This window comes from Actinomadura sp. NPDC000600 (assembly GCF_040492135.1).
Classification (GTDB): Bacteria; Actinomycetota; Actinomycetes; order Streptosporangiales; family Streptosporangiaceae; genus Spirillospora.
The window spans coordinates 54,449-112,119 of the sequence record NZ_JBEUPD010000010.1 but is presented as its reverse complement, the minus strand read 5'-3'; the positions used below and the strand labels follow the sequence as shown (position 1 = coordinate 112,119).

General features: G+C 69.9%; 47 protein-coding genes (2 of these 47 running past the window's edge). 37 read left to right on the top strand and 10 right to left on the bottom strand.

Annotation, left to right across the window (positions count from 1 at the left end):
• From nusG to ABWI07_RS16845, 23 genes are all read left to right on the top strand, one after another.
• On the top strand, window positions 1-678 hold the 3' portion of the coding sequence (gene nusG, locus ABWI07_RS16955; RefSeq protein WP_353819089.1) for a transcription termination/antitermination protein NusG. It extends 186 nt beyond the left edge of the window; the window shows 678 of its 864 coding nt (coding positions 187-864); its start codon lies beyond the left edge, outside the window; it ends in the stop codon at window positions 676-678.
• Between the two features lie 436 nt (window positions 679-1,114).
• Window positions 1,115-1,543, top strand: coding sequence for a 50S ribosomal protein L11 (gene rplK / locus ABWI07_RS16950; RefSeq protein WP_149259626.1), 429 nt, complete (start codon window positions 1,115-1,117; stop codon window positions 1,541-1,543).
• 61 nt (window positions 1,544-1,604) lie between these two features.
• Entirely contained in the window at window positions 1,605-2,321 is a 717-nt protein-coding gene (gene rplA / locus ABWI07_RS16945; RefSeq protein ID WP_149259625.1) for a 50S ribosomal protein L1, read from the top strand.
• A gap of 219 nt (window positions 2,322-2,540) precedes the next feature.
• Window positions 2,541-2,960 carry a DUF3592 domain-containing protein gene (locus ABWI07_RS16940; protein ID WP_149259624.1) on the top strand — a complete coding sequence of 140 codons (420 nt, stop codon included), beginning with the start codon at window positions 2,541-2,543 and terminating at the stop codon, window positions 2,958-2,960.
• Between the two features lie 139 nt (window positions 2,961-3,099).
• Window positions 3,100-4,713, top strand: a complete 1,614-nt coding sequence (locus tag ABWI07_RS16935) for a class I adenylate-forming enzyme family protein (protein ID WP_353819088.1) — start codon at window positions 3,100-3,102, stop codon at window positions 4,711-4,713.
• Window positions 4,714-4,916: 203 nt separating this feature from the next.
• Entirely contained in the window at window positions 4,917-5,792 is an 876-nt protein-coding gene (locus tag ABWI07_RS16930) for a hypothetical protein (RefSeq protein WP_149259622.1), read from the top strand.
• 185 nt (window positions 5,793-5,977) lie between these two features.
• Window positions 5,978-6,829 (top strand): SCO4651 family lipoprotein, encoded by an 852-nt coding sequence (locus ABWI07_RS16925; protein WP_235036821.1) that lies wholly within the window; start codon window positions 5,978-5,980, stop codon window positions 6,827-6,829.
• A gap of 169 nt (window positions 6,830-6,998) precedes the next feature.
• The gene (locus ABWI07_RS16920; RefSeq protein ID WP_353819087.1) at window positions 6,999-7,877 is read left to right on the top strand and encodes an SCO4651 family lipoprotein; all 879 of its coding nucleotides are present in this window, start codon (window positions 6,999-7,001) and stop codon (window positions 7,875-7,877) included.
• 513 nt (window positions 7,878-8,390) lie between these two features.
• On the top strand, window positions 8,391-8,954 hold the full coding sequence (gene rplJ, locus ABWI07_RS16915) for a 50S ribosomal protein L10 (protein WP_149259620.1): 564 nt from the start codon (window positions 8,391-8,393) through the stop codon (window positions 8,952-8,954).
• A 54-nt stretch (window positions 8,955-9,008) separates the two neighbouring features.
• Window positions 9,009-9,398, top strand: coding sequence for a 50S ribosomal protein L7/L12 (gene rplL, locus ABWI07_RS16910; protein ID WP_141580563.1), 390 nt, complete (start codon window positions 9,009-9,011; stop codon window positions 9,396-9,398).
• Window positions 9,399-10,033: 635 nt separating this feature from the next.
• Window positions 10,034-11,158 (top strand): ABC transporter ATP-binding protein, encoded by a 1,125-nt coding sequence (locus ABWI07_RS16905; RefSeq protein ID WP_149259619.1) that lies wholly within the window; start codon window positions 10,034-10,036, stop codon window positions 11,156-11,158.
• The gene (locus ABWI07_RS16900; RefSeq protein ID WP_235036820.1) at window positions 11,158-12,009 is read left to right on the top strand and encodes an MlaE family ABC transporter permease; all 852 of its coding nucleotides are present in this window, start codon (window positions 11,158-11,160) and stop codon (window positions 12,007-12,009) included. The genes ABWI07_RS16905 and ABWI07_RS16900 overlap by 1 nt, the downstream gene beginning before the upstream one ends.
• Window positions 12,010-12,858 carry an MlaE family ABC transporter permease gene (locus tag ABWI07_RS16895; protein ID WP_149259618.1) on the top strand — a complete coding sequence of 283 codons (849 nt, stop codon included), beginning with the start codon at window positions 12,010-12,012 and terminating at the stop codon, window positions 12,856-12,858.
• A 4-nt stretch (window positions 12,859-12,862) separates the two neighbouring features.
• Entirely contained in the window at window positions 12,863-14,167 is a 1,305-nt protein-coding gene (locus ABWI07_RS16890; RefSeq protein ID WP_149259617.1) for an MCE family protein, read from the top strand.
• Window positions 14,164-15,195: an MCE family protein gene (locus ABWI07_RS16885; RefSeq protein ID WP_149259616.1), complete on the top strand. Its 1,032-nt coding sequence runs from the start codon at window positions 14,164-14,166 to the stop codon at window positions 15,193-15,195. The genes ABWI07_RS16890 and ABWI07_RS16885 overlap by 4 nt, the downstream gene beginning before the upstream one ends.
• On the top strand, window positions 15,196-16,287 hold the full coding sequence (locus ABWI07_RS16880) for an MCE family protein (protein WP_149259615.1): 1,092 nt from the start codon (window positions 15,196-15,198) through the stop codon (window positions 16,285-16,287). It begins immediately after the preceding gene.
• Window positions 16,288-16,302: 15 nt separating this feature from the next.
• Window positions 16,303-17,589, top strand: coding sequence for an MCE family protein (locus ABWI07_RS16875; protein ID WP_200841901.1), 1,287 nt, complete (start codon window positions 16,303-16,305; stop codon window positions 17,587-17,589).
• Window positions 17,586-18,998, top strand: coding sequence for an MCE family protein (locus ABWI07_RS16870; protein WP_353819086.1), 1,413 nt, complete (start codon window positions 17,586-17,588; stop codon window positions 18,996-18,998). The genes ABWI07_RS16875 and ABWI07_RS16870 overlap by 4 nt, the downstream gene beginning before the upstream one ends.
• The gene (locus ABWI07_RS16865) at window positions 18,995-20,473 is read left to right on the top strand and encodes an MCE family protein (RefSeq protein WP_353819085.1); all 1,479 of its coding nucleotides are present in this window, start codon (window positions 18,995-18,997) and stop codon (window positions 20,471-20,473) included. Before ABWI07_RS16870 ends, ABWI07_RS16865 begins: the two co-directional genes overlap by 4 nt.
• Window positions 20,474-20,483: 10 nt before the next feature.
• On the top strand, window positions 20,484-20,972 hold the full coding sequence (locus ABWI07_RS16860) for an Rv1363c family protein (protein WP_149259613.1): 489 nt from the start codon (window positions 20,484-20,486) through the stop codon (window positions 20,970-20,972).
• On the top strand, window positions 20,969-22,075 hold the full coding sequence (locus ABWI07_RS16855) for an Rv1363c family protein (protein WP_353819084.1): 1,107 nt from the start codon (window positions 20,969-20,971) through the stop codon (window positions 22,073-22,075). Before ABWI07_RS16860 ends, ABWI07_RS16855 begins: the two co-directional genes overlap by 4 nt.
• Before the next feature lie 889 nt (window positions 22,076-22,964).
• Window positions 22,965-26,441, top strand: coding sequence for a DNA-directed RNA polymerase subunit beta (rpoB, locus tag ABWI07_RS16850; RefSeq protein ID WP_149259612.1), 3,477 nt, complete (start codon window positions 22,965-22,967; stop codon window positions 26,439-26,441).
• 19 nt (window positions 26,442-26,460) lie between these two features.
• Window positions 26,461-30,333, top strand: a complete 3,873-nt coding sequence (locus ABWI07_RS16845) for a DNA-directed RNA polymerase subunit beta' (RefSeq protein ID WP_353819083.1) — start codon at window positions 26,461-26,463, stop codon at window positions 30,331-30,333.
• Window positions 30,334-30,455: 122 nt separating this feature from the next.
• Here the strand turns inward: ABWI07_RS16845 and ABWI07_RS16840 are convergent, their stop codons facing one another.
• Together ABWI07_RS16840 and ABWI07_RS16835 are read right to left on the bottom strand one after the other, a co-directional pair.
• On the bottom strand, window positions 30,456-31,109 hold the full coding sequence (locus ABWI07_RS16840; RefSeq protein WP_353819082.1) for a response regulator transcription factor: 654 nt from the start codon (window positions 31,107-31,109) through the stop codon (window positions 30,456-30,458).
• Between the two features lie 318 nt (window positions 31,110-31,427).
• Window positions 31,428-32,612 (bottom strand): sensor histidine kinase, encoded by a 1,185-nt coding sequence (locus ABWI07_RS16835; RefSeq protein WP_353819081.1) that lies wholly within the window; start codon window positions 32,610-32,612, stop codon window positions 31,428-31,430.
• Between the two features lie 154 nt (window positions 32,613-32,766).
• On the opposite strand from ABWI07_RS16835, the gene ABWI07_RS16830 reads away from it, so the two are divergent.
• Complete coding sequence (locus tag ABWI07_RS16830; RefSeq protein ID WP_353819080.1) at window positions 32,767-34,053, top strand: ABC1 kinase family protein; 1,287 nt, start codon at window positions 32,767-32,769, stop codon at window positions 34,051-34,053.
• On the opposite strand, the gene ABWI07_RS16825 is transcribed toward ABWI07_RS16830, so the two are convergent.
• On the bottom strand, window positions 34,040-37,438 hold the full coding sequence (locus tag ABWI07_RS16825) for a DUF4132 domain-containing protein (protein WP_353819079.1): 3,399 nt from the start codon (window positions 37,436-37,438) through the stop codon (window positions 34,040-34,042). The two genes, ABWI07_RS16830 and ABWI07_RS16825, sit on opposite strands and share 14 nt — an antisense overlap.
• Window positions 37,439-38,511: 1,073 nt before the next feature.
• Complete coding sequence (locus ABWI07_RS16820; protein ID WP_353819078.1) at window positions 38,512-39,390, bottom strand: helix-turn-helix transcriptional regulator; 879 nt, start codon at window positions 39,388-39,390, stop codon at window positions 38,512-38,514.
• Between the two features lie 146 nt (window positions 39,391-39,536).
• Here ABWI07_RS16820 and ABWI07_RS16815 point away from each other — a divergent pair, with 146 nt between their 5' ends.
• From ABWI07_RS16815 to ABWI07_RS16805, 3 genes are all read left to right on the top strand, one after another.
• A complete protein-coding gene (locus ABWI07_RS16815) occupies window positions 39,537-40,454 on the top strand; it encodes an NADP-dependent oxidoreductase (RefSeq protein ID WP_353819077.1) in 918 nt (305 codons plus the stop codon).
• A gap of 97 nt (window positions 40,455-40,551) precedes the next feature.
• The gene (locus ABWI07_RS16810; protein WP_160160920.1) at window positions 40,552-40,710 is read left to right on the top strand and encodes a hypothetical protein; all 159 of its coding nucleotides are present in this window, start codon (window positions 40,552-40,554) and stop codon (window positions 40,708-40,710) included.
• A gap of 118 nt (window positions 40,711-40,828) precedes the next feature.
• On the top strand, window positions 40,829-41,242 hold the full coding sequence (locus ABWI07_RS16805; RefSeq protein ID WP_353819076.1) for a hypothetical protein: 414 nt from the start codon (window positions 40,829-40,831) through the stop codon (window positions 41,240-41,242).
• 136 nt (window positions 41,243-41,378) lie between these two features.
• On the opposite strand, the gene ABWI07_RS16800 is transcribed toward ABWI07_RS16805, so the two are convergent.
• Window positions 41,379-41,522, bottom strand: a complete 144-nt coding sequence (locus ABWI07_RS16800; RefSeq protein WP_160160919.1) for a hypothetical protein — start codon at window positions 41,520-41,522, stop codon at window positions 41,379-41,381.
• Window positions 41,523-42,975: 1,453 nt separating this feature from the next.
• Here ABWI07_RS16800 and ABWI07_RS16795 point away from each other — a divergent pair.
• Both ABWI07_RS16795 and ABWI07_RS16785 read left to right on the top strand, forming a co-directional pair.
• On the top strand, window positions 42,976-44,439 hold the full coding sequence (locus tag ABWI07_RS16795; protein WP_353819075.1) for an HNH endonuclease signature motif containing protein: 1,464 nt from the start codon (window positions 42,976-42,978) through the stop codon (window positions 44,437-44,439).
• 1,710 nt (window positions 44,440-46,149) lie between these two features.
• A complete protein-coding gene (locus tag ABWI07_RS16785) occupies window positions 46,150-47,001 on the top strand; it encodes a phosphotransferase (RefSeq protein WP_353819074.1) in 852 nt (283 codons plus the stop codon).
• On the opposite strand, the gene ABWI07_RS16780 is transcribed toward ABWI07_RS16785, so the two are convergent.
• Together ABWI07_RS16780 and ABWI07_RS16775 are read right to left on the bottom strand one after the other, a co-directional pair.
• The gene (locus ABWI07_RS16780) at window positions 46,998-47,504 is read right to left on the bottom strand and encodes a pyridoxamine 5'-phosphate oxidase family protein (protein WP_149258903.1); all 507 of its coding nucleotides are present in this window, start codon (window positions 47,502-47,504) and stop codon (window positions 46,998-47,000) included. The two genes, ABWI07_RS16785 and ABWI07_RS16780, sit on opposite strands and share 4 nt — an antisense overlap.
• Before the next feature lie 67 nt (window positions 47,505-47,571).
• Window positions 47,572-47,832, bottom strand: coding sequence for a DivIVA domain-containing protein (locus tag ABWI07_RS16775; protein WP_149258904.1), 261 nt, complete (start codon window positions 47,830-47,832; stop codon window positions 47,572-47,574).
• A 150-nt stretch (window positions 47,833-47,982) separates the two neighbouring features.
• Here ABWI07_RS16775 and ABWI07_RS16770 point away from each other — a divergent pair, with 150 nt between their 5' ends.
• Both ABWI07_RS16770 and ABWI07_RS16765 read left to right on the top strand, forming a co-directional pair.
• Window positions 47,983-49,005 carry a DNA polymerase IV gene (locus tag ABWI07_RS16770; RefSeq protein ID WP_353819073.1) on the top strand — a complete coding sequence of 341 codons (1,023 nt, stop codon included), beginning with the start codon at window positions 47,983-47,985 and terminating at the stop codon, window positions 49,003-49,005.
• A gap of 131 nt (window positions 49,006-49,136) precedes the next feature.
• Window positions 49,137-49,373, top strand: coding sequence for a hypothetical protein (locus ABWI07_RS16765; protein WP_149258906.1), 237 nt, complete (start codon window positions 49,137-49,139; stop codon window positions 49,371-49,373).
• A 166-nt stretch (window positions 49,374-49,539) separates the two neighbouring features.
• On the opposite strand, the gene ABWI07_RS16760 is transcribed toward ABWI07_RS16765, so the two are convergent.
• The 3 genes from ABWI07_RS16760 to ABWI07_RS16750 form a co-directional block, all read right to left on the bottom strand.
• Window positions 49,540-50,763, bottom strand: a complete 1,224-nt coding sequence (locus tag ABWI07_RS16760) for a CU044_5270 family protein (RefSeq protein ID WP_353819072.1) — start codon at window positions 50,761-50,763, stop codon at window positions 49,540-49,542.
• A 3-nt stretch (window positions 50,764-50,766) separates the two neighbouring features.
• Window positions 50,767-51,345, bottom strand: a complete 579-nt coding sequence (locus tag ABWI07_RS16755) for an RNA polymerase sigma factor (RefSeq protein ID WP_149258908.1) — start codon at window positions 51,343-51,345, stop codon at window positions 50,767-50,769.
• A gap of 200 nt (window positions 51,346-51,545) precedes the next feature.
• On the bottom strand, window positions 51,546-52,028 hold the full coding sequence (locus tag ABWI07_RS16750) for an Lrp/AsnC family transcriptional regulator (protein ID WP_149258909.1): 483 nt from the start codon (window positions 52,026-52,028) through the stop codon (window positions 51,546-51,548).
• A 34-nt stretch (window positions 52,029-52,062) separates the two neighbouring features.
• Here ABWI07_RS16750 and ABWI07_RS16745 point away from each other — a divergent pair, with 34 nt between their 5' ends.
• The 6 genes from ABWI07_RS16745 to fusA all read left to right on the top strand — a co-directional run.
• Window positions 52,063-52,884 (top strand): EamA family transporter, encoded by an 822-nt coding sequence (locus tag ABWI07_RS16745; protein WP_353819071.1) that lies wholly within the window; start codon window positions 52,063-52,065, stop codon window positions 52,882-52,884.
• 13 nt (window positions 52,885-52,897) lie between these two features.
• Window positions 52,898-53,878 (top strand): aldo/keto reductase, encoded by a 981-nt coding sequence (locus tag ABWI07_RS16740; protein ID WP_149258911.1) that lies wholly within the window; start codon window positions 52,898-52,900, stop codon window positions 53,876-53,878.
• Window positions 53,879-54,120: 242 nt separating this feature from the next.
• On the top strand, window positions 54,121-55,794 hold the full coding sequence (locus ABWI07_RS16735) for a hypothetical protein (RefSeq protein WP_353819070.1): 1,674 nt from the start codon (window positions 54,121-54,123) through the stop codon (window positions 55,792-55,794).
• A gap of 642 nt (window positions 55,795-56,436) precedes the next feature.
• Window positions 56,437-56,811, top strand: coding sequence for a 30S ribosomal protein S12 (rpsL, locus tag ABWI07_RS16730; protein WP_021597495.1), 375 nt, complete (start codon window positions 56,437-56,439; stop codon window positions 56,809-56,811).
• The gene (rpsG, locus tag ABWI07_RS16725) at window positions 56,811-57,281 is read left to right on the top strand and encodes a 30S ribosomal protein S7 (RefSeq protein ID WP_067806994.1); all 471 of its coding nucleotides are present in this window, start codon (window positions 56,811-56,813) and stop codon (window positions 57,279-57,281) included. Before rpsL ends, rpsG begins: the two co-directional genes overlap by 1 nt.
• 43 nt (window positions 57,282-57,324) lie before the next feature.
• A protein-coding gene (fusA, locus tag ABWI07_RS16720; protein ID WP_149258913.1) for an elongation factor G crosses the window boundary here: on the top strand, window positions 57,325-57,671 show its beginning. The gene runs 1,765 nt beyond the window's last position; only the first 347 of its 2,112 coding nucleotides appear in the window; the start codon lies at window positions 57,325-57,327; the stop codon falls past the right edge of the window.

The window sequence follows — 57,671 nt, the reverse complement described above, 5'->3', positions numbered from 1 at the left end:
GCCGCCGAGCTCGCCGAGTCCGTCGAGGGCGAGGAGCCGGCCGAGTCCGCCGAGGAGGCCGGCGAGGAGGAGGCCGCCCCGCCGGTCGACCCGTACGCCGACTTCAAGATGCAGCTCCGCCTCCAGCCGGGCGACTGGTACGTCGTGCACTCCTACGCGGGCTACGAGAACCGGGTCAAGACCAACATCGAGACCCGGACGCAGACCCTCAACATGGAGGACTACATCTTCCAGATCGAGGTCCCGCAGCACGAGGTGACCGAGATCAAGGGCGGCAAGCGCCAGAAGGTCAACGAGAAGGTCCTGCCGGGCTACATCCTCGTCCGCATGGAGCTCACCGACGAGTCGTGGGCCGCGGTCCGCAACACTCCGGGCGTCACCGGGTTCGTCGGCCTGCTGAACAAGCCGTCCCCGCTCAGCCTGGACGAGGTCGCCAACCTGCTGGCCCCCGAGCCGGAGGAGGGCGTCGCCAAGGCCGCCAAGGAGCAGGCCAAGGCCCCCGCCACCGTCGACTACGAGGTCGGCGAGTCGGTCACCGTCATGGACGGCCCGTTCGCCACCCTCCCCGCGACCGTCAACGAGATCAACGCCGAGCAGCAGAAGCTCAAGGTCCTGGTCTCCATCTTCGGTCGCGAGACGCCGGTCGAGCTCTCCTTCAACCAGGTCTCCAAGATCTGACCCTGTCTCCAAGATCTGCCAGGTCTCCAAGATCTGCCAGGTCTCCAAGATCTGCCAGGTCTCCAAGATCTGCCAGGTCTCCAAGATGTGACCAGGTCTTCGAGATCTGCCAGGTCTTCGAGATCCGACACGGCCTCGAAGCGCCGTCCTGCCCGCTCCGGTCAGGCCGTATCCTTGACAGGTCGTCCCCGCGCCAGCGGGGACGGGTTCGGGTTCCCGCCCTCCGGTCTTCGGCGGGACGGGCACCCATCTGCCCCGCTCCTGCGGGGATGACCCCAAGAACATCGCTGCGTCCGTCAAGGTGCAGCTTTGCTCCCCGCGCACGCGGGGCGACGGGGTCGGCCAAGGTCCCAACGCGGCGGTCTAGTTCCGCCCGCCGTGTTGCCCGGTATCCGGGAGTCGGGACCACAGCGAAACGGAACACAGAGGGAGAGGCATGCCTCCCAAGAAAAAGGTCGCCGCACTGGTGAAGGTCCAGCTCCAGGCTGGTCAGGCCACGCCGGCGCCGCCGGTCGGTACCGCGCTCGGTCCGCACGGCGTCAACATCATGGACTTCTGCAAGCAGTACAACGCTGCCACGGAGTCCCAGCGCGGCAACGTCATCCCCGTAGAGATCACCATCTACGAGGACCGGTCGTTCAGCTTCGTCACGAAGACCCCGCCGGCCGCGCAGCTCATCCTGAAGGCCGCGGGCGTGGAGAAGGGCAGCGGCGAGCCGCACAAGACCAAGGTCGGCTCCGTCACGCGCGACCAGATCCGCGAGATCGCCACGACCAAGATGCCCGACCTCAACGCCAAGGACCTGGACGCCGCCGAGAAGATCGTCGCCGGCACCGCGCGGTCGATGGGCATCGAGGTCAAGTAAGTCACCCCAGTGGGAGGGCCTGCGCCGGCCCCTACCACGAGTTCCGTTTGGAGGAACGCAGATGAAGCGCAGCAAGGGCTACCGCGCAGCGGCCGAGAAGATCGACCGCGAGCGGCTGTACAGCCCGGTCGAGGCCGTGAAGCTGGCCAAGGAGACCGCGGTCACCAAGTTCGACGCGACCGTCGAGGTCGCCATGCGGCTGGGCGTCGACCCGCGCAAGGCCGACCAGATGGTCCGCGGCACGGTCAACCTGCCGCACGGCACCGGCAAGACCGCCCGCGTGCTCGTCTTCGCCGTCGGCGCCAAGGCGCAGGAGGCCGAGGCGGCGGGCGCCGACCTGGTCGGCTCGGACGACCTGATCGAGCGGATCCAGGGCGGCTTCCTGGACTTCGACGCCGTGGTCGCGACCCCGGACCAGATGGGCAAGGTCGGCCGGCTCGGCCGGGTGCTCGGTCCGCGCGGCCTGATGCCGAACCCGAAGACCGGCACGGTCACCATGGACGTGTCCAAGGCGGTCTCCGACATCAAGGGCGGCAAGATCGAGTTCCGGGTCGACCGGCACGCGAACCTGCACTTCATCATCGGCAAGGCGTCCTTCGACGAGCGCCAGCTGGTGGAGAACTACGCCGCCGCGGTCGACGAGATCCAGCGTCTCAAGCCGTCCGCCGCGAAGGGCCGGTACGTCAAGAAGGCGGCCCTGACCACGTCGATGGGCCCGAGCATCCCGGTGGACCCGAACGCGGTCCGCAACCTGACGGCCGAGCTCGAAGAGGCCTGACCGAGCCCGGCGTCGAACGCCGCAGAACAGGGCGCCCCCGGTACGACCGGGGGCGCCCTGCCGCGTTCTCCGCCGCCTTCACCCCGGTGCCTCGCCCCGCCGCGTTACGCCTTGATGCGTCCGGCCGAGTCTTCAGCACCACTGGCCGCGCACTTCCACGAGGTGCAGGATCGGGGGGCTCTGCTTGGCCTTCCGTGACCATCGCTCTAACCTTCGAGCGTGAGCTGGAAACTCGTCCTCGGGTGGTTCTGGACCGTCGTGTTCGGGGTGTTCTCCCTGGGCGCCTTCGGAGTCGCGTGGGAGAAGTACCGCCTCAATTCGCGAGGACGGTGGATCGAGGGTGAGATAGTCCGTGTCGATGAGGACAAGGACAGCGACGGAGCCCCGCGCTTCTACCCTGTGGTGGTCTTCACTCCCCCGGACGGAGACCGGATTGAGGTCAAGTCCCCCTCCGGCAAGCCCTATCCGCCGGGGTTGGCCTCTGGTGTGGGCTGCAAGGTCGACGTTCGATACGACCCGGCCAGCCCAACGACGATCGAACTGCCGGGATATGAAGGGGTCGGCGTCCTCCCGGCCCTGCTGGTCGGTGTCGTGCTGGTCGGCGTCACGGGGTTCATAGCCTTCGAGATGCTCCTCTGACGCGGACACCTCACGCCTCCGCTCTCGCATACTGCCCACCGCTGCGGGGGCGCGGAGGTCGCGCTCACCGGGATGGCTCCGGCGGAGCCCGCGTCCCCGCCACTAGATTCGGCGCCCAGATCGTCGGTGAGGGGATGCGATGGGCGGGGCGCGGCAATGGGACGTCGACCGGTTGTCCGACGTCCCACGGCTGTACGACGTGCTTGAGGCGGCCGCGGCGGAGGCCCCCGACGCCCCGGCCCTCTCGGTCGACGGCACGACGTGGACGTTCCGGGAGTTGCAGGCCCGGACGGATGCGCTGAGCGCCCACCTGTCGGCGCGGTGCTCGAGCGGAGCACGAGTGGCACTGCTCGCGCACAACCGGCCGGAGTACGTGGCGGCCTACTACGGGGTCCCGTGCGAGGGCAGGATCCTCGTGCCGCTCAACCAGAGGCTGCACCCGCGCGAATGGGCCGACCAGATCGTCCGCTGCGGCGCGGAACTGGTCATCGGCGAACCGGAGCTGCTGGAGAGGCTGGCCCGTGAGGGCGGGCTGCCCGACCGCCACCCACCGCTCACCGACATCGCCGACCTCCCATGGGACGGCCCGGCCGCCATAGAAGAAGGGGAGCGCGATCCGGCCGAAGTCGCGTGGCTGATGTTCACCAGTGGCACGACCGGCCGGCCGAAGGGCGTGCGGCTCACACACAGGAGCCTGCTAGCGGCCATCACGGTGACGGCGTCGGGGCGTCCCGTGCTGCCGGGCGACGTGTTCTGTACGCCGTTCCCTCTCTGCCATGTGGCGGGCTACCAAGTCATCCTGCATCACGTGTTCCGGCGGCACGCCGTGGTGCTCCGGAGATTCGTTCCCCCCGCCCTGGTGGACGCTGCGCGCCGGCACGGGGTCACCAACCTGTCCCTGGCCCCGACGATGCTGGAGGACCTGCTCGCGCACCTGAACGAGGATCCGGCGGCGCTGGAGGCCCTGCGAGCCACCCTCCGCGTGATCGCGTACGGCTCGGCGCCCATGCCGGTACCGCTGCTGCGCCGCGCCGTCGAGGTGCTGGGCTGCGACCTCAACCAGGGGTACGGCATGACCGAGCTGTCAGGCAACGCGACATTCCTGTCCCCGGCGGACCATCGCGCCGCGATCGAGACGCGGCCGGAGCTGGCGGCGTCGGCGGGCCGTCCCGGCGACGGCGCGGAGATCGCCGTGATCGGCGAGGACGGAACGCCGCTGCCGCCCGGCGAGCTGGGCGAGGTCGTGGTCCGCGGGGCGCAGGTGGCGGACGGCTACTGGGACGACCCCGATGCCACCGCCGAGGCGTTCGCGGGCGGCTGGTTCCGCACGGGTGACGCGGGCCGCATCGACGGGGACGGCTACCTGCACCTCACCGACCGGCTCAAGGACGTGATCATCACGGGCGGGGAGAACGTCTCGTCCCGCGAGGTCGAGGACGTCCTGCGCACGGTCCCGGGCGTGCGCGAGGTCGCGGTGGTGGGGCTGCCCGACCCGCGCTGGGGCCAGACGGTGTGCGCGGTGATCGTGCCGGGCGGCGTCCCACCGGACCCCGAGGAGCTGATCGCGGCCTGCCGCGCCCGCCTCGCGGGCTTCAAGACCCCCCGCCGCATCGAGTTCACGACGGCCCTACCCCGCACCAGCACCGGCAAGATCCGCAAAGCCGCCCTACGCACCCGACTGACCCCCCACCCCGACCCGACCACCCCCTCAGAGCAGGCCGATCCCCCGAACCGACCGCCAACCGCACGTTGACCGACCATCCCGAGCCTGTTCGCCGAGCCGGTGCCTGCAGGGTGCTTCGCGGCGACGGGCCGTGGCGGGCCTGGTGGGCGGGCCGGAGGGGCCTGGATCCCGGGGGCGGGCCGGGCTGGATACACGGGGGGTGGTCCGGAACCGGACAATTTGGTACTCGATTGTTTTGTTACTGGCGAGGAACCTGGTGTTGAATTGCCCGGGTGAAGCGTCGTACCGATCGGGCCATCGCCATCTCCGCCGTGACCGCGGTGGCCGTCGTGCCCACGGCGATCCTGATGGTGGTCAAGACCGGCGGCGACTCGCCGAAGGACGCGGGGGCGCTGCCCCCCTCCGCGGCGATGGCCCAGCGCGATCCCGCCAACCCGAACGGCGCCGCGTCCGCCACGGTCACTCCGGGCGCCACGCCCGGCGCGCCCGGGGCCGGCAACGGCGCGGGCGCCCGGCCCGGCACGCCCGGTTCCGGAAACGGGGGCGCCGCGCACGGCCTGCCCACGGCACCGCCGCAGCCCGGTCCCAGCCTGCACTCCTTCACCCGCAAGACGGACATGAAGGTGACGGTCGGGCCGGACGGCGACTACCAGCACGCGACCGAGACGGCCTCGTTCACGCTGTGGCCGAAGTTCGCGATGAGCGCCACCGGCGTCACGCAGACGATGAAGGGCGGCGTGCTGTCCAAGGTCACCCAGAAGGTGATCGTCCAGGGGAGCACGCTCAAGGGCTACGACGGGCAGAAGTGGACGCAGTCCACGCTGACCCAGGCGCAGCTGGGCAAGCTGCAGAACGAGTCCGACCCCCGCCAGTTCACCTTCATGATCGGGACGCTGCCGGGCATGACGGCGGGCGAGCCGGACGCCGCCGGGCTGACGCGCTTCACCGCGCAGGGGCTCATGGGCGGCGTGTACCCGCTGCTGCCGCAGGACGCGGCGGCGGCGTTCCGCAAGTGGATCCCGGACGACACCGGCTGCGGGATCGACATGCTGGCCGACAGCCAGGCCCGCCCGACCACGATCAGTCTCGGCGCGCAGGGTCCCGGCGCGGGGTTCGCGGGGTCGATGACCTTCGGTTCCTACCGCTGACGCGGCTCCGCGACGCGGGATTCTGCCCTGCCGTACGGCTCCGTCCGGCGCCCTTCGTCCAGTGCCGCGGCTACGCCGTTGGTCGTACCGTGCGGGCGCCCATTCGTACCACCGGGGGATGTAGGTCCGTTAGCGCCCGAAGAGACTGGGAACACCAGCAGGGCGACTAGGGAGGCTCAACCCTCATGAACCGACGATTCGTGGTGGCGGCCGGCGGCACCGCGGTGGGTGCCGCGCTCCTCCTGTCCGGGTGCAACGGGGACGGGTCGGAGAACACCGGCAACATGAAGCTCAGCGCGAACCAGGCGCTGCTGAAGGCGTCCGAGAAGACCGGCAAGGCCGACACGTTCAAGGCCGACCTGACGGTGACGGGCACGGGCGACGGCGGCGGGAAGGTCCACGCGAACGGGCAGTTCCGGCTGCGTCCGTCGCTGGAGTTCAGCGCGAAGCTGGACGAGTTCAGCCGGAACGGGCAGAGCGTTCCGGGCGCCAAGGGCCAGGCGGTCTTCACCGACAACGTCCTGTACGCGAAGGTCCCGCAGCTCGCGCAGTTCGTCAGCAACGGCAAGCCGTGGCTGCGGATCGACGTGAACCAGGTGTCGCAGCGGACGGGCTTCGACGTCCAGGGCCTGGTGAACCAGGTCCAGAAGGTGGACCCGGCCGAGCAGACGAAGATGTTCACCGGCTCCAAGGACGCCCGCAGGGTCGGCACCGAGACGGTCGACGGCGTCAAGACGACGCACTACGCCGGGACGGTCACCGTCGACGACGCGCTGAAGCAGTTGGACGCGGAGGCCCGCTCGAAGGTCCAGCACTGGCTGCCGAAGGACCGCGCCAACGGGAAGATCAACTTCGACCTGTGGACGGACGGTGACAACCTGCCGCGCAAGCTCGTGTCCAAGTCCACCGGGTCGCAGGGCGAGAACGGCTCGGTGACCGTCCTCTACAGCGACTACGGCAAGTCCTTCAACGTGAACACGCCCCCGTCCGACCAGGTGGGTCAGCTCTCGCTGCAGGGCTTCCTCGGCGGCAACTGACGGCGGCGGCCCGCGGCGTCGTCCCGGTGGCGGTGACCGAGGACGGTGCCGAGGGCGGGCCACCGACCGTGATGTCCGGGGAAAGGTGAACCGCGGCGGGGCCCTTTGCGTCTGATGTACCGTTCGGCCCCATCGCCCGGGAGCCAAGGAGACCAAGGAGACCCCCCAGATGATCCGTCGTTTCGCCGCAGGCACGGCGCTGGCCACCGGCCTCGCCCTCTCGCTGACCGGCTGCCTCGGGGACGCCGGGAAGACGGTGGACGAGGCCGGCAAGGGACTGAGGCTGACGGCCGCGCAGGTCCTCGGCAAGGCCGCCGAGAAGACCGGCCAGATCGACTCGTTCCAGGCCGACGTGTCGATGAAGATGACCGGCTCGCCCCAGGGCGACGTGTCGACGGCAGGCACGATGCAGTACCGCACGAAGCCCGACCTGGCCTACAGCCTGGACCTCGGGCAGATGACGGTCGGGGGCAAGTCGACCGGCGGCATGGAGCAGCGGCTCGTCGGCCGGAACATGTACATGAAGATCCCGGCGCTCACCCGGCTCGGCGGCGGGGCCAAGCCGTGGCTGAAGATCTCGCTGGACGAGGTGGGCGCCAAGTCCGGCATGAACATCGACCAGCTGCTCCAGCAGTCACGGCAGATGGACCCGGTCCAGACCACCAAGCTGCTGACGGCGTCCAAGGACGCGCGCGAGGTCGGCAAGGAGACCATCGACGGCGTCGAGACGACCCACTACACCGGCACGTACCGGATGGAGGACGCCGTCGCGCAGCTGCCCCCCGACTCGCAGGAGGCCTACCGCAAGAGCCTCGAGACGACGGGCCTGAAGGCGATGCACTTCGACCTGTGGGTGGACGGGCAGCAGCTGCCGCGCCAGGTCAAGATGGACTCGACGCAGTCGACCGCCGGTGCGATGACCATGACGATGAAGTACCGCGACTTCGGCAAGCCGGTGCAGGTCGCCGAGCCGCCGGCGAGCGAGGTCACCGACTTCGGCGAGATCATGAGCCGGATCGGCAACGGCAACGGCCTCCCCGGCGCCTGATCGGCGGCCGACCCGGCCCGCCCGTCGACCCACCGTCGGCCCGCACCTGAACACGACCGAGGGACCGCACCCCACCCGGGGCGCGGTCCCTCGCTCTGTCACGGCCCCGCGCCTCCTTGCGTCTCCCGCGGGCGTCGCTCGCCTTACCTCCCCGCTCCGTAGGTCACGTCTCGTGGCTCGCCGTGTCTTGCCGCGTCGCGTTCCGTGTCTTGCCGCGTCGCGTTTCGTGCTTCGCCCTGACGCGCTACGTCCCTTCGATTTGGTCTCATCGAGGGACGCACGTATCCTGTTCCGTGCCGAAGACCGCCGGTCGTCACCTCCCGCGAGGTGACCGAAGGACCCGACTCACGTCGGGCGGCCTGCGTAGGTGAGACGAGAGCTTCCCGCATGGCCTCCGTGCCGTGCCTGGACGCCCCGTGCGCCTGCGCCGGGGCGTTTTTTGGTGGATCGGCGCCGGAACCCGCACGCGGGCGAGGCGCGGATCGGACCACCCAGGTAATCGGAAGGAGGGCTATGGCCAAGGCCCACAAGGACGCGGCGATCGCCGAGCTCAAGAGCGAGTTCGAGAGCTCCAACGGCGCCGTGCTGACCGAGTACCGCGGGCTTAGCGTCGCGCAGGTCAAGGAGCTGCGCGACAACCTCGGCGAGACCGCGCGGTTCCGCGTGGTGAAGAACACGCTGACCAAGCGCGCCGCGAACGAGGCCGGTGTCGACGAGCGGTTCCGTGACCTGCTCGAAGGCCCGTCGGCCATCGCGTTCGTCCGCGGCGACGTGGTCGAGGCCGCGAAGGGCCTGCGCGACTTCGCCAAGGCGAACCCGATGCTGGTGATCAAGGGCGGCTTCATCGACGGTCAGTCGATGGACGCGGCCGAGGTCGCCAAGCTGGCGGACCTCGAGTCGCGCGAGGTTCTCCTCGCGAAGCTGGCCGGTGCGATGAAGGGCTCGATGGCGAACGCCGCCGCGCTGTTCAACGCCCTGCCGACGCAGGCCGCCCAGCTCGCCGAGGCGCTGCGCGCCAAGCGCGAGGCCGAGGGCGAGACCGCCGAGGCACCCGCCGCCGAGGCGTCCGCCGAGTAGGCAACCCGCGGTTCAGTACCACCCCAGATCACAAGCCATAGCGGAGGAATCATCATGGCGAAGCTCAGCACCGACGACCTGCTCGACGCGTTCAAGGAGATGACCCTTCTCGAGCTCTCCGAGTTCGTGAAGCAGTTCGAGGAGGTCTTCGACGTCAAGGCCGCCGCCCCCGTCGCCGCCGTCGCCGCGGCCCCGGGCGCCCCGGCGGGTGGCGCCGAGGAGGCCCCGGCCCAGGACGAGTTCGACGTCATCCTCGAGGGTGCCGGCGACAAGAAGATCCAGGTCATCAAGGAGGTTCGCGCCCTGACGAGCCTCGGCCTCAAGGAGGCCAAGGACCTGGTCGACGGCGCGCCGAAGCCGCTGCTCGAGAAGGTCAACAAGGAGACGGCCGACAAGGCCAAGGAGGCCCTGGAGAAGGCCGGCGCTTCGGTCACCGTCAAGTAAGACGCTCCAGAGCTCCGGAGCCGCGAGGCTCCACCGCTCTCCAGGAGGCGGTCACCCCGATGGGGTGGCCGCCTCCTTTGCGTTGTGACGTGTCCGCCGGGCCGCCGAGCGGGGTTCCGGTGGTGCGGGTGGGCGGTCTTGTCGCGGAACGTTGATCGGAGGCGCCGGGAAGGTCCGCTTCCTGTGCGGAGGTGACAAACACCCGCCGGAAACCGTGTGCCTTGACGGGTTGTGCCGATTCCCGCCCGCGGCGTAGCGTCCCGTCCTGACGCTGTGGCCACACCCGGCCGCTGCCGTCTCCGCAGTGCGGCGGGCCCCCGGTCGAAAGCCGCCGCCGGCACCCCGGTCTTGAGGCTCCGGTTCTTGGACCACTAGTCTCATAGACGCCGTAAGTAACGATTGTCTTACGACGTCGCATTTAGCTGCTGATCTGGGTCGGAACCCCTTCCATTTGGACGGGGGGCCGCTACGGTAGTGGCACCCGTCACGGCTACCGGACGGTAGCAATGCGGCGGACACGCGGTGTGACGACTGGCGCGGCGTGACACAACACAACGCGGTGTGACGACAGAAAGAGCCTGAGTGCTACTCGCTCATTGGTTCGGGATTCCCCCGGCCTGGACGAAAGGTGACGAGTGGGCGTCGAGATCAGAGTCGAGGGACTGACGAAGTCCTTCGGCCGCCAGGTGATCTGGCAGGACGTGTCGCTGACCATTCCCGCAGGTGAGATCTCCGTTCTCCTGGGTCCGTCCGGTACGGGCAAGTCGGTCTTCCTGAAGTCCCTCGTGGGGCTGCTCAAGCCCGATCGCGGGCACATCTGGATCGGTGACAGGGACCTGCCCTACCTGCCCGAGTCGCAGCTCTACGACACCCGGAAGCAGTTCGGCGTCCTGTTCCAGGACGGCGCCCTGTTCGGCTCCATGAACCTGTTCGACAACATCGCGTTCCCGCTCCGCGAGCACACCAAGAAGACCGAGTCCGAGGTCAAGCGGATCGTCCTCGAGAAGATGGACATGGTCGGCCTCCTCGGCGCCGAGCACAAGCTTCCCGGCGAGATCTCCGGCGGTATGAAGAAGCGCGCCGGCCTGGCCCGCGCGCTCGTCCTGGACCCCGAGATCCTGCTGGTGGACGAGCCGGACTCCGGCCTCGACCCGGTCCGCACCGCGTTCCTCAACCAGGTCTTCATCGACCTCAACGCGCAGATCGGCGCGACGTTCCTGATCGTCACGCACGACATCAACACCGCCCGCACCGTCCCGGACAACATCGGCCTGCTCTACCAGCGGCACCTGGCGATGTTCGGGCCGCGGGAGATGCTGCTGTCCAGCGAGGAGCCCGTGGTCCGGCAGTTCCTCAACGCCAGCAAGATCGGCCCGATCGGCATGTCCGAGGAGAAGGACGAGTCCGAGCTGGAGGCCGAGGCGAAGATGGGGCACGACCCCGGCAAGCTGCCGCCGATCCCGCCGCAGCAGATGCCGAGCAACGGGCTGCTCCGCACCGGCATGCACGCGCCCGGCGCGTGGTGCGCCGCGCACGGCGTCACCCCGCCGCCCGGCTCGTTCATCGACGACCTCGGCCGCAACTGGGTCGAGGAGTGGCCGCGGTACGTGGCGTCCATGACGCCCGTCGGCGCCCCCGCCGGCGGCGCGCACGGTGCGCCCGGCGGCATGCCTCCCTCCGGTCCGCCGCCCGGCGGACCCGGTGGCAACTTCCCGGGCAACCCGCCGCCCGGCCGGCCGGGAGCGGGTGCAGGCTACTGATGTCCACTCCTGGTATCGGCGCGGACCAGCGAGGGGCAAGGAAGGGCGGGGGCTCTTCCGCGACGTTCCGCAAGATCGGGGACGGCGCGGCCAACGTCGCGATCAAGGAACCCGGACGGTTCTTCGCCCTGTGCCTGGACACCGCCCGCGCGGTGTTCCAGTGGCCGTTCCAGTGGCGCGAGTTCATCCAGCAGGCCTGGTTCATCGTCAGCGTCACCGTCGTCCCCACGATGCTGGTCGCCATCCCCTTCGGCGGCGTCCTGTCCCTCCAGGTCGGCGGGCTGATCCGGCAGCTCGGCGCGCAGTCCTACACCGGCGCGACCGCCGTGGTCGCGATCGTCCGGGAGGCCAGCCCGCTGGTCACCTCCCTGCTGGTCGCGGGCGCCGCGGGCTCGGCGATGTGCGCCGACATCGGCTCCCGGAAGATCCGCGAGGAGATCGACGCCATGGAGGTGCTGGGCATCAACCCCCTGCACCGCCTGGTGGTGCCCCGGATGTTCGCCTGCGCGTTCGTCGCGCTGTTCCTGAACGGGCTGGTCTCGGTGGTCGGCCTCCTCGGCGGCTACTTCTTCAACGTGATGCTCCAGGGCGGCACCCCCGGCGCCTACCTGGCCTCCTTCAACGCCATCGCGCAGCTGCCCGACCTGCTGCAGGCCGAGTTCAAGGCGTTCGTGTTCGGCATCACCGCCGGACTGGTCGCCGCCTACAAGGGCCTCAACGCGAAGGGCGGCCCGAAGGGCGTGGGCGACGCGGTCAACCAGACCGTCGTCATCACGTTCATGCTGCTCTTCCTGGAGAACTTCCTGATCTCCACGCTGTACTTCCAGTTCGTCCCGTCGAAGGGGATGTAGATGGCTGCCCCTGGCAAGACGGGCAAGGCGGCCCGGCGGGTGGTGAGCGCGCCGCTCGACCGGCTGGACGACTTCGGCCACCAGATGTCGTTCTACGCCCGCGCGTTCGCGTGGGTGTTCCGGGTGCTGACCCGGTACCGCACGGAGGTGCTGAGGCTGCTGGCCGAGGTGAGCCTCGGCACCGGCGGCCTCGCGGTGATCGGCGGCTCGGTGGTGATCGTCGGGTTCATGACGTTCTTCACCGGCAGCCAGGTCGGCCTGCAGGGCTACGAGTCGCTGAACCAGATCGGCACGGCCGCGTTCACCGGTTTCGTCGCGTCCTACTTCAACACCCGCGAGATCGCGCCGCTGGTCTCGGCGCTCGCGCTGTCGGCGACGGTCGGCTGCGGCTTCACCGCCCAGCTCGGCGCGATGCGGATCTCCGACGAGATCGACGCGCTGGAGGTCATGGCCGTCCCGTCGATGCCGTTCCTCGTCACCACCCGGATGCTCGCCGGAATGATCGCGGTCATTCCGCTGTACATCGTGGGCCTGCTCGCCTCCTACGGCGCGACCCGCGTGATCGTGACGATGTTCTACGGCCAGTCGACCGGCACCTACGACCACTATTTCCATTTGTTCCTACCGCCGTACGACATCTTGTGGTCGTTCGGAAAAGTGATCGCTTTCGCGGTGCTGGTGATGCTGATCCACTGCTACTACGGCTACCACGCCTCCGGCGGCCCGGCGGGCGTCGGCGTGGCGGTGGGCCGCGCGGTGCGGACCAGCATCGTGGTGATCAACGTGGCCGACCTCATGCTCGGCATGGCGATCTGGGGCACGACGACCAGCGTGCGGATCGCGGGGTGACGGGATGAGTCAACGACTGCGGTTCCGGGTCCTCGGACTTTCGATGATCCTGGTGATCATCCTGCTGCTGGCGCTGACCGTGGCGCTCTACAACAAGGCGTTCACGCCGACGCTCAACGTGAGCGTGCGGAGCGAGCGGGCGGGTCTCCAGCTGCTGCCGCACTCGGACGTGAAGGTCCGCGGCCTGATCGTCGGCGAGGTGCGCAGCACCGAGGCCGACGCGCGGGGCGCGACCCTGCACCTGGCGCTCGACCCGGACAAGGCGAAGCTGATCCCGCGGAACGTCCAGGCGCGGCTGCTGCCGAAGACGCTGTTCGGCGAGAAGTACGTGGACCTCGGGATCCCCGCGGACGCGGGCCCCGTCGGGCTGCGCTCGGGCCAGGTGATCCAGCAGGACCGCTCCCAGGCCGCCGTCGAGTTCGACAAGGTGCTGAACGACCTGCTCCCGCTGCTGCAGGCGGTGAAGCCGGCGGAGCTGAACGCGACGCTGAACGCCCTGGCGACGGCGCTGCAGGGCCGCGGCGACCAGATCGGCCGGAACCTGGAGGAGGCCGACGAGCTGCTGCGGAAGATCAACCCGCAGCTCGGCACGCTGGTGCACGACCTGAACGCCCTCGCCGACGTGTCCGACATCTACAACGCGGCGGCGCCCGACCTGCTGCAGACGCTCCGCAACCTCAACGTCACCAGCCGGACGATCACCGACAAGAAGGCCACGATCGAGCAGCTGATCCCGGCGACGACCGCGCTGGCCCAGGACGGCGACGTGTTCATGCGGCAGAACGCGCCGAAGATCATCGGCTTCAACATCGCGAACCGGGACGTGCTGGACCTGGTCGCCCGCTACTCGCCGTCGCTGCCGTGCGTGTTCGCCGGGCTGATGAAGATCAGGCCGGAGGCCGAGCGGGTGGCCGGCGGGAACGGGTCCAAGACCTTCAACCTGACGGTCGAGATCGTCAAGCCCCGGCCGGGCTTCAAGTACCCGCTGGACAAGCCGGAGGTCAGGGACCAGCGCAACCCGCGCTGCTACGGGCTGCCGAACCCCAAGGTCCCGTCCCCGGACTACCTCGCGCTGGACGGGACGGAAGACGACCTGTGGTGGAAGAACCCCGATGACCCGAACGGCGGCGGGAGCCGCGGCCGGGCCCTGTCGAACGTCTTCGTGGACCCGGGCGCGATGAGCGAGAAGGAAAAGATCAAGAGCGTGCTCGGACCGGTGACGCGGATTCCCTCCGACCGGCTCTCCGACGTCTCGGCGCTGATGTTCGGGCCGCTGCTCGCGGACGGATCGGTGGTGACGGTCAAGTGAGGACGACGAGTGCGGCGATCAAGCTGGCGATCTTCGTGGTCGTCACGTCGCTGGCCACCGGCGTGCTGGCGATGACGATCTCCAACATGCGGTTCCGGGAGACGACCACCTACAAGGCGATCTTCTCGGACGTGACGGGCCTGCTCGACAACGACGACGTGCGCGTCGCCGGTGTCCGGGTCGGCCAGATCGAGCACATCGAGCTGTACAAGGGCGACAAGGCCGAGGTGACGTTCAGCCTCCAGAAGGAGAGCGTCTTCAAGGCGGGGCTGCCCTCGTCCACGCAGGCGCAGATCCGGTACCGCAACCTGATGGGGCAGCGGTACCTGGCGCTGACCGACGGCGCCGGGCAGGCCAACGACTACCTCAGGCCGGGCGGGACGATCCCGATGGCGCAGACCACCCCGGCGCTGGACCTGACGACCCTGTTCAACGGGTTCCGGCCGCTGTTCCGCGCGCTGGAGCCCAAGGACGTCAACACGCTCGCGATGCAGATCATCCAGGTGCTGCAGGGCGAGGGCGGGACGATCAACAGCCTGCTCGCGCACGTGGCGTCGCTGACCAACACGCTCGCCGACCGGGACAAGGTCATCGGCGAAGTGATCGACAACCTGAACACCGTGCTCGGCACCATCGACGAGCGGCACAACGAGGTCAACCAGCTGATCACGGACCTGCGCGGGTTCGTCAGCGGGGTGTCCGGCGACCGCCAGGCGATCTTCGACTCGGTGTCGGCGATCAACGACCTGACCGGCACCACGCAGAGCCTGCTCGCCGACGCCCGCCCGGACATCCGCAACGACATCGCCGGGCTGCGCAAGCTCACCGCCACGTTCGACGCCAACGGCAAGGAGCTCGACGCGGGCCTGCAGCGGACGCCGAAGCGGCTGGAGGGGCTGGTGAACATCTCCTCCTACGGCTCCTGGTTCAACATGTACATCTGCGGCCTCGACGCGCGGGTGCGGCTGCCGGGCGGACCGGTCTACCAGACGCCGGCGATCGTGAACGAGAACGCGAGGTGCAAGTAGATGAGGATCCCGTTCCGGGAACGCAACCCGGTCCCCATCGGGCTGTCCGCGTTCGCGATCATCATCGTGCTGGTGGCGCTGGCGATGAACCTGGAGAACATCCCGCTCATCTCCGGCGGCAGCACCCACACCGCCTCGTTCCGGGAGGCGGCCGGGCTGCGGGCCGGCGAGGAGGTCCGCGTCGCGGGCGTCAAGGTCGGCAAGGTCACCGGCCTGGAGCTGGACGGCGACCACGTCAAGGTCACCTTCCGGGTCGACGACGGCGTGCGGCTCGGCGACCGCACCGAGGCCGACATCAAGATCAAGACGGTGCTCGGCGCGCACTACCTCGCGCTCACCCCCCGCGGCCGCGGCCGGCTCGGCCGCAACGTCCCGATCGAGCGGACGCACACCCCGTTCGAGGTCGTCCCCGCGATCAGCGAGCTGAGCCAGCGCGTCGGCGCCATCGACGTGCAGCAGGTCGCGAAGTCGTTCGACGTCCTGTCGGACACGTTCAAGAACTCCCCGGAGGAGGTCAGGGCGTCCCTGCAGGGGCTGCGCCGGCTGTCCAACACGGTCGCGTCCCGCGACGATGAGCTGCACGAGCTGGCCGGCAAGGCCAAGGACGTCTCCAAGCTGCTCGCCGACCGCAACCAGGACTTCGCCGAGCTCGTCCAGGACGGCGACAAGGTGCTCCAGGCGGTGCAGGCGAGGCGTGCGGTCATCCACCAGCTGCTGCTCAACACCGTGGCCCTGTCCCAGCAGGTGAACGCGCTGATCAGCGAGAACGACAAGCAGCTGCGCCCGATGCTGGACAACCTGGCCAAGGTCAACCGGATCCTGCTGAAGAACCAGAACAACCTGGACCGGATCCTCCAGCTGTTCGCGCCGTTCGCCCGGCAGTTCTCCGACGTGACGGGCACCGGGCGCTGGTTCGACTCGTGGATCCAGAACCTCATCCCGATCCCCGCCTCGATCCAGAACCCCCCGTCCGGCGGCGGGACGGCGACGAACAAGCAGGGCGCCCGGCCGGGCGGCGGTACCTCCGGCACCGGCACGCCCGGCACCGGCAAGACCGGCAACAGCGACAACCCGTTGCCCTTCCTCCCGTGAGCAGGCAGGTCACCAGTGCGTAACTCAACGAGCATCCTCCGCCTGGGCGGCGCGATCCTCGCCGTCGCGGTGCTGGCCGCCGTGCTCCTGCTGGTCTTCCAGGAGCCGAAGCAGCGGCACATGACGGCGTACTTCAGCAAGGCCGTCGGCCTGTACAAGGGCGCGGACGTCCGCATCCTCGGCATCCCCGTCGGCGAGGTCACGAGCGTCGAGCCCGTCGGCGACGCGGTGAAGGTCGAGCTGAGGTACGACGCCAAGTACAAGGTCCCCGCGAACGCGCAGGCCGTGATCGTCAACCAGACCCTCGTCGCGGACCGCTACGTCCAGATCACGCCCGTCTACAAGGGCGGGGCCGTCCTCGCGGACAACGCGACGCTGGGCACGAACCGCACCGCGGTGCCGGTCGAGGTCGACCAGGTCGGCTCCAGCCTGAACGACCTGTCGAAGGCGCTCGGCCCGCAGGGCGCGAACGCCCCCGGCGCGAACGGGCAGCAGGGCTCGCTGTCGCGGCTGCTGCAGGTCGGCGCCGCGAACCTGGACGGGCAGGGCGAGGACATCCGGCAGACGATCGCCGACACGTCCAAGGCGCTCAGCACGCTGAGCACCGACCGCGGCGACGTCGCCGAGACGATCAAGAACCTGCGGATCATCACCGAGGCGATGAAGGCGAACGACCAGCAGATCAAGTCGTTCTCCGGGCACCTGAACGGCGTGTCCGGGCAGCTCGCGGGGGAGAAGGAGGAGCTGAGCGCGGCCCTCAACACCCTGGCGCCGACGCTGAAGAACGTGCAGCAGTTCGTCAAGGGCAACCGCACCGAGCTGGCGGCCAACGTCCGGCAGCTCGCGCAGGTCACCGGCGTGCTGGTTAAGGAGAAGGGTGCGCTCGCCGAGATCCTCAGCGCCGGTCCGCTCGCCGTCAACAACCTGGCCCGCGCCTACGACCCGATCAGCGGCACGATCCACACCCGCGACAACTTCCGCCAGTTCCACGACCTGGCCGACTGGATCTGCTCGCTGGCGTACTCGGTGGGCACGCCCGCCAAGGAATGCCTCGACTTCGTCTCGCCGTACAACGGCATCGGCAAGGCGCTGACCGGGTTCAGCCTGGACCTGTCCTGGATCACCGCCCTGACGACGCACTACGACCCGGTGCCCATCCCGCCGGACGCCTACGGGCCGCAGGGCAGGCCCGGCAAGACGAGCACGACGAAGAAGACCGGCACGACCAACAAGACCGGGGCGACCGGGACCCAGACCAAGCCCACGGACATCACGGCGCTGCTGCCTGGAGGTGGCCGATGAGCAGGCGGTCGACGGGCGAGCGCTCCGTGAACAAGAGCCTCATGAACAAGCGCGCGGTGACCGAGAGCACGGCGGACAAGCGCACCGGCGGCAGGCGCTCCATGAGCCGGGCACGGCTGCTCGGCGCGGCCGCGCTCGCCGGCGTGACGGCCCTGTCGGGCTGCTCGTTCAACGGCGTGGAGTCGCTGCCGCTGCCGGGCGGGCCCGACCTCGGCTCGGACCCGCGGACCGTGAAGATCGAGTTCGCGAACGTGCTGGACCTCGTCCCGCAGTCGGCGGTCAAGGTCAACGACGTGTCGGTGGGCAAGGTCGAGAAGATCCAGCTGGCCGGCGGGCCGGGCCCGCAGGGCGCCGGCTGGCACGCGGTCGTCACGGTCAAGTTCCGCGGCGACGTCAAGCTCCCGGACAACGCGATCGCGACGATCAGCCAGACCAGCCTGCTGGGCGAGAAGTTCGTGCAGCTCGAACCGCCCAAGAACGAGGCCCCGGTCGGGGAGCTCAGCGATGACGACCTGATCCCGCTGAACCGGACGTCCCGCGGCACCGAGATCGAAGAGGTCCTCTCCGCGATGTCGCTGCTGCTGAACGGCGGCGGCCTGGAGCAGGTCTCCACGATCAGCCACGAGCTGCAGGCCGCGATGGGCGGCCGGGAGTCCACGATCAAGTCGGTGCTGCAGCGGGTCAACACCTTCGCCGGGACGCTGGACCAGAACCGCGCCGCGATCACCCGGGCGCTGGACAGCATCGACCGGCTGAGCGGCAAGCTGGCCGCCGAGCGCAAGACGATCCAGGACACCATCGACGAGACGGGGCCCGCGATCGCCGTACTCAACCGCAACCGCGCGGACCTCACCAAGATGCTGGTGGCGCTGAACAAGCTCAGCCGCACCACCACCTACGTGATCAACCAGTCCAAGGCCGACATGCTGGCCAACCTGCGCGACCTCGACGTGATCCTGCGCAACCTCAACAAGGCCGGCTCCGACCTGCCGAAGTCGCTGGAAACGCTGATCACCTTCCCGTTCCCCGCGACGTTCGAGAACGTCATCGCGGGCGACTACGGCAACGTGCGCCTGACCGTCGACCTGGACTTCGAGTCCATCGCGCGGAACCTGCTCGGCGGCACCGACCTGGAGGGGATGCTGGGCAGCGGCAAGCAGATGCGCAGCATGCTCCAGGTCCCGAACGTGACGCTGCCGGACTCCCCGCTGGGCGTCCTGCCGCAGATGCCGGGCGGCGGGAGCCAGGGCGGCGCGGGACAGGGCGGCCTGCCCGGGCTCCCAGGCGGCACCACACAGACCCCAGGGAAGACACCGGCCGGCACGAAGACCCAGGGACGGCCGGGCGCGCTCGCCCCCGACCCCGGTGACGGCGGTCTGCGGACCCTGATGACGGGGGGCCTCTCGTGATCCTCAAGCGCGGCGTCATCGTCCAGCTCATCGCCTTCGCGGTCATCACCGTCGTCGGCGTGGCGATCGTCTCGGTGAACTACATCGGCATCGGACGCGACCTGCTCGGCAAGCAGTACGTCGCCTACGTCGACCTCACCGACTCCGGCGGCGTGTTCACCAACGCCGAGGTCACCTACCGGGGCGTCCCGGTCGGGCGCGTCGGCCCCATCGAGCTGACCAAGGACGGCATCCGCGTCAAGCTGCTGCTGGAGCGGGGCAAGCGGATCCCGCGCGAGGGCACCAAGGCCGTCGTGGCGAACCGGTCGGCGGTCGGTGAGCAGTACATCGACCTGGAGCCCACCACGAAGTCCGGGCCCTACCTCGACGAGGGCGACCCGTACACCATCCCGCGCAGCCGCACCACGCTGCCGGTGTCCACCGCCGAACTGCTGCGCAACGTCGACTCCCTCGTCGGCTCGGTGAACACCAAGGACCTCGGCATCATCGTCGACGAGCTGAACAAGGCGTTCTCCGGCTCCGCGTCGGACCTGCAGTCGATCCTGGACGACACCGACCGGCTGCTGAAGACCGCCAACGAGGCCTACCCCGACACCGAGCGGCTGCTGAACAGCGGCGCGACCGTCCTGGACACGCAGCGCGGCCAGGCCGCCAACATCCAGGGCTTCGCCCGCAACCTGAACGCGCTGACCACCTCGCTGCGCAACGACGACCCGGCGCTGCGCAAGACGATCGACAACGCGCCGGGCGCGGTGGACGAGACCCACAAGGCCATCAACCAGCTCGCGCCGACGCTGCCCGTCCTCCTGGCCAACCTCACCACCACCGGCCAGGTCGTCACGTCCCGCAAGGCCGGCCTCCGGTCGCTGTTCATCCTCTACCCGGTGACGGTCGCGGGCGCGTTCACCGTCACGCCCGGGGACGGCACCCAGCACCTGGGTCTCGACCTGAACATCGACGCGCCGCCCGCCTGCACCCAGGGCTACGAGAAGGTCAAGCACCGCTGGCCGCAGGACACGTCGAAGAAGAAGCCGCGCCTGGACGCCGGCTGCAAGGCGCCCCACAACGCCCCCACGGCGGTGCGCGGCGCCCGCAACTTCCCGCGCGACGCCATCGCGCCCTACCCGCAGGTCCCCGCGGGCGCCACCACCGGCGCCGGGTTCCCCGACGGCGGCGCGTACGGCACCCGCGGCGACGACGGCAGCGGTGACGGCGACGGGGCCAAGACGGACGCCAAGGGCTCCGGGAAGACCAAGGCGAAGGCCGCGGCGGCCCCCACGGGCCAGATTTCGGACGGCAACCTGTACCTGTCGTATCCGGCCGGTTCAGTCGAATTCGCTGGATACGATCCAACGACCGGTGCGGTCTACGGGCCCGACGGCAAGAAGTACGTGATGCCGCGCAGCGCCGGAACTCGCCAGTTGGGAGAGGAATCCTCGTGGAAGTGGCTCCTGCTCGGACCGCTGAGCCAGTGAGGCGGGCACGATGAGGCGCCGTCTACCCATGGTCACCGCGATCGCCCTGGGCATCGTCGTGGTGGGCCTCGCCATCGCGTCCGGCTGGCTCGGCGTGGTCACCCTCAGGAACAAGGACGACGCCGACCAGAAGGCCAAGGCGATGCAGTCGGCGCGCCAGATGGGCGTCAACCTGATGTCGCTCGACGCCGCCACCGCGCAGCGCGACCTCGACCGCATCGTGAGCGGCACCACCGGCGACCTCAAGAACAAGCTGGGGAGCCAGTCGAACGCCTTCATGCAGCAGATCACCAAGGCCAAGGCCAAGTCGACGGTCAGTGACGTCGACGCCGCGCTGGTCTCCATCGACGGCGACTCCGCCGAGGTGATGGTGTCCCTCACCGGGACCGTCACCAACGACAAGGTGCAGAACGGTACGCCGCAGGGCTACCGCTACCAGATGGACCTGACGCGGGTCGACGGGCGCTGGCTGGTGTCCGGACTGGAGGTTGTCCCGTGACGATCAAGGCGGATCGAGCGGCCAGGGCCGAGGAGGCCGCCGAGGCGGCGCGCCTGGCGGAGGAGGCCGCCGCGAAGGCCCGGGAGGCCGCGCGCCTCGCCCAGATCGCCGCGGACGAGGCGGCCGCCGCCGAAGCGGCCGCGGCGAACGCGAAGCCGGGGGAGTCCGAGGAGCCCGAGGGGGACGCCCCCGAGGAGAGCCCGAAGGCCCTCAAATCCCCTAAGAAGCCCCGCCGTGGGCGCAAGGGGTCCGAAGGCGCGACCGACGACGCCGAAGCCGCAGAGGACGACTCAGCGGCCGACGCGGACACCGAGGCCGTCGCCGACGACGAGAAGGCCGAGTCTGACTCCGCCTCCGACGCCGCCTCCGACGTCAAGCCCGCAAGGAAGACCAAGCTTTCCAAGGCCGCCAAGACCAAGACCACAAAGGTCGAGGAAGCCGCCGAGGAGGCCGAGGTCGCCGAGGACGAGGAAGCCGCCGAGGACGGCGAGGACAGCGAGGACGGCGAGGCTGCGAAGCCCGCCAAAGCCCCCCGAACGAAGCGTCTGTACCTGAAGAAGTCCGACGAGGACGAGGACGAGGACGAGGACGACGACGAGCCCACCGGCCGGTCCCGGCTGGGCGGCCTGTCGACCGTCATCGCCGTGCTGGTCGTCCTGGCGATCGCGCTGGGCGTCGGCACCACGGTTCTGGCGCTGAAGGTCCAGAAGCAGGAGGCGACCGAGCAGGCGTCCAAGGAGGCGTCGTTCGCGGCGTCCCGCGCGGCCCAGAAGCTGTCCTCGTACGACTACCAGACCCTCGACACCGACCTGAAGGCCGCGTCCGCCACGACGACGGGCAAGCTGCACAACGACTACGACAAGCTGGCCCAGACGCTCAAGACCGTCGCCGTCCAGCAGCAGGCCGTCTCGACCACGACCGTGATGAAGGTCGGCGTCGTGAGCGCGACCCCGGACAAGGTCGTGGCGCTCGTCTACGCCAACCGCTCGTCGGCCACCAAGAACGACAAGCAGCAGCGCCTCCCCGAGCCGCTGCGCATCAGGCTGACGATGGTCAAGAAGGACGGCAAGTGGCTTGCCTCCGAACTCACGGTCCTGTCCTAGCCTGCGTTTCGAAGTCCCGGCCTTCGCTCGCCTGGCGGCTCGCTACGTGACCGTGCCTGGGCGAACGCGGAATCGCTTCGCGATCTGCCCGGTTCCGCTCGCCTCCGGCTTCGCCGCACCGGGCAGGTCACACGTTCGCGCGCGTGGCCGAGGCGACTTCGAGACAGGCCCCAGCCCGCGGCGCTGACCAAGCTCGTCGGGCCGGCCAAGCTCGTCGGGCCGGCCAGTTCGCGGGCCGGCCAATTCGCGGGCCGGCCAAGCTCGCAGGGCGGATCAGGCTCATGTCCTGGGCCTGGCCGCTGGATGCCTGGTTCTCCTGGATGCCTGGGTCTCCCGGATGCCTGGGTCTCCCGAGTACCCGGGTCTCCTGGGCGTCCGAGTCTCCTAGGCGCCGGGGGGACCCGGACGCTGGTTCTCGCGGCCGCTGGAGCCCGCTCGACCCTCGGCTCTCTCCAACGCTCCAGGTCGCTCGGGAAGGACTCTGGACGACTCGGTGTTAACCCTTCAGGGGCCGGTGTAGCCGAGGTGACGGGGAGCACGGCCCGCGGTCGCGCGACACGCCGTCGACGCCGGTTCGCGGGCTGTCAACCCGGATCCCTAAACTATGGCCTTCCTCACTGCAGGTCAGGGCCCGAAAAGTCCATGTCCGCTCTTGACTGAGAGGCGCTGAGGGGCGATGCTCCATGGCAACGTGATGCATACTGCGGCGCTAGAGTTGCGAGCGGTGTACCGGTTCGGCTACACTGCCCCTTTGCGCTGCCCTCTGACTATCCACGTGTGAGAGCACCCCTGTGAAGGCCCGATTTGGGCCTCTTTGAGCAGGTCTCGAACGTGGATCGTCTGGCGTGCGTGTCATCTGTTACGCCGCGAGCCCTCGGAAGGACCACTCTTGGCAGCCTCGCGCAACGCCTCGAATACCGCAACCGGTCCGAACCGCGTCTCCTTCGCGCGCATCAAGGAGCCGCTCGAAGTCCCGGACCTCCTTGCTCTGCAGACCAACTCGTTCGACTGGCTGCTGGGTAACGAGAGGTGGAAGGCCCGGGTCGAGGCGGCCCAGAAGGCCGGAAGTAAGAGCGTCCCGACGCAGTCGGGGCTGGAGGAGATCTTCGAAGAGATCAGTCCGATCGAGGACTTCTCCGGAACCATGTCCCTGTCGTTCCGGGACCACCGGTTCGAGCCGCCCAAGTACTCCGTGGAGGAGTGCAAGGACAAGGACATGACCTACTCCGCCCCGATGTTCGTCACGGCGGAGTTCATCAACAACACCACCGGTGAGATCAAGAGCCAGACGGTGTTCATGGGCGACTTCCCGCTCATGACCCCCAAGGGCACCTTCATCATCAACGGCACCGAGCGTGTCGTCGTCTCCCAGCTGGTGCGTTCGCCCGGGGTGTACTTCGACCGCGCGCTGGACAAGGCGTCGGACAAGGACATCTACGGCTGCCGGGTGATCCCGAGCCGGGGTGCCTGGCTGGAGTTCGAGGTCGACAAGCGCGACAACGTGGGTGTGCGCATCGACCGCAAGCGCAAGCAGCCGGTGACGGTTCTGCTGAAGGCGCTGGGGTGGGACGAGGCGCGGATCCGGGAGCGGTTCGGCTCGTATGAGTCGATCAATGTGACGCTGGAGAAGGACCACACCTCCGGTCAGGATGACGCGCTGCTGGACATCTACCGCAAGCTGCGGCCGGGTGAGCCGCCGACGCGGGAGTCGGCGCAGACGCTGCTGGAGAACCTGTACTTCAATCCCAAGCGGTACGACGTCGCGAAGGTCGGCCGTTACAAGATCAACAAGAAGCTCGGTCTGGACCTGGACATGAACCAGGGGACGCTGACCGAGGACGACATCGTCGCCACGATCGAGTACCTGGTGCGGCTGCACGCGGGCGAGGAGGAGGCGACCCTCGGGAGCGTGGCGGTGCCGATCGAGGTCGATGACATCGACCACTTCGGCAACCGGCGGCTGCGCACGGTGGGTGAGCTGATCCAGAACCAGGTGCGTCTGGGTCTGGCCCGCATGGAGCGGGTGGTGCGTGAGCGGATGACCACGCAGGACGTGGAGGCGATCACGCCGCAGACGCTGATCAACATCCGGCCGGTGGTGGCCTCCATCAAGGAGTTCTTCGGCACCAGCCAGCTGTCGCAGTTCATGGACCAGACCAACCCCCTGGCCGGCCTCACCCACAAGCGGCGGCTCTCCGCCCTGGGTCCCGGTGGTCTGTCCCGTGAGCGGGCGGGCATGGAGGTCCGTGACGTCCACCCGTCGCACTACGGCCGCATGTGCCCGATCGAGACGCCCGAAGGCCCGAACATCGGCCTCATTGGCTCGCTCGCCGCGTTCGGCCGCGTCAACCCGTTCGGGTTCGTCGAGACCCCGTACCGGCGCGTCACCGACGGCGTCGTCGGCGAGGAGATCGACTACCTCACGGCCGACGAGGAGGACCGCTACGTCATCGCGCAGGCCAACTCCCTGCTGAACGACGACGGCACCTTCGTCGAGAGCCGCGTCCTCGTCCGCCGCAAGGGCGGCGAGGTCGAGCTGGTCCCCGCCCGCGAGGTCCAGTACATGGACGTCTCGGCGCGGCAGATGACCTCGGTCGCCACCGCGATGATTCCGTTCCTGGAGCACGACGACGCCAACCGTGCGCTGATGGGTTCGAACATGCAGCGTCAGTCGGTGCCGCTGCTGCGCAGTGAGGCGCCGCTGGTCGGAACCGGTATGGAGTACCGTGCCGCGACCGACGCCGGTGATGTGATCACGGCGGAGAAGGCGGGTGTGGTCGAGGAGGTCTCGGCCGACTACGTGACCGTGATGAACGACGACGGGACCCGGACGACGTACCGGGTGTCGAAGTTCAAGCGGTCCAACCAGGGCACCTGCTTCAACCAGAAGCCGATCGTGGACGAGGGCCAGCGGGTGGAGCTGGGCCAGGTGATCGCCGACGGGCCGTGCACCGACGACGGTGAGATGGCGCTGGGCAAGAACCTGCTCGTGGCGTTCATGCCCTGGGAGGGGCACAACTACGAGGACGCCATCATCCTGTCGCAGCGGCTGGTGCAGGACGACGTCCTGTCCTCGATCCACATCGAGGAGCACGAGGTCGACGCCCGCGACACCAAGCTGGGCCCCGAGGAGATCACCCGCGACATCCCCAACGTCTCCGAGGAGGTCCTGGCCGACCTCGACGAGCGCGGGATCATCCGCATCGGCGCCGACGTCGTCCCCGGCGACATCCTGGTCGGCAAGGTCACCCCGAAGGGGGAGACCGAGCTGACGCCGGAGGAGCGGCTGCTGCGGGCGATCTTCGGTGAGAAGGCGCGCGAGGTGCGCGACACCTCGCTGAAGGTGCCGCACGGCGAGCAGGGCAAGGTCATCGGGGTGCGGGTGTTCTCCCGCGACGACGGCGACGAGCTGCCCCCGGGCGTCAACGAGCTGGTCCGGGTGTACGTGGCGCAGAAGCGCAAGATCACCGACGGGGACAAGCTCGCGGGCCGGCACGGCAACAAGGGCGTCATCTCCAAGGTGCTGCCGGTGGAGGACATGCCGTTCCTGGAGGACGGCACCCCCGTCGACATCGTCCTGAACCCCCTGGGCGTCCCCGGCCGCATGAACGTCGGACAGGTCCTGGAGACCCACCTCGGCTGGGTCGCCTCCCGCGGCTGGAAGGTCGAGGGCGACGACGCCGAGTGGAAGCAGGCCCTCCGGGCCATCGGCGCCGACGAGGCCCCGGCCTGGACGAACACCGCGACGCCGGTGTTCGACGGCGCCCGCGAGGACGACGTCACCGGTCTGATCGAGAGCACGCTCCCGAACCGCGACGGCCAGCGCATGGTCGGCCCGGGCGGCAAGGCGCGGCTGTTCGACGGCCGCACCGGCGAGCCCTACAAGGACCCGATCTCGGTCGGCTACATCTACATCCTCAAGCTGCTCCACCTGGTCGACGACAAGATCCACGCCCGCTCGACCGGCCCGTACTCCATGATCACCCAGCAGCCGCTCGGCGGTAAGGCCCAGTTCGGCGGCCAGCGCTTCGGTGAGATGGAGGTCTGGGCACTGGAGGCCTACGGCGCCGCCTACGCCCTCCAGGAGCTGCTGACCATCAAGTCCGACGACGTCCTCGGCCGCGTGAAGGTCTACGAGGCCATCGTCAAGGGCGAGAACATCCCCGAGCCCGGCATTCCCGAGTCCTTCAAGGTGCTCATCAAGGAGATGCAGTCGCTGTGCCTCAACGTCGAGGTGCTCTCCAGCGACGGCATGTCCATCGAGATGCGCGACACCGACGAGGACGTCTTCCGCGCCGCGGAGGAGCTCGGCATCGACCTCTCCCGCCGTCCGAACGAGGGCGCGATGAGCGTCGACGAGGTCTGAGAACTCAAGGGGAAAACAGTTGCTTGACGTCAACTTCTTCGACGAGCTTCGCATCGGTCTGGCGACCGCCGACGACATCCGCCAGTGGTCGCACGGCGAGGTGAAGAAGCCGGAGACGATCAACTACCGGACCCTGAAGCCGGAGAAGGACGGGCTCTTCTGCGAGAAGATCTTCGGTCCTACCCGCGACTGGGAGTGCTACTGCGGCAAGTACAAGCGCGTCCGGTTCAAGGGCATCATCTGTGAGCGCTGCGGCGTCGAGGTGACCCGCGCCAAGGTGCGCCGTGAGCGGATGGGCCACATCGAGCTGGCCGCGCCCGTCACGCACATCTGGTACTTCAAGGGCGTCCCGTCCCGGCTCGGCTACCTGCTGGACCTGGCCCCGAAGGATCTCGAGAAGATCATTTACTTCGCGGCCTACATGATCACCAGCGTGGACGCCGAGCGGCGCGACCGCGACCTGCCGACGCTGGAGGCCCACATCTCCGTGGAGCGCCAGCAGATCGAGCAGGCCCGCGACGCGCAGGTCGAGGCCCGCCAGCAGAAGCTGGAGGGCGACCTGGCGGAGCTGGAGGAGGCCGGCGCGAAGGCCGACCAGAAGCGCAAGGTGCGCGACGGCGCCGAGCGGGAGATGAAGCAGCTGCGCGACCGCGCGCAGCGCGAACTCGACCGCCTCGACGAGGTCTGGAGCCGCTTCAAGAACCTCAAGGTCCAGGACCTCGAGGGCGACGAGCTGCTCTACCGCGAGATGCGCGACCGCTTCGGCAAGTACTTCGAGGGCGGCATGGGCGCCGCGGCCATCCAGGCGCGGCTGCAGAACTTCGACCTCGACGCCGAGGCCGAGAAGCTGCGCGACATCATCCGCACCGGCAAGGGCCAGAAGAAGGCCCGCGCCCTCAAGCGGCTGAAGGTCGTCTCGGCGTTCCTCAACACCCGCAACAGCCCGCTCGGCATGGTGCTGGACTGCATCCCGGTCATCCCGCCGGACCTGCGTCCCATGGTCCAGCTGGACGGCGGCCGGTTCGCCACGTCCGACCTGAACGACCTGTACCGCCGGGTGATCAACCGCAACAACCGGCTCAAGCGCCTGCTCGACCTCGGCGCGCCCGAGATCATCGTCAACAACGAGAAGCGGATGCTGCAGGAGGCCGTCGACGCGCTGTTCGACAACGGCCGCCGCGGCCGCCCGGTCACCGGGCCCGGCAACCGTCCGCTGAAGTCGCTGTCCGACATGCTCAAGGGCAAGCAGGGCCGGTTCCGGCAGAACCTGCTGGGCAAGCGCGTCGACTACTCCGGCCGTTCGGTCATCGTCGTCGGCCCGCAGCTCAAGCTGCACCAGTGCGGCCTGCCCAAGCAGATGGCGCTGGAGCTGTTCAAGCCGTTCGTCATGAAGCGGCTGGTCGACCTCAACCACGCGCAGAACATCAAGTCCGCCAAGCGGATGGTCGAGCGGGCCCGCCCGGTCGTATGGGACGTGCTGGAAGAGGTCATCACCGAGCACCCGGTGCTGCTGAACCGGGCGCCGACCCTGCACCGGCTCGGCATCCAGGCGTTCGAGCCGCAGCTGGTCGAGGGCAAGGCCATCCAGATCCACCCGCTGGTCTGCACCGCGTTCAACGCGGACTTCGACGGCGACCAGATGGCGGTGCACCTGCCGCTGTCCGCCGAGGCGCAGGCCGAGGCGCGGATCCTGATGCTGTCCACCAACAACATCCTGAAGCCGTCGGACGGCAAGCCCGTCACCATGCCCACCCAGGACATGGTCATCGGCCTGTACTGGCTGACGACGCAGAAGGACGGCGCCACGGGCGAGGGCCGCGCGTTCGGCTCGATCGGCGAGGCGATCATGGCCTACGACCGGCACGAACTGGACCTGCAGGCCAAGATCCAGATCCGGCTCAAGGACGTCCCGCCGCCGCGCGGCTGGAAGGCGCCCGAGGGCTACGAGCCCGGCCAGCCCTACCGGCTGGAGACGACGCTCGGCCGCGCCATGTTCAACGAGACGCTGCCGGACGACTTCCCGTTCGTGGACGACGAGATCGGCAAGAAGCAGCTCTCGGCGATCGTCAACGAGCTGGCGGAGACCTACCCGAAGGTGGCCGTCGCCAACGCGCTCGACGCGCTCAAGAGCACCGGGTTCCACTGGGCGACCAGGTCCGGTGTCACGATCGCGATCGACGACGTCATCACGCCGCCCAACAAGGCGGAGATCCTGGGCGGTTACGAGCAGCGCGCCGAGAAGGTGCAGCGGGAGTTCAACCGCGGCCTGATCACCGACGACGAGCGCAAGCAGGAGCTCATCGAGATCTGGAACAAGGCCACCGCGGACGTCGCGGTGGACATGGAGAAGGCGTTCCAGAAGGACAACCCGATCTGGATGATGATCCAGTCGGGTGCCCGAGGCAACCCGCTCCAGCTCCGCCAGATCGCCGGTATGCGCGGCCTGGTCTCCAACCCCAAGGGCGAGACCATTCCGCGTCCGATCAAGTCGTCCTTCCGCGAGGGCCTGTCGGTCGTCGAGTACTTCATCTCGACGCACGGCGCCCGCAAGGGTCTGGCCGACACCGCGCTGCGCACCGCCGACTCGGGTTACCTGACCCGGCGCCTGGTGGACGTCGCGCAGGACGTCATCGTCCGCGAGGAGGACTGCGGCACCGACCGCACGATCCCCTTCGAGGTCGCCGACCGCCTGCAGGACGGCACCCTGGTCAAGCTCGCCACCTCGGAGACGAGCCTGGTCGGCCGCACCATCGCCGAGGAGGTCGTGGTCGACGGGACGGTCATCTTCCCGGCCGACACCGACCTGTCCGACGCGGTCGTGACGCGCCTGGTCGAGGCCGGGGTCGAGAAGGTCCGCACCCGCAGCGCCCTGGTCTGCGAGGCCAAGATCGGTGTCTGCGCCGCCTGCTACGGCCGCTCGCTGGCCACCGGCAAGCGGGTGGACGTCGGCGAGGCCGTCGGCATCATCGCCGCGCAGTCCATCGGTGAGCCCGGCACGCAGCTGACGATGCGCACCTTCCACACCGGTGGTGTGGCGGGCGGCGACATCACGCACGGTCTGCCGCGTGTCCAGGAGCTGTTCGAGGCCCGCATCCCCAAGGGTGTGGCCCCGATCAGCGAGGTCGCCGGCCGCGTCAAGATCGACGAGACGGAGAAGGCCCGCAAGGTCGTCATCGTCCCGGACGACGGCTCCGACGAGATCGCCTACCCGGTGCCGATGCGGTCCCGCCTCCTGGTCAAGGAGGGCGAGCCCGTGGGTGTCGGCCAGCAGCTCATCGCGGGTGCGATCAACCCGCACGAGGTGCTGCGCATCCTCGGCCCCCGCGCGGTGCAACTGCACCTCGTCCAGGAGGTCCAGGAGGTCTACCGGTCGCAGGGCGTGTCGATCCACGACAAGCACATCGAGATCATCGTGCGCCAGATGCTGAAGCGGGTGAACATCCTGGAGTCGGGCGACACCGACCTGCTCCCGGGTGACCTCGTCGAGCGTCCGATCTTCGAGGAGACGAACCGGAACGTCGTGGCCGAGGGCGGCACGCCCGCCGCCGGCCGCCCCGTCCTGATGGGCATCACCAAGGCCTCGCTCGCGACCGAGTCGTGGCTGTCGGCGGCGTCCTTCCAGGAGACGACCCGGGTGCTCACCGAGGCCGCGATGCACGCCAAGAGCGACCCGCTGCTCGGCCTCAAGGAGAACGTCATCATCGGTAAGCTCATCCCGGCCGGTACCGGCATGCCGCAGTACCGCAACGTCCGGGTCGAGCCGACCGAGGAGGCGAAGGCGGCGGTGTACTCCGTCGGCTCCTACGACGACGGCGCCGAGTACGCCTTCGGCCAGGGCTCCGGCGAAGCCGTCCCGCTGGAGGAGTACGACTTCGGCCAGTACAACCGCTGACGTCCGTCCCGGGACGCCGTGCACACGGCGTCCCGCGGGCGCATGACCGAATGCGACATGCGAGAGGCCCCTTCCTGCCGGGAGGGGCCTCTTCGTATCTTCGGGCTACGCGTGTCTTCGGGCTACGCGTCGGCTTCGTCGCCGGTGAGGCCGTGCCGGAGGGCGTAGATGACCGCGGCCGTGCGGTCACGGAGGCCGAGCTTGGTGAAGATGCTGCCGATGTGGGTCTTGACCGTGCCCTCGGCGATGTTGAGCCGGGCCGCGATCTCCGGGTTGGTGGCGCCGCCGCCGATGAGCGACAGCACCTGGCGCTCACGGTCCGAGAGGCCGCCGGACGGGGCCGGGCGGGGACGGAACGCGGTCCGGCAGGCGCGCAGGACGTGCGGGGTGATGGCCGGGTCGAGCCAGCCCTTCCCGGCGGCGACGGCCCGGGTGGCCTGGATGATCTCCTCGCCCGGGGCGTCCTTCAGCACGAAGCCGGCCGCGCCGGCCGCCAGCGCCGCCGCGACGACCTCCGGATCGTCGAACATGGTGAGGACGAGGACGGGCGGAGCATCGGTCCGGGACCGCAGCAGCCGGGTCGCCTCGGCGCCGTCCACCCGCTTCATCCTGACGTCCATCAACACGACGTCGGGAGCGCACCGCGCCACGGCCCGCGCCACCTCGTCGCCGTCCGCGCACTCGCCGACGATCTCCACATCCGGTTCGCCGTCGAAGATCCGGGTCAGCCCGGCACGGACGAGCTGCTGGTCATCGACGAGCAGCAGCCTGATCACAGTGCTGTCTTGGTCATGGTGCCGTCCTGGTCACGGTGCTGTTCTGATGACGGTGCCGTCCTGGTCACGGTGCTGTTCTGATGACGGTGCCGTCCTGGTCACGGTGCTGTTCTGATGACGGTGCTGTTCTGATGACGGTGCTGTTCTGATGACGGTGCTGTTCTGATGACGGTGCTGTCCTGATGACGGTGCTGTTCTGATGACGGTGCCGCCCTGATGACGGTGCCGCCTTGATCACGGTGCTGTCCTGGTCATGGTGCTGTCCTGGTCATGGTGCTGTCCTGGTCGCGGTGCCGTCCTGGTCGCGGTGTGCTCTGGTCACGGTGTCGTTCTGGTGAGGGGGATGGTCGCGTGGATCGTCCAGCCGGTGCCGTCGGGGCCGGCGTGCAGCGTCCCGCCGAGGGCGGTGACCCGTTCGCGCATGCCGACGAGACCGAGGCCGCCGGCCGAGGCCCGTCCCGGCGGCTGTGCCGTGCCCGGGTCGGTGACGGTCACCTCGGTCGCGCGGTCGCCGACCTCGACGGTGACCGCGGCCGCCGCGCCGGGAGCGTGCCGGGCGGTGTTGGCCAGCGCCTCCTGGACCACCCGGAAGATCGTGAGCCCGACCGCCGGGTCGACCGCGCCGAGGTCGCCCCGGGTGGTGAGCGCGACGTCGAGCCCCCCGCCCCGCAGTTCGTCGATCAGGGCCCTGGTGTCGTCCGCCGTGGGCGGGGCGGGGGCGATCGGCGACGCGGCGGCGGTCGGCTCGCGGAGCAGCACCAGCCCCCGGTGGACGTCCCGCACCCCCTGCCGACCGGCCCGCTCGGCCTCCGCCAGCGCCCTCCCGGCCGCCTCGGCGTCGCCCCGCGCGGTGGCGAGCCGGGCCGCGGTGATGTTCAGCATCACCACGCCCAGCCCGTGCCCCACCAGGTCGTGGACCTCACGTGCGATCTTCCTGCGTTCCTCGGCCACCTTCCTGCGCTCCTCGGCCACGGCCTCCCGGTCGAGCCGGAGCCGCGCCTCATAGAGCGCGCCGTGGATCCGGAAGGCCGAGCCGAGCAGCATGAACCCGACCCCCCACATGATCCAGGTCGGCCAGAGCGGGAGCCCGCCGGCGAGCAGGTGCCGGGCGGGGGCGAGCGCCAGGGCCGCCGGGACCGACCAGGCCAGGTCGCGTCCCCGGGCGAGGACGACGAGGTGGATCCACGCGGGCGCGCCGGCGATGGCGAGGGCTCCGTCGGAGTAGGTGCCCTCGGCGAACGGGAACGGGCGGAACCCGTCGCCACCCGCCGCGCCGGGCGCCGCGACGACGACCAGGAGGAGCAGCGGGGCCAGCACGGGCGCCGCGGCGGCGGGCGGGCTCCACGGACGGACCGCCTGCCAGGCCCACAGCGCGGCATAGCCGCCGATCAGCACGGTGCGCGTCGGCGGGGCGGGGGCGAGCAGCACCGCGAGCACAGCCCAGCACGTCCCCACCCAGGCGAGAAGCCGCAGCAACGGCCAGGGCGGGGTGGTCCATCGCATGCGCAGATCCTAGGTTTCGCGGGGCCGCGCCGTCATCGGACCCCGGTCGCAGTGCCGCTGCCACCACGGTCGGAGGCGACGCCGGCCAGGGGCGGAGAGAGGACGGGACCGCGGGGCGATGCGGCCCGGCCGCACCGCCGGTGACGCTGTCGGCATGCGAATCCAGGCACTTCCCAGGCTGGCGAGGTTGTCGGCGATCCCGCTCGGGGTCGGTCGGCGGATGGCCGTGGCCGGGGGTCTCAAGGCCCTCGGCCGGTTGACCGACGAGGCCTCCCTCGACCTGCACGAGCGCACCGCCGACCAGCTCTTCGACGTCCTCGGCGGGCTCAGGGGCGGGGTGATGAAGTTCGGGCAGGTGCTGTCGGTGTACGAGACGGTCCTTCCGCCGACGATCTCCGCGGTCTACCGGGAGCGGCTGGCAGGGCTGCAGGAGGCGGCCCGGCCGGAGAACGCGGCCCGCGTGCGGCAGGTCCTGGAGGACGACCTCGGCTCGGACTGGCGCGGCCTCTTCGACTCCTTCGACCCCGAGCCCGCCGCGGTCGCCTCCCTCGGCCAGGTGCACCGGGCGGCCCTGCCGGACGGCCGCCCGGTCGCGGTCAAGGTGCAGTACCCCTCCGCCCGGGAGCAGCTCCTCGACGACCGCGACCTGACGGTGTTCGCGATGCGCTGGTTCACCTCGCTGGTCGCGCCCGAGCTGGACGGAAGGGCGTTGGCCGCCGAGCTGATGGACGGCCTGGCCGAAGAGCTGGACTACGCGCGGGAAGCCGAGGCACAGGCCGCGTTCCGGGAGGGCTTCCTGGACGACCCCGACTTCGTCGTCCCCGAGGTGATCCTCCAGAAGGGACGGGTGCTCGTCTCGGAATGGCTCGGCGGAACGCCGCTGGCACGGATCATCGCCGCCGGGACCAGGGCGCAGCGGGACCGGGCCGGGCTGCTGACGACCAGGCTGATGTTCTCCGGGATACCCCGGACGGGGATGCTGCACGGCGACCCGCATCCTGGGAACTTCCGGCTGTTCGGCGACGGCCGCTTGGGCGTCCTCGACTTCGGCGCGATGTACCGCCACCGGCCGGATGCGATGAGCCCTCTCCACCAGTGGATGCTGATCCATCTAGCGGACGATCCGGACGAACTCGTCGCCGTGCTCCGCGAGCTCGGGTTCCTCCGGCCGGGGGTGCGGGCGGACGGGGCGCGGCTGACGGCCCTCTTCGAACGGTCGGGGGCGGTCGTCCGGACAGAGACGTTCCACTTCGACGGCGCCTTCCTCCGCGCCGTCCTCGAAGGGATGACCTCCTCGGTTCCGGTCGGCCTCAGCCTGGCATTCCCGCCCGAATACGTGGCCGCCCAACGCGCGATCGGGGTGGGCATAGGGGTGCTCTGCCAGCTCGGCGCGGAGGTGCCGTTCCGGCAAGAGGCCATGCGCTGGCTCACGATGCCGTGATGGACCGCAGGTCGGTGATGACCTCGGACGCGGTGACCTCGTCCAGCTCGGCGAACCGGTGCTGGGAGCCGGTGTTCCAGTGCAGGAAGTCGCCTGGCTCGTCGGCGAGCCACACCGTGCGGAGATTCTGGTCCTCGTTGCCGTCGGCCCAGCCGACCTGGATCCCGGGATCGAGTTCGACCACGACAAACAGGCCGCCTGGAACGGCTCGGGAGATCCAACGTTCGGTGCCGTTGTCCATGGGGGTGCCGCGCCGCCAGCCGCGCCGCTCCAACCCGACGACCTTGCCCCAGGGGGCGGTGAGGCCCTCGAACCGAGCGAGCCGGACGTCCTGCCGCTCCTCTTCGGTGAGCCGGTGGACGTCCCTGCCGAGCTGCGGGAACGGCTGCATGATCTCGTAGTCGGCGAAGACCTCCGACCAGGCGGCGAGCGCGTCGCCGAGCGCCAGGGGATGCGCCACCCCGACCCGGGCACCGTCCGGCAGGACGAACTCGCCGTCGTCGACATCGGCCAAGGATCGGTCCTCCGCAAGCCGGAACGCGATGGCAGCGGCGTCCGTCTCCGTGTCCGCGCCGGGTTCCGCGAGCCAGAGGAGGCGTCGAGTGATGTGCCACATCAGCGGGTGGTCGACCAGCAGCGTGCGGAACTCGGCCGGCGTCCACCGGCGGCCGGTCACCATCGCCAGCTCCAGCCGCCGGACCTGGTTCGGCATGGTCGCCCGGACGTCCTTCTTGAACTGCGTGAATGCGGCGTAGGCGGCGGGGGCGAGGTCGGGGTCGTCCTTCGCGCCGGGCTTGGGGAGCGCGGCGCGGCGGCGGCCGGCCTCGTCCGACACGACCGGTTTGAGCTGCTCGTCGAAACCGACCACGAAGCGCCGGGGACCGTAGTCGAGCGTCATGCTCCCGTCCGCCTCCAGGCCGATGCCGGGGACGAGCCTGTCGGCGAGCTGCTCGCCGCTCAGCCCGAGCCGTGCGGCGACCTCCTGGATCTTCTCCTCGGCCCGCTTCTTGATCGCCTTGAACGGGGCCCGGTGCGAGATGCCGTCGAGCAGCATCAGCGAGGTCTCGGTGCCGATCATCGCCAGCACGTCCAGGCCCTTGACCGCCTTGTGGTGGCCGTTCTCGCCCGGCCAGGCGCGGATGGCGGGGGTGAGGCGCCGCGCGGCCTCGTCGTCGCCGAACCACCCGACGGCCGTCAGCGCCCACGCGTCCTCGGCCCGTTCACCGAACCGGCGCCACCGCTCGAACAGCGCCCAGGCGAACGCCGCCAGCGAATCGGCGTCGCACGCGTCCCGCACGGCCTCCAGGCCGGGGTGGGGGGCGTCCGGCGGCGACATCGCCAGGATCGTGAGCAGATGCCGGACGGCGGTGGCCGGCAGCACGCGCCCGCCGTCCGCCAGCCGCACCCGGGGCAGGACGGCCGGGTCGGCGAACGGCCCGATCTCCGGGATCTTCCGCGGGACGAGCTGCTCGGGATCGTGGTCCAACGTCATGTCCAGTGCCGCGCCCGCCTCGGGTCGCTGGTCGCGGGCGATCTCGACCACGGTGTCGCGTCCCAGGTCCCGGGCGAGGAAGGTCAGGGCGTACTCGGCCGCGTCACGCCGCTTGCCCGGCTTGCCGAACGCGGCCGGGAGCAGCAGCCGCACCGCCTGGGGGCCGTGCCTCCGCAGCCACGCCTCCGCGTGCTCTTTGCCGGTCCTGCCGCGCAGCAGCCAGCCGGCGACCAGATCCGCGACCGGCTCGGCGGCATACGGGACGACCACATGCCCGCAGCTCCCGGGCTTGCTCCGGGCGCCCTTCACGACGGCGGTCAGCGCGTCCAGGCCGAACCGCTCGGCCAGCATCGGCACCCACCATTCGGGCTCCTGGTAGGTGTCGTAGCCGTCCTTCCGCAAGGACCAGCCGGCGACGAGGCGCCGGACCTGCTCGGCGGGACCGAAGCAGAGCAAGGCCACCTGTTCGAAGCCCCTGAGCCGGCCCGCTTCGAAGTCGGCGATCCGCTGGTCCCACGGCCCGCGCACCTCGCCGTCGTGACTCCACGCATAGGGGACGGGGAGCGCCAACTCGCACAGGGTGTCGCGCCCGTCCTCGGCCCAGACGATCGACGGTTCGGGCGCGGACAGCCCCGTGATGACCACCGGCTCCGGCCGCTCCCGCTTGCGGGCCCACGGCGGGTCCACCAGGACGACCGGCAGGTCCGCGGGGTCGGCGTCGGCGGTGGCGGCGAGCCCTGCCACGATCCGTTCGACCGCCGTCCGGGCCTCTTCAGGAAGCAACGGCAGGGCCGCCCTGACCACGTCGAGATTGCCCCGCACGTGCTCGTCGAGCAGTTCCGCCAGTTCCGCGACCCCTGCCGCGTTCGCTTCCGCGGCCAACTCCCTCACCGCCCGGACCGGGAACCGCTTCATCGCCTTCATCAGCTCACCGCTGACGTGCGGGTTGGAACGCCTCTGGAGCAGCGCGCGGAAGACCTCATCGGACGGCAGGACGCCCAGCACGTCCAGCAGCGCGTCCCGCCGCTGCGGGGAGTCGAGGTACTCGTCCAGCGCGGGGACCAGGAGCGGAACGGCGGCCGGCCCGAGACCGTCGGCGAGCGCGTGCAGGTTCTCCGGCTCATGGCAGTCGGCTGCGGTCAGCCGAGCCCGGGCGCCGAGCAGCCCAAGGTGCGCGGATGTCCCCAGGCACCGGAGGAGCACATGACGGGGGACCCTGTCGGCGTGCCGGCACAGCTCGCTCACCCAGTCGTCGTGCGTCGGGACCAGGTAGGCGGTCAGGAGCCGCTGCCGGACCGAGACCCGCCGCTCGGCGAGCCGTTCGACGGCCTCGGCGTACTGCTCCTCGGTCGCGGCGGCCAGCAGGGAGCGCACGCGCGGCGCTCCGTCCGGCAGCCCTCGGACAGGGCGCTCGCCCTGCGCGACCGCGCGCACGATCCTGCTCCGCCGCCCGTCCAGCATCTCCCCGTCCGGGCTCGACTCCAGTCCCCACCGGTCGGCGAGCGCGCACGCGGCGAACACGACGCCGTGCTCGAAGGCCCACGCGTCCACGTACCGCCGGTGCTCGCGCCCCCAGACCGACTCGCCCGCCGTGATCAGCGACAGGACGGCCGCACCGCGCGGGTCGGGCTCGCCGCCGAGATGGGCCCGCGCCGCGGCGGCGAGTTCCGGCGCGGTTCCCCGGTCGCCCAGGGTCCGCTCGATCTCGTCCCGCGCCTCGTCCACAGCCTGCGCGACGGCCTTGCCCGCCGCCGCGTCGAGCGTGATCTCCGGACCTGGCGCCCCATCGCGCCGCGGATGCAGACCGCCGCGCCAGTGCTCCGGCATGATCAGGACGTCTTCGTCGGGGAGAGCCGCATGCGGCTTGTCGATCACGGCTGCCTTGTCGATCATGGCCGCGACGCTAACAGCGACGCCCGACACCGGCGGGGCGCTCACGCGGTTCGCCGGCGCGAGCGGACCGCGCGGATGACGCGGAGGAGAACGAGGGCGGCCCCGACCGCCGCGGCCGCACATCCGGCGATGCTTTCCCGGTGATGCTTTCCCGGTGATGCTTTCCCGGCGATGAAGACATCGGGTACCCAGGCCAGCAGCGGTCGCAGCTGACCCGGGCCGCCCAGCGGCGCGAGCGAGAAGTGGGGAAGCGCCCATCACCACCCAACCGACGGTCACTGCGAGGCGGACCGGCGCGGTGGCGGACCAGCGCCTCCATCCGGGGCAGGGCCGACGCCCTGATCCAGCCCGGGATCCAGGCCGCGGGGTCCAGGCTGCGGGGCCCAGGCTGCGGGGTCCAGCCCGGGATCCAGGCCGGGATCCAGCACCGGAGGCCCATCGCCCGGGCCTGGCGGAGGCGCTGGCCGAGTTTCTCCCCCTGGACGCGAGCCCCAGGCCGGGCGCCGCGCCGGGGTCGGCGCGACGGCGGCGGGCCGGTGCGGTGGGCCTGGATGACCTAGTTTTGCCCCGGCGTGCCTGCCCGCCGAGCGGGCGCCAGCCGCGCGGTGGTGCGGGCAGCACCCCACCGGACGGGCGCGGGCGCCGGCGAGCGACGCGCCGGGCCGAGTCTCGGGTCGCCAAGGCCTTCGCCGGGCGCGCACTCGACGCCCCGCCCTCGCCGAGGTAGACGCCGCGACCGCTCGCGCGCCGCGCGCCGAGATCGCCCAGGCCGTCCACAACGGCAAGGAGTGCAGGGAGGCCGAGGCGGACCTGGACCTGGGGCTAACCGGCCGTCTGCGCCGCCGTCTGCTTCGCGCCCGTCATCGAAGGACTCGCGACGGAGGTTCACCGCGACCCGGACGCTGGAGGCCCTCGGCACGGCCGACCGCGCCGCGTGGGTCAGCGCCGCGTGGGTCAGCGCCGCGTGGGTCAGCGCCGCGTGGGTCAGCGCCGCGGCGGTCCCCGTAACCGAGCTGGCCACCGTTTTCACCGGCGAATGCCGGCGGTACGCCGACCGTTGACCGGCACGCGGCCTATGCGGGGGCGCCGCTCTCCTCCGTCCTCGCCGCGGCAATGCCGTGCCGGTGCTGCGGGCCGAGGAGGCGCAGCATGTCCAGCGGCTCGGTGCCGCCGGGCGGTGGTGTGAAGATCCGCAGGCGCTGGTCCGCCGCGGGTGTCGCCAGCAGTTCGCAGTCAAACTCGATCTTGCCGAGCTCGGGATGCTTCAGCCGCCACGGGTGAGACCTGCGCACCGCGACCTCGTGCCGGTCCCAGAGCGTCGCGAACTCCTCGCTGGCCGCGCGGAGCCGGGTGACCAGCGCGCGGGACGCGGCGTCGTTCCCGCGGCGGGCCACCGCGGCGCGCAGGTCGGCGACGAGCTGCCGGGCCTGCTCCTCGCGATCCTCGTCCGCGAAGTGGCCCCGCACGTCCGGCTCGGTGAACCAGCGCAGCACGACGTTCCGGTCCTCGGCCGCCACCGTGCATACGCATCCGAACAGCGCCTGCGCCATGTCGTTCTGCGCCAGCAGGTCGCCGAGATCGCTCAAGACCTGGACCGGCACGTTCTCCAGCCGGTCGAGCAGGTACAGCAGGCTCGGCCGCAGGTACTCCCCGGCGCGCGCTCCCTCCGGGGGACGGTGCCCCGCGAGCAGGTACAGGTGGTCCCGCTCGTCGGTCGTCAGCCGCAGCGCGTGCGTCAGCGCGGCCAGGATCTGGACCGAGGGCTGCGGGCTCCTGGCCTGTTCGAGCCGCATGTAGTAGTCGACCGACATCCCGGCGAGCGCCGCGACCTCCTCGCGGCGCAGGCCCGGCGTGCGCCGCCTCGTCCCCTCGATCAGCCCGACGTCCCGTGGAGTCAGCCGCCCCCGCGCCTGACGCAGGAAATCGGCGAGGTCGTCGCGGTGCATCCCCATATCGGCAGTGATACCACTGTTCGCCCACCACATCCTCGGACCGCTGATCCTAGGGAAACCGCTCCGTTCCTCCGCCGCCGGGACGAAGGCACGCTTCAAGGCGCGGCCATCCGGCTAGCCGAACGAGGAAGAGCGGTGATCATGCGATGAAGGCGGTCCGGTTCCACGAGTACGGCGGGATCGATGTCCTGCGGGTCGAGGAGGTGGAGCGTCCGGTGCCAGGTCCCGACCAGGTGCTGGTCGAGGTCCGCGCGGCCGGGATCCAGCCCGGCGAGGCCATGATCCGCTCGGGCGGGCTGCATGAGCGCTGGCCGGCGACGTTCCCCTCCGGACAGGGCAGCGACCTGGCCGGAGTCATCGTGGAGGTCGGATCGCATGTGCGCGGCTTCGCGGTGGGCGACGAGGTCCTCGGCTTCACGCACGACAGGGCAAGCCACGCGGAGTTCGTCGCGGTGGACGACGTGCGCTTGACCCCGCGTCCGAAGGGTCTGTCCTGGGAAGTGGCCGGGTCGTTGCACGTGGCCGGCGCCACCGCCTACGCCTGCGTGTTTGCCGTCGACCCCGGACCCTCCGACACGGTGGTGGTCTCCGGCGCAGCTGGCGGCGTCGGGTCCCTCGCGGTCCAGCTAGCGCGACGGCGCGGTGCCACGGTGATCGGTCTGGCCAGCGAGCCGAACCATGCGTGGCTGAAGGAGCACGGCGTCATCCCGGTCGAGTACGGGGACGGTGTGGCCGAACGAATCCGGCAGGCCAGCGGCGGGAACGTCGACGCGTTCATCGACACGTTCGGGACCGGCTACGTCGAACTGGCGGTGGAACTGGGCGTGCGGTCCGAGCGGATCAACACGATCCGCGACTGGGGGACAGCGGCAAAGTTCGGTGCGCAGACCGTCGGAGAAAGCGGCGCGGCGTGCGCGGTCGTCCTAGGCGAACTGGCCCGGCTGGCCGCCCGCGGTGAACTGGAGGTGCCGATAGCCCGCACCTACCCCCTGGACCGAGTCCAGGACGCCTTCCGCGACCTGGAACAACGCCACACCCACGGCAAGATCGTCCTTCGCCCCTGAGTAATCAGGTCGAAGAGTGGAAGCGCTAGGACAGCGGGACCGGATGGCCGGTCAGCCCTATGATCGAGCGGATCAGAGAAGCCGCAGGAGCCGGGACATGGGCGATGAGCGCTTCGAGTTGGCGATGACCGACAAGGATCGGCAGCACGAGGACAGTCAGGCTGCTCCATGTGCCGATGAACTGGGCAAGGCAGTGCGTGAGCGGCGTCTAGAGCTTGGGATGACTCTGCTGGAACCGGCGTGCCGGAACGCATGATGCCGTCCGCTCTATCGCGATTTGAGGCGGTCGGTGCAGAGCCCGTCATCAGGCGTGTCGACCGGTTGGCGCATGCCTTGGACGCCACCGTTGCGGTGCCCTCCGTCCCGGATATGGCGTGAAGTCCCTTGATGCGGCCGGCGGCGGCCCGGAAGACTTGGCCGCCGCCGCGCGGGATGACGCTGGTTCTCGCCAGGTGACGAGAGAGATCCGGCATCTGGCGATGAGACTTGCAGAAGGGGAGCCCGACGTCCGCGAACTGGCGGCCGCCCATCTCGGGGACCTGCTCATCGGCGCGTGCAAGACCGGACGAGACACATCCTCGATAGTGCTCCCGCTTGCGGAGGCGCTCGTAAGAGAGAACGATCCGTTGGTCCAAGAGGAGATCGCCCATTCCCTGGGGCATTTCGTCGAGTACGGCACCGTCCCCCAGGCCCTCGTAGAGCCCCTCCAGGAGTGCTTGCCACGCCTCTCCCCGGAAGCCGCCGCCTACGTCGCCGACCTTCTCGAAGCCGCCCGCTGGGATGTCTGATCGGGCCAGCCGTATCAGAAGCGTGGATCACTTGCGCAAGGGTGTGGCGGCTCACCAGGTGGACGTGCACTCCTGGTCTCTGAGAAAGGTCGCCGACCACCTTGGCCGCGCCTTCGGCGTCGTCACACGGATGCAGCTAGCCGAGCCGCCCGAGCCGGGCGTCGTGGCAGGCCCACGCGCTGCCCGGCACCGGCAGCGCGCTCACCGCGATACTGACCTCCTCGGTCCCATTCCCGTAGACCTGCAGAAGCGGGACGGGCGCGGGCCGGTAGAGCTTCACGAATCTCCAGCCCCGGCTTGAACGCAAGCCCCGCGGTCTGAGCGCAAGCCCCGACTTGGCGCCAGCTCTGCGGTCTGAGCGCCAGCCCCGCGGTCTGAGCGCCGGCCCCGGCTTGGCGCCAGCTCTGCGGTCTGAGCGCAAGCCCTGCGGCTGAGGTTCAGCCCTGTGGCCTGACGCCAGCCTCGCGGCCTCTGAGCCCAGTCCTGTGGCCTGACGCAGCCCAGGGGTCCTTAGCGCCGGCGCGAGCAAACACAGGTACGGGCACGCGCTCTTCTGCCCCAGCCGCGTTCGCCCCCGTAACAGGAAGTGCTCCAGGTGCGCATTCAGTAGTCCGCCCAAGTGGCCTTCCTCCTCCAGCACCAGCGGCGTCTTCCACCCGACGGCGAGTCATGAGACGAGGTCGCCCCCTACCCATAGCCGCCATAACCGGGTTGAGTGGCCGGGTGGGGGTGCTGGGTAGGGGGCGCCGGGTGGGGTGGCGCTGCGTACGGGGCCGCCCCTCCAAAGTCAAGGGCGCCTTCGGCGTCGCTTCGCGATGGGACTTCGTCCCACCCTTGACTTCGGAGCCTCTGCGGCCCCTGGTGCAGGTTTCGTCGGGCAGGCTCCGCCTGCCCCCGCCCGACGCGCCACCCCACTTCTCCAAGAGCCACTCCACCGACAAGGGAATCCGCTCTCCGGAGCAAGGCAGCCCATAAAGGAAACCCGCCCATCAAAGGAACCTCGCCCGCTTGAGGGAGTCGGCTCGGCGCGAGGGCGACCCTCTGGTACAGCTTGAGCAGCGCACTGGCAGCCAGGAGTTGCGTCAGTGGTCAGGGAGTGCGTCAGTGGTCAGGGAGTGCGTCGGTGGTCAGGGAGTGCGTCGGTGGTCGGGAAGCGCACCGGCGATCAAGAAAAGGGGCGCAATTCATGCCAGGGCGTGCACGGACTAGGTTAGAGGCAATGCCCGACGGTGCACCAAGGTGCCGGGTGTCGACATAGAAAGAGCCGGTTCGCCAGGAAGAACCAGCATGTCTTGGGACAACGGCTGGCAGAGGCCAACGGCCTGCCACACGCAGGCTCACCACCAGGGACTTTCCGATGGGCAAGCGACCCGAGTCCGGGGGGCCGCCAAATGACAGGGGCGCCAGCTGCTGGTCTGCTGAAGCGGGAGGAGTCACCGTTAAGGGTGCAGGTCGCCTGCTAACAGCGAACCCACCACTTAGCCGAGAGAAGTCCCGAATGTAGGTTTCATGCTACATGGCGAGGCCGCTGACCAGGTTGGTCCCCTTGATGGCATTCGCAAAGTTAGTGAACTGGGTGCTATCGGGCGGAAATATCTGTCTCTTCTGATAACGCGAAATATGATTCCAGTCTCAAGCTTCACCTATCTCGGTGGTGACAGTAATTAGCCTCCGATCTCGCGTCTGTTCGCCCACTAGTTCGATATACTCTGTGTATGTGTTCGGTTACGGGTATGGATTTCGGTGTGGCGTCCACGCAGGAGTTGGTGGACGCCGCTGCCGCGATCGCCGCCGAACTCGCTGCCCGTCCCGCGCCCGAGTCGGCTGCGGTGTGCATGGAGCTCGCCGAGACGTTAGCGGCGGCGTCGGACGCCCATGAGGCCGCGTTGGCCGGGTTCGTCGCCCGCGTGGACGCGGCGAGTGAGACGCGCCGCTGGGGGTTGCCGTCCACGCAGGCGTGGCTGCGGTCGCGGCTGGGCATGCGCGATGCCCGCGCCAAGGAGCGCGTCACGCTGGCCCGGCAGCTCCATCGGCTCCCTGTGGTCACCGAGCTCCTGGCCAGAGGTGAGTTGTCCTACGGCTACGCCGCCACGGTCGCCGACGCCGTGGCCCGCCTCGACGATGACGACTGCGCCAAGGCCGAAACCCTGCTGCTGGACATGATCGGCCAGGGCTTCTCACCCGGGAAGGTCGCCGCGTTCGGCCGCCGCATCCGCGAGGTCATCGCCGAACGCGACGGCTGCGAGGAGCCACCCGAGGAGGTGCAGCGCGGGTACGAGCGGTCCTGGATCGACTCCACCCGCTCGCTGGACGGCGGCCGCTACATCAAGGGCTGGCTGAACGCCGAGGACGCCGCCGTCTGGGACGGGACGCTGGGTCCGCTGGCCAAGCCGTCCGGGCCCGACGACCACCGCGACCTGCCCGAGCGCACCGCCGCCGCACTGAGCAGCGTGCTGTCGGGCGGGCACAAGGCCACCAAGGTCACCGTCATCTGCGACCTGGACACCCTCACCGGCGGCCACGCACCCGCCCGCCTCACCGACGGCACACCGATCCCCGCGCCCCAAGCCCGCCGCATCGCCCTGGCCGCCGGAGTCTCACCCCTGCTGCTCGCAGGAGGCAACACGCCTCTCTACCTAGGGCACAAAGTCCGCTTCGCCACCGCCGCCCAACGCCAAGTCCTGGAGACGCTCTATCCCACGTGCGCGGTGCAGGGCTGCGAGGTGCCCGGGACGCTGTGCGAGGTCGACCACGTCAACGGATGGGCCCTGGGCGACAGCCCCACCGACATCGACAAACTCGCCCTGTGCTGCGGATGGCACAACCGCTACAAACACACCCACCCCCAACACATCCACACCACCCACGACCCCGCCACCGGCCGCTACACCTACCGACTCCACCCACCCGGCACACCAACAACCCACCCACCCACCACCAACCCACGAACAGCCCACCCACCCACCACCAACCCACGAACAGCCCACCCACGAACAGCCCAGCCACGAACAGCCCAGCCACGAACAGCCCAGCCACGAACAGCCCAGCCACGAACAGCCCAGCCACGAACAGCCGAGCCATGGGAAGTCGAGCCATGGGAAGTCGAGCCATGGGAAGTCGAGTCATGGACGGCTGAGCCATGGACGGCCGAGCCATGGACGGCCGAGCCGCGACCAAGCGAGGCGGCGAACAACTGAGCCGCGGACGGTCGAGCCGCGGACCGTCGAGCCGCGCGCCGCCGAGCCGCGACCAAGCGAGCCGCGACCAAGCGAGCTGCGAACAACCGAGCCATCCACGACCATCCACTGGGCCGCTTAGATGGTCGTTTCGTTTGGTGTGCTCGAGGGTGCTTCGTCGTGACGATGATGGAGCGCTCAGGGCAGACGAGTTTGTGGGAGTCGTTTCAGCGGGCGGTGCCACCTGCACCGACGCGTCCGCAGGATGGTGGGCGGCGCCGCGCTGCTGATCGAGAGGTGGTGGTTGCGGCCGTGTTCCGGCCCCCCACCGGTTGCGCCTAACGGTAGGTCCCGTCGGTGTTGGCACCTCCTGGTAGAGCATCTACCGGCGCTTCGCCGAATGGAGAAGCGCCCGGGTGTGAATCGAGCTGCACCGGTCATGCAGGATCAACTTGGCGCCCCAGGGGAACCGGACAGGTCGTGGTGCGCGATCGATTCGGTAAGTGTCCGCGCCGCGAAGGGAGGAAGTCGCCAGGTCCCAATTCCTGTCGACTGCGGCAGGTGAGGCTGCGCCCGTCATCGTCGAGCCCGCTGAACGCCAACGCCAGCGCCACCGCTGACCGCTTTCCTGTTGCTACCGGCCGTTACGATCCTCCTCAGGATCCGAAATGCCGACACATCGTGCCAGCTCACAGCCTGAAGGCTCCGGAACGGCCAGTCCCTCCGCCAGTCCCCTCCGCCAGTCCCCCCCGCCTGTGCCTCCATAGCGGCCCAGCCAGCGCTCCTTAGCTCATGGCCGAGGGAGGCGTGCCCGCCGCTGGCCGGCCTGTTCTGAGGGGCATCACTACGCCGGGCAGCTCGGACGCAAAGTTGTTCTTCGCCAACTCCGGGACGGAAGCCCACGAGACGGCAATGCTGCTGGCTGACTACCGCGCGCGGCGCATCGAAGCCCCACTCGCCGAGCGGACTGGATCGCTCGGCGGATGCCTGTCGCCTCCCTCTCACCCGCGCCGACCAGGCGCTGGCAGGCACCTGGAGCCCGCACTGGGCGCTGCCGGCTCTGGACGACCTCGTGCGGCCACGGGCCTGTCATCGACAGGGCCGTCCGGGCGGCCCCGCTGCAGGCCAGCCCGCGCGCCGGGCCGAGTTCGCGTCCCGGCACGTCCGGCCACTTTGTGTTGGAGGTCTTCGCGGCCGATAGCCCGCGACAGCCACCAGGTGGAATCACTGGTGCGCGCCATCCCGCCGATCCGTCGACACTGCGGACCGCGCGGTCGCCGTTCTGACGGGTTGCATGGTGGCAAGGGCTACGACTCCCCGTACCTGTGCCGCTGGCTACGTTCACGCCGCAGCGTGTTACGCATCGCCCGCCCATCCAGCGGCTCGAGCGTCCCGGTGAAGTCGACGTCGTTCGCGCGGCCTGCCGGGTCGTGGGCTGGTCGATCTAGGGAACTCCGCCGCCGGAGTCCTTGTTAGTGGGGCCGACCTGGGGTGTGACGCGGAGAGTTGGGTGGGTGCCGTTCATGGGGAGTCGGCGATGTGGGAGCAAAGGGGCCGGACGGGCGGGACAGGCCGAGCTACTCGTGGGCGGCGGGTGTTTGCGGTGCTGGTGGCTGGGCTCGCGCGATAGCGTCGGTGGGTGATGAAGGTCCAGGGCCGGGCGGGGGTCGGCGGGTGGTGAGTCGGAGGGGTGACCTGGCTGCGGATGTCCGGGATGTGGTGGCTGCGCATATGCCGGGCTATCGCGTTGACTCCGTGGTGTTGTTGGGGGAGGGCGAGGACAACGTCGCCTTCCAGGTCAATGACGAGTTGATCGTCCGGTTCGGCAAGGAGTCCGATCCCGCGGAACGGGCTGGGCGCGTCCGTGATGAGGGCCGCCTTCTTGCCGCTGTTGCGGATGTGTCGCCGTTGCCTGTGCCCAAGCCCACCTTCACGGTTGCCGAGCAGGGGTGCCTGGCCTATTTCAAGCTCCCTGGCCTTCCGTTGATCGACGCGGATCCGCGACAACGGGCGGTCCACATCGACTCGGTCGCCGCCGAGCTCGGGGGGTTCCTCGGCGCGCTCCATGCCGTTCCGGTGGGCCAGATGGTGGACCTGGTGGATACCGATGACGAGCCGATGACCGTGTGGCTGGAGGAGACCGCGCAGATCTACGCCACGATCATCGAGACGGTGCCGCCGGTGCACCGTCCCGTGGTGGAGTCGTTCCTCGGCACCTCGCCCCCGGACGGCCCGCGTGAGCTGGTGTTCTCCCACAACGACCTGGGAATCGAGCACGTCCTCGTCGACCCGGACGAGTGGGTCGTGACCGGGGTCATCGACTGGAGCGACGCCGCGATCACCGACCCGGCCCGTGACTTCGGTCTGCTCTACCGCGATCTCGGGCCCGCCGCTCTTGACCGGGCCCTGGACGCGTATCGGCCCGGCGTCGACGTCGGGGAGATCAAACTGCGCTCAGGCTTCTACGCCAGATGTGGCGTGCTGGAGGACATGGCCTACGGGCTTGAGACCGGCTTCAGCGCGTACCTCGACAAGTCCCTGGCCGCACTGGAGTGGCTGTTTCCAGAAGGCGATCGCCACTAGGACGAGCAGCCACGCTCCGACGCAGGCCGCAGGGTGCCCGCCGCATCTGGCCAGGGGAGCCAGTGGCCGTCGCGCATCAGGTCGCGGCCGGACAGTTCGTTCTCCTCGCGCCATGCCTGGACGCGCCGCGGGGTGACGCGGAACCAGCGGTACGGCGTGGCCAGGGCGCGTGGGTCGAAGCCGGTGCGTTCGGCGAAGCGGTCGCCCTGCTCCTGGGGCAGCGCGTCCATGTCGAGCACCTCGACCATGCCCTCGATCATGACCACGTCTCGGGTCAGGCCCAGTCCAAGCCGGGTGGTTCGGGTGGCGGCCAGGTTCCTGCCGGTCGGGCTGTCCGCCGGCGTGGAGAGCAGTAGCGCCTCGCCGTCCCAATCGAAGGACAGCGGGACCAGGTAGGGCGCACCGTCCGGCGACGCGCTGGCCACCCAGACGTCGACGTCGTGGACGAGCCGGTGTTCGGCGTCGCGGCGTCGCTCGGCGCGCGTGCGGAACGGGGCGCTCATCGCTCCCTCGGCAGAGGCTCGGACGGTGCCTGCCGCCCCACTTCGGGCCGGACGCTCAGGGCTCGCATCAGTTCCTCGGCGACTGGAAGAGCGGGGCGAGGAAGGCGTCGACCTGGGCGCGATCGTAACCGCGCATCACGACCACGAAGGCCGGCGGCTCGATCTCGGGCGGGCTTTCGGTGCCGGCCAGTTCGGCGAGCTTGCGGAAGAACGCCTCGACCTGGAGGCGGTGGTAACCGCGCATCTTCAGGCGGAACGGCAGCGGAGAGCCGGACTCGAACGCCTTCAGTAGACCCACTCGCTCTGGCCCGAACTCTTGCCATGTCATGGCGGCAAGTTAGCAGCAGCCGGAGACGAGGCCCGTCGGTCTGAACGGCGAAGGCGGCGCGCCAGGAGCACGGCAGAGGCGGGTTCGCGTCCGGTCCGCAGGGATGTATCCGCAGGGATGTATTCGTGCTGGTGAGGGGACAATGGGGGTGTGGGTCGGTGGGTCCTGCACGTTGATCTGGACCAGTTCATCGCGGCCGTCGAGGTGCTTCGCCGTCCGGAGCTTCGCGGGCGGCCGGTGGTCGTCGGCGGCGACGGCGATCCCACGAAGCGGGGCGTGGTCAGCACGGCCTCGTATGAGGCGCGCGAGTACGGCGTCCAATCCGGCCTACCGCTGCGCACGGCGGCGCGGCGCTGCCCGGACGCCGTGTTCCTGCCCGTCGACCGGGAGCTCTACGAGTCCGTCTCGGAGCGGGTCATGGCGGCATTGCGCGGCCTCGGCCTCGTGGTCGAGGTCCTCGGGTGGGACGAGGCGTTCCTGGCGGTCGACGGCGACGACCCAGAGGCGACGGCCCGGGAGATCCGGGACCGGGTGCGGGCGGCGACGGGGCTCGAATGCACGGTGGGCATAGGGGAGAACAAGCTCCAGGCGAAGCTGGCGACGGGGTTCGGCAAACCGGCCGGGGTCTTCCGGCTCACCGGGGCGACCTGGTTCGAGGTGCTCGGCGACCGGCCGGTCGACGCGCTGTGGGGCATCGGGGCCAAGACCGCGAAGCGGTTGAAGGGGTTCGGCATCGCCACGGTGGCCGACCTCGCGGCGGCGGATCCTGACGTCCTGGCCGGGGAGATCGGCCCCGCGACCGGGCCGTGGCTGGTGCGGCTCGCGCAGGGACGGGACGGCTCGCCGGTGAGCGACGCACCGTACGTCCCGCGTTCGTGCGGACGGGAGACCACGTACCAGCAGGATCTGGACGACTGGGAGACCGTTCGCCGGGAGGTCGTCCGGCTGGCGCGACGGGTCGCCGACGATGTGGCCGCGGACGGCAGGGACGTCGCCCGCGTCGTCGTCAAGGTCAGGTATGCGCCGTTCATCACCCAGACCCACGGCCGGACGCTGGAGACGCCGACGAGCGAGCCGTCCCGTATCGAGGAGGGCGCCCTCGCCGCGCTGACCCGGTTCACCGGGCGGCGTCCTGTGCGGCTGCTGGGGGTGCGCGCCGAGTTCGTCCGCTGACCTGGGCAGGATTCCTGGAAGATGGTCGTCGTTTTTTACTCTTTTGTCGGGTTTTGGGGTGAAGGGGGCCGGGGAGGAACGCTCTCGTTGCTTGAAGGACGCGACGGGGAGAGAAGCAGATGAAGAGGGTCATGACCGGTGCACTGATCGCCGCTGTGGTCGGAATCGGGGGACTGGGCAGCGCGGCCGCCGCCCAGGCGTCCCATTCCGGGGACCAGAACACGCGCCAGGACTGCCGCACCTACTCCAGCGTCGAGCAGTGCGGGCAGCCGAAGCTGAACGAGAAGCAGCGCGCGTGCGTGGACTCGGCGGTCCAGCAGGGCATGACCGAACGCCGCGCCACGGTGGAGTGCCACGCGTTCGCATAGCCCCAGGGCACGCGGCACGCCGATGGGACCGGTGAGCCGAGTGACCCAATGCGCTGGGGGCCGGTGCGCTGGAGGGGGTCCAGTGCGCTGGGGGGGATCCGGCGCTATGAGGGGCCCGTCCCGTATGGGACGGGCCCCTCGTCATGCCCTCATCACGCGGGGACGCTCAGCGCGGCGGCTCCGCGTCGGTCCACTCGGTGATCTCGAACGCCCGGTAGGCGGCCATCTCTCCGGGCCTGTGGAAGCGGTCGGGCATGTCCTGCGCCCTCAGCGCGCGCGGCTTGCCGTTGTCTCCCGGGGGCAGCGGCCGGCTGCCGTGCGGCGGCGTGGCCACGAGGTCGCGGATGGCCAGCAGAGACCCGGTGGCGGGGTCGACGACGAACTGGCGCCGGTAGGTTCCGAGTTGCTTGGGGGCGGTGAACATGCCGAGGGGCGTGGTGGTCTTCAGCGGGAGCGACACCACCGTTCCGACGCGGCCGAGCGGATCGGTCGTCCGGCCCTCGGGCTTGATGCCTGGCATGTCGGACAGCATCCGGAAGACCGCTGCCCGCACCCTGGGCGGCGCCGGTTCGGTGGACAGCAGTTCCCCGGCGACATCGCTGAGAGCCCGAATACGCTCCTGCCCCCGCAAGGCGCGGATCGGCTCCTCCTTCTCACCGTCCGTCGAGACCGCGTGCCAGTGTCCCTTGAGGCCCAGCAAGACCTTCTTCAGTGCCTCCGGTTCCGTGGGCAGCGCGGCGATCTGTCCCGGTGTCATGCCGTAGAACCGTTCGACGGACGCCGGCCACGGGGCTCCCCTGCCCGTCTTCGGGGACATGTCCAGGTTGACCTGTCCGCCTCCCCCCTCGGGATTCGGCACGTGGACCCAGGACGGTGACCCTGCCGCCTGCCACTTCTGCTTGTCCTGCGGGGTGACGGGGAGGCCCTGGAGGTCGAAGTGGGTGCCGCGGCGCAGACCGGTCCGGTCTGTCCACATCTCGTTCCCCTGCCTCGAATCGACCTTGTAGTGGTTCTCGGCGCTCTCGCCGACCGCGTAGATCTCGCCCATGACGGTCTTGGTGTGCCAGTACTTCCCCGCCGGCGCCTTCGCGGCGTTGGTCGCGGCCACCAGGAGCACGTTGCCGTTCAGGGGGACGGTGTTCTCCACGCGGGGCTTGCCGGTCGGGTCGCCGTCCCCCGTGGAGACCACGACGGCCACGGTCCCGGCGGCGACGGCGGCCGTGGCGGCCACGCTCACCAACTGGATCCGCATACGGCGCCGATTGCGGGGGCGGGGCCGCGGACGAGCTCCGCCGCCGTCCTGCCAGTCAATGCGCTGGGCGAGCCGCTCCGGGGGCTCCTCCACCGCGAGACCGGTCCGCATCTGCCGCAGGGCATCGATTTCGTCCATGCTCTACTCCTCGGAGAGGGCGTGTGTGGGGAGGGCCTTGCGCAGCTTGGCGCGGCTTCGGTGGATCTTGGCCTTGACGGTGCCGAGGGGCAGGCCGAGCGCCACCGCGATCTCGGCGTAGGACATCTCGCCCCACGCCAGCAGCAGGACGGCGTTGCGGTCCTGCGCGCCCAGCGAGGCCAGCGCCCGTGCCAGGCCGGGTCCGCACGCCGCCGCGGAGGCGCGCTCGCTCGCCCTGTCGGCGACACCGTCCTCGGCGGGGTCGGCGCCGGTCCGGGCGAACGCCCGGTACATGCGGGTCTCGTGGCGGTGGTGCTTGGCGATCAGGTTGCTGGCGATGCCCCACAACCAGGCGCCGAACTCGGCGCGGCCGTCGAACCTGTCGCGGCGCCGGAACGCGGTCGCGAACGCCTCCGAGACCACGTCGTCGGCCATGGCGGTCCCGAGCCGCCGCCTGGCGTAGGCGTGGAGCCGCGGCGCGTGCCGGCGGAACAGCTCGCCGAACGCCTCGGGTTCGTCCAGCGAGGCGGCGACGAGCGCCGCGTCGTCGAGCTCGTCGCGGGCGTGGCTCAACACGGCCATGGGCGTCTCTTCATAGAGGGCGTCTCCGTGTCTGGGGGAGTGCTGACATCCCCTCTATCCCGAAGCCCGCGCGCCGGTTGCTTCTCCCGACGATCTTTTAGGCGCGCCCCGGCCAACCGAGCCCTGTCAGTCAAGACCTGTTAGCCATGCCCTGTTAGCCATGCCCTGTCAGACAGGGCCTCTGCCGGCCGAGGTCCCTGTCAGGCGAGAGGGAGGGGACGGCGGGGGACCGGGGACGACTGGAGGATCGACGTCGTCGTCTTCGCGTACGGGGTGAAGCGGTCGAGGATCGGTTCGAGTTCCTCGACGGCGCGCAGGTGCGCGATGAAGTAGAAGCAGTCGTCACCCGTGATGCGATGGCATTCGACGATCTGCGGGATCTCGTCTGCGATCTTGGGGATGCGGCTCAGCTCGCGCGGGCTCGGACTCACCCGGACGAGGACGGCGATCGGGAACCCGAGCGCGACGGGGTCGACGGTGGCGTGGTAGCCGGTGATGACGCCGGTGTCCTCCAGGCGCTGGACGCGCTCGGCGACGGCCGGGGCCGACAGGGCGACGCGGCGGCCCAGTTCGGCGAGGGACGCCCGGCCGTCCCGCTGCAGCTCCGTGAGGATCCGTAGGTCGATCGGGTCGAGCGGTTTGGGTTCGTAGGCGCGGCCCGGTCGGCCCCTTCGGTTCGCCATTCCTCCAACTTACGGACCGGCCGACGATACGACCATGCGCTTTCCGCCCTGGTCGTACTTTGTCGGAAGTGCGGTCTTCCACTACCTGGGGCCCTCGTTCGCCGTGCTGCTGTTCTCCCGCATCGGCCCTCTGGGCGTTGCCGGGATCAGGATCTGGAGCGCCGCCCTCGTCTTCGCCGTCTGGCGCAGACCCTGGCGGACGCTCACGCGCCACACCTGGCGGACGATGCTGGTGTGGGGCGCCGTCCTTGCGGCGATGAACTCGTCCTTCTATATGGCGATCGCACGGTTGCCCCTGGCGACCGTGGCGGCGATCGAGTTCTTGCCCGTCGTCGTCCTGGCGGCCCTAGGTATAAGGACAAGACGCAACATCGCCGCACTCCTGGCGGCGGTCGGCGGTGTGTACGTCCTGACGGAGGTGCGGATAGAAGGGGAGCCGCTCGGGTTCGTCTTCGCGTTCGCCAATGCCGCACTGTTCGCGCTGTACATCGTCTTCGCCCACAAGGCCGCCCAGTCGGGGGGTGGGGGGATCGACGGGTTGGCTTTGGCGATGGTCGTCGCGGGTGTGCTCGTCCTTCCCATTGGCGGCGTGCAGGCCGTGCCTGCGGTGGCCGATCCGGTCGCGTTGGCCGCGGGGGTCGGTGTCGGGATCTCCTCGTCCGTCATCCCGTACGTCTGCGACCAGCTCGCGATGGCGCGGCTCAGTCGCGCCACCTACGCGCTGATGGTGTCGCTGCTTCCGGCGACCGCCGCCGTGACCGGACTGGTGGTGCTGCGGCAGGCACCCGCCCCGGCGGAGATCGCCGGAGTGGGGTTGGTGATCGCCGGGGTGGCGGTGCACCGTGGAGACCGTTGAAAGGAGAAACCCCATGGAACAGGTACGTCTCGGAAAGACCGGTATGAAGGTCTCGCGGATCTGCCTCGGCATGATGAGTTACGGCGACCCGGCGGTTCGGCCGTGGGCCTTGGACGAGGACGCTGCGGAGCCGATCGTCCGGCGGGCGGTGGAGGGCGGCGTGACGTTCTTCGACACCGCCGACGTGTACTCGATGGGCGTGAGTGAGGAGATCACCGGACGGCTCCTGCCGAAGCTGTTCCCCCGCAGGGACGACTACGTGCTGGCGACCAAGGTGTGCCTCCCCATGGGAGACGGCCCGAACGACAAGGGCCTTTCGCGCAAGCACATCATGGCGAGCATCGATGCTTCCCTCGCCCGGCTCGGCACTGACTACGTCGACCTGTACCAGATCCACCGCTGGGACTACGGGACGCCCATCGAGGAGACCATGGAGGCCCTGCACGACGTCGTGAAGGCGGGCAAGGCCCGGTATATCGGAGCGTCCAGCATGTACGCCTGGCAGTTCGCCAAGGCCCAACACGTCGCCGACAAGCACGGCTGGACGAAGTTCGTCTCCATGCAGAACCACTACAACCTCATCTATAGAGAAGAGGAGCGGGAGATGATCCCGCTCTGCGTGGACCAGGGGGTCGGCGTCATCCCGTGGAGCCCGCTCGCGCGGGGGATGCTCGCGGGCAACCGGGAGAGGGGCGGCGAGCGCAAGACCGTCCGGTCCCAGAACGACTCCTTCGGCGACAGCCTGTACACGGAATCGGACTTCGACGTCGTCGACGCCGTCCGCGAGGTCGCGGCGGGACGGGGTGTCCCGCCGGCGCAGGCGGCGCTCGCTTGGCTGCTCGCCAAGCCGGGGGTGACCGCGCCGATCGTGGGAGCGACAAAACTCACTCACGTGGACGACGCGATCGCCGCGGCGGACCTCCGGCTGGAGGAGAAGGAGACAGAGCGGATGCAAGCCCCGTACCGCCCCCACGGAGTTATCGGGCATTCCTGACGATCCCGGCGGAGGACGCCTCCGGGGCGGAACGCGCCGGGGGCGTCCCGCGTCTATCAGGGGTGGTGATTTGCGATACCACCGGCGATCGGGGCAGGCTGGGGGCGAGAACGCCCACGCATGGCAAGACCGCCACGTGGGGACATGGGTGACAAGGTTCGGAGGCCGCGTTATGCGCCGCGCGCCTCCGGACTTCCGGGAGCTGAGGAGCCCCGGGACGACGGCGCTGAAGGAGCCCGACGATGACCGAGAACGACGGCACGCAGGGACCGCAGCGGCCGATGCCGGAGGAGGAGGGGCAGCCCAGGCCGCCGGAGGGCCAGGAGCCCCCCGCCCGGCCGCTGGGAGACCGCACCGTGGTGTTCGGTGCTCCGCAGTTGGGTGGCCGTCCCCCGGCTCAGCCGGCGCAGCCCCGCGACGAGGAACGGCAGGCGCCGCCCCCGCCGCCCCCCACGATGGTCGAGCAGCCGATGCAGCAGTTCGGCGAGCAGCCCCCGCCCCCGCCCCCCTTCGGCGCTCCGCAGGACCAGCAGCCCCAGTACGGCCAGCCCGCCGGGCAGATGCCCTACGGCGCGCCCCCTGGCCCTGGCGGATTCCCGCCCCCGCAGGAGCAGCCTCAGTACGAGCAGCCCCAGTACGGCCAGCCGCAGTATGGCCAGCAGCCGGAACAGCCCTCGTACGGCCAGCAGCCTGAGCAGCCCCAGTACGGACAGCAGCCCCCGCAGCAGCAGACCGGGTACCCGCAGCAGCCGATGCACGGTGCGCCGCAGGAGCAGCCCCAGTACGGCCAGCCCGAGTACGGTCAGCCCCAGTACGGCGGGTTCGCGTCGCCCGAGGCCGGCGCGCCCGGCGCGCCCGGCGAGCAGGCGCCGCAGGCCGAGCAGCAGGAGTCCGCGGCGGACCGGACGATGATCGTCCCCGGTCCGGCCGCCGGCGCGCCCGAGCCCGAGCAGCAGCAGCGCCCCGTGGTGGACGACCAGGCGACGCTGCACTGGTCGCCCGGCACCGACATCCCGGTCGCGACCGGACCCGAGCGCAAGCACGACGCCCCGGCCGAGCCGTGGCAGGCCCCGACCCCGCCGTCCACGCCGGAGCCCTGGACGCCCGAGTCGGGCCAGCCCGGCGCTGGTCAGCCCCAGCCCGGCGCAGGTCAGCAGGGTGGCCAGCCGGGCGGCCAGCAGGGGCAGGCCGACCACGAGCGGACCATGATGGTGCCGCCGCCCGACTCCGGTTACGGCGCGGGGTCGCAGCAGACCGGTCCCTCAGTGGACGACCTGTATCGCCCGCCCGGCGAGAGCAACGTGGAGGACGCGCGCCCGACCGAGGCGTTCGACCCGTCCGCCGCCTCCCAGGGCCGGCACGCCGCCGAGTCGTCCGGGATGGCCGAGCACACCCGCCTCGACATCGGCCAGCAGCAGTGGGGCCAGCAGCAGGGTCAGCAGCAAGGCCAGCAGTTCGGCCAGCAGCCCGGCCAGCAGCCCGGCTACGGCCAGCCCGAGCAGCAGCCGGGCTACGGCGAGCAGCAGGGCTTCGGCCAGCCCGCCGGCCAGGGCGAGCAGCAGGGCTACGGCCAGCAGCAGTTCGGCGGCCAGCAGGGCGAGCAGCAGCAGTTCGGCCAGCAGGCTTACGGCCAGCAGCAGGAGTTCGGCCAGCAGGCCCAGCAGGGCTACGGCCAGCAGTTCGGCCAGCCCGGCGGCGAGCAGCAGCAGGGCCAGCAGTTCGGCCAGCCGCAGGCATACGGCCAGCCAGGCCAGCCAGGCCAGCACCCGCAGTACGGACAGCAGGGCCAATACGGTCAGCCGTCTACCTACGGGGCCGAAGAGGGCAAGGGCAACAAGAACACCCTCCTGCTGGTCGGCGGCGCCGTCGCCGCCGTGGTGATCATCGTGGTGCTGGTGGTCGCTTTCGTCCTGTAGGACGCGACACGCCCAGAACGCGAGACGGCCGGGGAACGCACAAAAGCTGCTCCACGACTTCCCCAAGTGCGGGGATGTGGGTAACAATGCAGCAGAGGCGCCCCCGGCCGTCGACCACCCCGGCTCTCGCGATCGCGTGCGAAGCCAGGTTCGAGCGAAGCGAGAACCTGATCGCGCAGCGAGCCGCAAGGCGAGCCGGAGCGATGCCAGCGATCGCAGCAGTGCTCGACGATGGAGGGCCCCCAGGCCCGAAGAAGGAGAGCACTGCAGTAGGCACAGCAGGGCCCCCAGGCCCGAAGGAGGAGAGCGCTGCGATGAGCACGCCTCCCTTCCCCGCTTTGCACTTTGGCTGAGTGGTCGGTAACCTCTTCACTTGTGCCCGCTGTGTGCGGGCCGCTATGCGTGCGCGTCGGCGAGGCCGGGAGGCCAGCCCCAGCGCCGCATCTACTCCCCGGCTTGATTCGGCCCAGTTAAGGGCCGGGCGGTCTGTGTCGGTTTCGCGCGGTTGTATTTCCGTGGGGCGGCGACACGCCCGACCGCGTGGGTCGGAGAGGTCGGGAAACCGGCAGGTCACAGCCTCACCTGAGGTGGTGATTGCAGCAATAGGACTTACCGGCTCGGTACGAGGAAGACGGAGACGCGGTGCCCACGATCCAGCAGCTGGTCCGCAAGGGCCGCCAGGACAAGGTGACCAAGAACAAGACGCCCGCGCTCAAGGGCAGCCCCCAGCGCCGGGGCGTCTGCACGCGCGTCTACACGACGACGCCAAAGAAGCCGAACTCCGCGCTCCGGAAGGTCGCCCGTGTCCGGCTGACCAGCGGGATCGAGGTCACGGCCTACATCCCCGGCGTCGGCCACAACCTGCAGGAGCACTCGATCGTGCTCGTGCGCGGCGGCCGTGTGAAGGACCTCCCCGGCGTTCGGTACAAGATCATCCGCGGTTCCCTCGACACCCAGGGCGTCCGGAACCGCAAGCAAGGGCGCAGCCACTACGGCGCGAAGAAGGAGAAGAGCTGATGCCGCGCAAGGGCCCCGCTGGCAAGCGCCAGCTGATCGCTGACCCGGTGTACAACTCGCCGCTGGTCACCGCGCTCATCAACAAGGTTCTCCTGGACGGCAAGCGCTCCATCGCGCAGAGCATCGTGTACGACGCCCTCGAGGGCGCCCGCGAGAAGACGGGCAACGACCCGGTCGTCACGCTGAAGCGCGCGCTCGACAACGTCAAGCCCACGCTGGAGGTCCGCAGCCGCCGCGTCGGTGGCGCGACCTACCAGGTCCCCGTCGAGGTGCGGCCGGCCCGCAGCACGACCCTCGCCCTGCGCTGGCTGGTGCTCTACGCCCGGCAGCGCCGTGAGAAGACCATGACCGAGCGGCTGATGAACGAGCTGCTCGACGCGAGCAACGGTCTCGGCGCGTCTGTCAAGAAGCGCGAGGACACGCACAAGATGGCGGAGTCCAACAAGGCCTTCGCCCACTACCGCTGGTAATCCCGGCGGATCTGCAACGACGAGAGACGACGCGAGGACGACAGTGGCTACCAAAACCGGTGTAGACCTGGCCAAGGTCCGCAACATCGGGATCATGGCCCATATCGACGCGGGCAAGACCACGACGACCGAGCGCATCCTGTACTACACGGGGATGAGCTACAAGATCGGCGAGGTGCACGACGGCGCCGCCACCATGGACTGGATGGAGCAGGAGCAGGAGCGGGGGATCACCATCACCTCCGCCGCCACCACCTGCGAATGGCCCGTCGACGACGTCAAGCACACGATCAACATCATCGACACCCCCGGCCACGTCGACTTCACCATCGAGGTGGAGCGCAACCTGCGGGTGCTCGACGGTGCGGTCGCGGTCTTCGACGGCGTCGC

Coding starts and splice junctions, on each gene's coding strand:
- rplK (WP_149259626.1), top strand. CDS start 1,115: ATGCCTCCCAAGAAAAAGGTCGCCGCACTGGTGAAGGTCCAGCTCCAG.
- rplA (WP_149259625.1), top strand. CDS start 1,605: ATGAAGCGCAGCAAGGGCTACCGCGCAGCGGCCGAGAAGATCGACCGC.
- ABWI07_RS16935 (WP_353819088.1), top strand. CDS start 3,100: ATGGGCGGGGCGCGGCAATGGGACGTCGACCGGTTGTCCGACGTCCCA.
- ABWI07_RS16925 (WP_235036821.1), top strand. CDS start 5,978: ATGAACCGACGATTCGTGGTGGCGGCCGGCGGCACCGCGGTGGGTGCC.
- ABWI07_RS16920 (WP_353819087.1), top strand. CDS start 6,999: ATGATCCGTCGTTTCGCCGCAGGCACGGCGCTGGCCACCGGCCTCGCC.
- rplJ (WP_149259620.1), top strand. CDS start 8,391: ATGGCCAAGGCCCACAAGGACGCGGCGATCGCCGAGCTCAAGAGCGAG.
- rplL (WP_141580563.1), top strand. CDS start 9,009: ATGGCGAAGCTCAGCACCGACGACCTGCTCGACGCGTTCAAGGAGATG.
- ABWI07_RS16900 (WP_235036820.1), top strand. CDS start 11,158: ATGTCCACTCCTGGTATCGGCGCGGACCAGCGAGGGGCAAGGAAGGGC.
- ABWI07_RS16895 (WP_149259618.1), top strand. CDS start 12,010: ATGGCTGCCCCTGGCAAGACGGGCAAGGCGGCCCGGCGGGTGGTGAGC.
- ABWI07_RS16890 (WP_149259617.1), top strand. CDS start 12,863: ATGAGTCAACGACTGCGGTTCCGGGTCCTCGGACTTTCGATGATCCTG.
- ABWI07_RS16880 (WP_149259615.1), top strand. CDS start 15,196: ATGAGGATCCCGTTCCGGGAACGCAACCCGGTCCCCATCGGGCTGTCC.
- ABWI07_RS16870 (WP_353819086.1), top strand. CDS start 17,586: ATGAGCAGGCGGTCGACGGGCGAGCGCTCCGTGAACAAGAGCCTCATG.
- ABWI07_RS16860 (WP_149259613.1), top strand. CDS start 20,484: ATGAGGCGCCGTCTACCCATGGTCACCGCGATCGCCCTGGGCATCGTC.
- ABWI07_RS16835 (WP_353819081.1), bottom strand. CDS start 32,612: ATGCGATGGACCACCCCGCCCTGGCCGTTGCTGCGGCTTCTCGCCTGG.
- ABWI07_RS16830 (WP_353819080.1), top strand. CDS start 32,767: ATGCGAATCCAGGCACTTCCCAGGCTGGCGAGGTTGTCGGCGATCCCG.
- ABWI07_RS16825 (WP_353819079.1), bottom strand. CDS start 37,438: ATGATCGACAAGGCAGCCGTGATCGACAAGCCGCATGCGGCTCTCCCC.
- ABWI07_RS16820 (WP_353819078.1), bottom strand. CDS start 39,390: ATGGGGATGCACCGCGACGACCTCGCCGATTTCCTGCGTCAGGCGCGG.
- ABWI07_RS16815 (WP_353819077.1), top strand. CDS start 39,537: ATGAAGGCGGTCCGGTTCCACGAGTACGGCGGGATCGATGTCCTGCGG.
- ABWI07_RS16810 (WP_160160920.1), top strand. CDS start 40,552: ATGGGCGATGAGCGCTTCGAGTTGGCGATGACCGACAAGGATCGGCAG.
- ABWI07_RS16795 (WP_353819075.1), top strand. CDS start 42,976: ATGGATTTCGGTGTGGCGTCCACGCAGGAGTTGGTGGACGCCGCTGCC.
- ABWI07_RS16785 (WP_353819074.1), top strand. CDS start 46,150: ATGCCGGGCTATCGCGTTGACTCCGTGGTGTTGTTGGGGGAGGGCGAG.
- ABWI07_RS16780 (WP_149258903.1), bottom strand. CDS start 47,504: ATGAGCGCCCCGTTCCGCACGCGCGCCGAGCGACGCCGCGACGCCGAA.
- ABWI07_RS16775 (WP_149258904.1), bottom strand. CDS start 47,832: ATGACATGGCAAGAGTTCGGGCCAGAGCGAGTGGGTCTACTGAAGGCG.
- ABWI07_RS16765 (WP_149258906.1), top strand. CDS start 49,137: ATGACCGGTGCACTGATCGCCGCTGTGGTCGGAATCGGGGGACTGGGC.
- ABWI07_RS16760 (WP_353819072.1), bottom strand. CDS start 50,763: ATGGACGAAATCGATGCCCTGCGGCAGATGCGGACCGGTCTCGCGGTG.
- ABWI07_RS16755 (WP_149258908.1), bottom strand. CDS start 51,345: ATGGCCGTGTTGAGCCACGCCCGCGACGAGCTCGACGACGCGGCGCTC.
- ABWI07_RS16750 (WP_149258909.1), bottom strand. CDS start 52,028: ATGGCGAACCGAAGGGGCCGACCGGGCCGCGCCTACGAACCCAAACCG.
- ABWI07_RS16745 (WP_353819071.1), top strand. CDS start 52,063: ATGCGCTTTCCGCCCTGGTCGTACTTTGTCGGAAGTGCGGTCTTCCAC.
- ABWI07_RS16740 (WP_149258911.1), top strand. CDS start 52,898: ATGGAACAGGTACGTCTCGGAAAGACCGGTATGAAGGTCTCGCGGATC.
- ABWI07_RS16735 (WP_353819070.1), top strand. CDS start 54,121: ATGACCGAGAACGACGGCACGCAGGGACCGCAGCGGCCGATGCCGGAG.
- rpsG (WP_067806994.1), top strand. CDS start 56,811: ATGCCGCGCAAGGGCCCCGCTGGCAAGCGCCAGCTGATCGCTGACCCG.